Origin of the sequence: Pseudomonas rhizoryzae, assembly GCF_005250615.1 — a bacterium.
Lineage (GTDB): Bacteria > Pseudomonadota > Gammaproteobacteria > Pseudomonadales > Pseudomonadaceae > Chryseomonas > Chryseomonas rhizoryzae.
Window position 1 is genome coordinate 54,707 of sequence record NZ_SULM01000004.1, and the last position, 55,019, is coordinate 109,725.

Here is a 55,019-nt window from a genome sequence, read left to right on the forward strand (position 1 = left end):
GCGGTCTGCTCGATCGGGCAGGTCAGATAAATGGCCCTATACCTTGAAGCGGCTGGTCATTTCTTGCAGGCGAACGCCAATGCGCGCCAGCTCCATGCTCGACGAGGCGGTTTCTTCACTGGCGGAGGCGGTCTGGTCGGAAATGTCGCGGACGTTGGTCACGCCGCGGCTGATCTCTTCGCCCACCGCGCTCTGCTGCTCCGCGGCGCAGGCGATCTGCTCGTTCATGGACTCGATGTTGCGTACCGACTGGGTGATGCGTTTGAGCATCTCGCCAGCCTCCCGCGACAGTTCCACGCTGCTGTCGGTCAGCAGCACGTTCTGTTCGAGAACCGCCGCCATCCGGTCGGTACTCTGGCCCAAGCCGGTGATGAGCTGCGCGATCTCGTCGGTCGAAGAACGGGTGCGCTGGGCCAGCCCGCGGACCTCGTCGGCCACCACGGCGAAACCGCGACCCGCCTCGCCCGCCCGAGCCGCCTCGATGGCCGCATTCAGCGCCAGCAGATTGGTCTGCTCGGCCACCGCCTTGATCACATCCAGTACCCCGCCGATGCTGTCGGCATGGCTACGCAGCGTGGTCATGGCGGTCTTGGTCGCATCCATTTCGCTGGCCAGCAGCTCGATCTGCGCGACCGCCTTGCTGACCGCCTCGTCGCCCTGCACGGCTTGCTGGCTGGCTTCCAGAGCGGATTTGGCGGCTTCGCCGGCATTGCGCGCGACTTCGTGGGTGGTGGCGGTCATTTCCTGCATGGCGGTGGCGATCTGATCGGTCTCGACCTTCTGCGACTGCACGCCGGCGCTGGTCTGCTCGGTCACGGCCGACAACTCCTCAGCCGCGCTGGCGACCTGCACCACGCCGTCCTTCATCTCGCCGATCAACCCACGCAAATTGATGGTCATCCGTTGCATGCTGGCCTGGAGCGCCCCCAGCTCGTCTTTGCGCGTGACCGGCTGCTGGTGCGTGAAGTCGCCGGTGGCGACGGTCTCGGCCAGGGCAACGGTTTCCTGCAGCGGTTTCACGATGGAGCGGGTGATCAGCCAGGCGCTCAGCAGCCCCAGGACGATGGCCACGCCGAGCCAAAGCAGGAGCATCTGCCGTGCCCCGGCAACATCGGCGACCTGGAGATCGTTTTGAATCGCGGTCATTTTGTCGGCCGTGGTGAGAATGGCCGTGATGGACGTCGAGATAGCGCCCTGCGCCTTATCCACTTCCGCCTGCTCGGCGATCAGGTGCTGCAGCTCTTGCTGATAGTTATTGATCTCGCCAGCGAGCTTCTGAACGGCATTACTCGGCAGGTCCGTCGACTCGAGCCCCTTGATTTGCGCCAGCACCGCGGCGATAGCGCTACGGGCGGCCTCTTCGGTTTCCTGGCTCGGCAGGGAGGCATAGGCGCGGAAGTTGATTCGCATCCGTTGCACGTTGAGGAACAGATCGGCGACCAGTTGGCGATCTTCGTAGCGACCGCTTTCCGCGCTGGCCGCCTTGGACAGGGCCTGGAGTTGCTCGTTGGCCACCTCGGCGGCAGCGGACGCGACCTTGCGCGTCGCTTCGCGCGCGCGGGTGGCGGCCACGGCTTGCTCGTAGAACTCACGGTACCTTTTGAGGGTGGCTTCCGTATCCGCGAGCAGGGCCAGGTTAACGGGTGACTTGAAGTTGGGCTGAATCGCCAGCAGCTGCTTCTCCGTCTTATCCAGTGCCGCGAGCCACTTGCCCGCCTGGCTGTCATCGGCCTTGACGAAGTACAGCAGCCGCTCGATGCGCATGTCCCGCGCCAGGGTGCTGAAGCCGGAGATGTCACTTGCCCGCTCGCTACGATTACGGAGGGTGTCGGTGGCCTGCCAGCCGGTATAGGCCACCAGCAGGATCATGCCGAGGAGTAGGGAAAAGCCGAGCGTGAGCTTGGCCCGAACGCTGATGTTGCTAAGGAGATTCCAGCCGTTGTGTTGCATGGGGACTACCTGGATAGAAGATTTCGAGGGCGAGCGGCAGCTGCCTGCAGCGCAAGCAGTTGTCATTATCGCAATACGTTTTTATTCGTGATTCCGCGCCCATGACCTCTCGGAAGAGGATGGCAGTGCTCTATCAGCGGCTTCTGGAAGGCGTGGTTGAAGGGCCTACATCAAACGGGTCGATAGCGCTGTGCCCACGAAAGATACGGCGGAGCGGTCAGGATTAATCTGACAATAGAAATGTGAAAATTTAGTCAACTTTGACAGGCGAGGGATGTTCGGCACCGATGTGATGACAGATGGCCATCCCTCCTGCAGGCCGCGAGATGGGGCAAGGGGCAAGTCGTTGGGTTGCCCTGCGCACCTCTGGGTCCTACGGGCCAGCTCGCGGCCATGGCGCTCCGGTCCGCCGATACAGCCACTCCCACCAAGCCGTGACGACCCCGTAGGAGCGGCCCACGGCCGCGATAAGCCCAACACTACACAGGTCGCGTCCCACCCGTTGGGCTTCGCTTGCGCTCAACCCAACCTACCATGTGCCCTGAGTGGCCGCGATCAGCGTAGGTTGGGTTGAGACGGCTCCATCGTCGAAGCCCAACAGTCGCCATGCTGGGTCCAGCCCCGTTGGGCTTCGCTTGCGCTCAACCCAACCTACCGTGTGCCCTGAGTGGCCGCGATCAGCGTAGGTTGGGTTGAGACGGCTCCATCGTCGAAGCCCAACAGTGGCCATGCCGGGTCCAGCCGCGTTGGGCTTCGCTTGCGCTCAACCCAACCTACCGTGTGCTCTGAGTGGCCGCGATCAGCGTAGGTTGGGTTGAGACGGCTCCATCGTCGAAGCCCAACAGTGGCCATGCCGGGTCCAGCCGCGTTGGGCTTCGCTAACGCTCAACCCAACCTACCATGTGCCCTGGGTGGCGGCGATCAACGTAGGTTGGGTTGAGACGGCTCCATCGTCGAAGCCCAACAGTGGCCATGCTGGGTCCAGCCGCGTTGGGCTTCGCTAACGCTCAACCCAGCCTACCAGGGCCTAACGGCCGCTTTCCGCGAAATCCCTCAACGCCGCGCCATCCAGGCGATAGCGCACCCATTCATCCTGCGCCTTCGCGCCCAGGCTTTCATAAAAGTCGATGGCCGGGGTGTTCCAGTCCAGCACGCTCCATTCCAGGCGGCCGCAGTCATTGGCCACTGCCTCGCGCGCCAGTTCGCGCAGCAGGCCCTTGCCCAGGCCGGTGCCGCGGGCGCTGGGGCTCACATAGAGGTCTTCCAGGTAGATGCCGTTGCGGCCCAGCCAGGTGGAATAGCTGTAGAAATACACGGCGTAGCCCACCACCTGGCCGTCGTGCTCGGCGACCAGGGCGCGGGTCGGCGTAGCGGCGGCGAACAGCGTCGCCTCGATCTGCGCCGGACTGGCCAGCACTTCATGAACGGCCTTCTCGTAGTCGGCCAGTTCGACGATGAGGGCATGGATACGGGCCGCGTCTGCGCGACGGGCGGGGCGAATCTGGGAAGTCATAGGTTCCTTGCTGAGTCGATGGCGCGCGGGCGACCTAGGTTCTGCACGAAAAATGCCTGCGCTCGGTGATGCTTCGTTGAAAAAGGTCTGGATCGCCAGCCCGGCCTAGGCGGCCCCGTCGCAATGCTCATTTACCGCTCGTAAACTCGTTCGCGAGCCCGGTCCGCTTCCTCAGCCTTTTTCGCGGGGCCGCCTAGGCCTCGCCTGACCTTCGCTCGGCGATTTTTCGTACAGAACCTCAGGAGGGCGCCGTCACCCGCCGGGCTGACCCGGACAGCATGGCGGCCACCTGCGCGGCCAGCTGGTCCAGGGTGAATGGCTTGGTCATGAGCTCCATGTTACCACCCAGGAAAGCCGTCCTACTCAGGGCGCCCTCGGCGTAGCCGGTCAGGAACAGCACCGGCAAGCGTGGCCTGAGCTGCTGGATCACCTCCGCCAACTGGCGGCCATTCAGGCCCGGCAGGCCGACATCGGTCACCAGCAAGTCCAGCTGGGGTAGCTGCTCCACCAGGCGCAGTGCGGCCTTGCCTTCGGCCGCACTCCAGACCTGATAGCCCAGGGCTTCCAGCGCCTCCTGGTTGACCAGGCGCACGGCATCGTCGTCTTCGACCAACAGAATGGTCTCCCCGGCGCCCTGGGTGAATTCGCTAGGCGCGGCTCGTGGCGCCTCGCGGCGCTGCTCCGCCGTCGGCAGGTAGACGCGGATCCGCGTCCCCGTCGCATCGCTGGCGATGGTCAGGCGGCCGTTGCTCTGCCGGGCGAAGCCATAGACCATCGACAGGCCCAGGCCGGTCCCCTGGCCCTGGGGCTTGGTGGTGAAGAAGGGTTCGAGCACCTTGTCCAGCAAGCGCTCCGGGATGCCCGTCCCGGTATCCCGGACCTCGATGCAGACATAGTCGCCCGGCGCCAGGGCATCGTCCTCGGGACCCTGTTCGGTGCAGGTCACCAGGGCGGTCGCGAGGGTGATGATCCCGCCGTCCGGCATGGCATCACGGGCATTGATCACCAGGTTGAGGAGGGCGTTCTCCAGCTGATTGGCATCGGCCAGGATCCAGGGCAGGTCGGCGCCCAATTCCAGCGTCACCGAAATCTGTTCGCTCACGGTGCGTTGCAGCAGCTCCTGCAGCGCCAGGATCAGTTCGTTGGCGGACATCGGCCGCGATTCCAGCGACTGCCGACGCGAGAAGGCCAGCAAGCGCTGGGTGAGGGCCGCCGCCCGGTGCGCCGAGTGCTGGGCTGCCTCCATGTAGCGCTCCAGCCCTGCCAACTGGCCCTTGCCCTTGATCCTCATCAGATCCAGGGCACCCAGCACACCGGTCAGCATGTTGTTGAAGTCGTGGGCGATACCCCCGGTGAGCTGACCGACCGCTTCCATCTTCAGCGACTGGCGCAACTGCTCTTCGGCGCGGCTGCGCTCGGCGGTTTCCCGTTGCAGCTCGCTGAGCGTGAGCGCCAGGGTCCGGGTGCGCTCCTGTACCTGGACCTCCAGCTCTTCGTTGAAGCGCCGCAAGGCCAGTTCCGCGCGCTTCTCGTCGCTGATGTCGGCGATCACCGTGGTCGCCCCGATGATCCGCTGGGCGTCGTCATGCAAGGGCACCGCGCTCACGCGCAGCCAGGATTCCGCCCCGTCGGCCGTGGTGTGATAGAAGTCCTGGCCCCGGACGCGCTCCCCGCGCAAGGCCCGCGCGCCCGGAAATTGATCGGGCGGCAGCAGTTGCCCGGTACTGTCGAGCGCTGCCCAGCGCGCCGCTTCCTGGGGTTGCCGGGAGGGGATACGCTGACCGGGTACATGCTGCTCGTAGAAGGGATTGCTGACCAGCGTGCGGCCCTCTCGGTCCATGAAGCATACCCCGACCGGCAGATTCTCCAGCAGCGTCTGCATGCGCTCGCGCTCCTGGGCGAGTTCGCTGAGGCGATCGCGCATCTCGAACTGGCGCAGGCGCGAGCGCCAGGCGGCGGCGACGCTGCTGAGCAGGGAAGCGCCGCTCAAGGGGCGTTCCAGAATCACCACGTTGGTCGCCGCCGCGGGCAACTGCTGGCGCAGCAGATCATTGCCCCGGCCCGAGCGTTTGGCGTCGGAGGCCAGCAGCACCAGCGGGATGTCCGACCAGGTCGGCTGCCGCTCCAGCGCACCCGTCAGGGCGCCCATGTTCTGCCGCAGGGCTTCCTCGGTGAACACGATGATCCCGGTCTCGTCGCCCAGGGCGGCCGCCACCTCGTCGAGGCTGCTCAGGTAACGGGTGTGGTAACCCTGGGTGAATAGCCGCTGCAGGCTGGCTGCGTCACCTCGCAGCGGTGCGCAGATGATGAGCTCGCAGGACGGCGCCGCTGTCTCGGTCAATCGCGCTGTTCCATCAGGGGTTGCGTGGCACCGAAGTATTCCGGCGTACCGGTCAGGACACCGCGGAAGTCCGTCAGGGGTTGGCCCACCCGGATACCCCGGGTATCGATGCGCAATTCCCGGATCGCATCCTCGTGACCGCCACCGCGGTGCTTGAGGATGGAAATCGCCTTGCGCAGGCGCCCATGGGCTTCGAAGAAGCGGATCAGCACCACGGTGTCGGCGATGTAGGAGATATCGAGACTGGAGGTCATCGAACCGACCAGGCCGTGCTGGGGATTGATGAGAAAGGTCACTACCCCGGATTGGCTGAGGTAGGAGAGCAGTTCGTGCATCTGCAGGATCAGCTGCTGTTCCTGCGGCATGGCGGCGAGGTAGCCGTTGAGACTGTCCAGCACCAGCATGCGGCAGTCGTGTTCCTCGACGTCCCGCCGTACGCGCCAGGCGAATTCACCGGGAGAGAGCTCGGCGGGCGCTATCTGGTGGACCACCAGCAGGCCTTCCTCGATATAGCGAGGCAGTGGCATCCCCATGCTTTCCGCCCGCTTCAACAGGGTGCCGATGCGCTCGTCGAATTCATAGACGGCGCAACGCTCGCCCCGGGCGCAGGCGGCCATCACGTACTGCAGGGCCAGGGTGGTCTTGCCGGTACCGGCCGGGCCGCTGATCAGGGTGCTGGTGCCGCGCAGCGGTCCGCCATGCAGCAGGGCGTCCAGGTCGGGAATTTCGCTGGGTACGGGTTCGTCGGCGAAGTCCTGGTGGCGTCCCGCCGCGATCATGCGCGGATAGACCTCCAAGCCCCCGCGGCGGATGGTGAAGTCGTGATAGCCGGCGATGAAGTCCACACCGCGCAGTTTCTGCACCTGCAGGCGCCGGCGGGCGGCGCCGAAGTCCAGGGTCAGGCGCTCCAGGGTCAGGACCCCATGGCAGAGGCTATGCAAGTGATTGTCCCGCTCGCCGCTGCTGGTGGTCAGGTCATCCACCAGCAAGACGGTAAGGCCACGCCCGGTGAAGAAGTGCTTGAGAGCCAGCACCTGGCGCCGATAGCGCAGTGGGTCCTGCGCCAGCAGGCGCATCTCGGACAGGCTATCGAATACCAGGCGGCTGGGCTTGATTTCGTCCACCCGGGCCTGGATCAACTCGATGGTATCGCCCAGTTCCGACTCCCAGGGATGCAGGATGGTCTGCTCCTGCGCGCCGCCGAGTACCGCGTCGGCGGCGGACAATTCGAACAGGTGCACGCCCTCCAGGCTGCAGCCGTGGGATTCGGCCACGCTCTGCAGTTCTTCGCTGGTTTCCGAGAGGGTGATGTAGAGTACCGACTCCCCCTGGCGCACCCCTTCGAAGAGAAACTGCAGGCCCAGGGTCGTCTTGCCCGAGCCCGGGGTGCCTTCCAACAGGTAAAGGCGATCTTTCGGCAGGCCGCCACGCAACACCCCGTCCAGACCGGGATTGCCGGTCGCGATAATTGACTGGCTGGGGGACTTCATGGATGAGCGGACCTCGCGGCAGCGGAAACGAAGGGGCAGGACACACCTGGGGCGAGAACGTGGGTCCCGACTCGCAACAGGCGACGGCGACAGGACCCGCGGCGTGCTAATTGTCAGTCTAATACGACAAGTCGCGCCAGGCCACTTTCCCACCGGCGCTGACTGTGCCGATATCCTCCGTCATCCGCGACAGCCACCGCTCGGTTCAGGTAACGCCGTTCGGGCCGTCCAACACTCGCCGTACCTTGCGCGCCAGATCGTTGGGAATGTAGGGCTTGGAGATCACCTCGAATTCCGAGCCGCCAATATCGGTACGCTCCAGGGAATTTTCCGCGTAGCCGGTGGTGAGCAGCACCTTGGTGTCCGGGTACAGTCGCTTGACCTCGCGGGCCAGCATCACGCCATTCATGCCTCCCGGCATGATCAGGTCGGTGAACACCAGGTCGAACGGCTGCTCGCTCTCGCGCAGGATGCGCAAGGCTTCGCTGGCATTGCTGGCGATCTGCGCGGTGTAGCCATAGTCTTCCAGCACCAGCTTGGCCAGGTCGGCGACATCCGGCCGATCTTCCACCACCAGGATGCGTTCGGTGCCGCTGCGGCGGTCGGAGCGCTGTTCCTGTTGCTGATAGGTGATGTGGCTATCGTCCACCGGGAAATACAGGCGCAGGGTGGTGCCGACGTCTTCTTCCGAATAGATGCGCACCGTACCGCCGGATTGCTTGGCGAAGCCATAGACCATCGACAGCCCCAGGCCCGAACCCTTGCCTTCCTCCTTGGTGGTGAAGAAGGGGTCCATCACCCGATCCCGGATGCTGGCCGGCATGCCATGCCCATTGTCGGTGACGGCCAGGCTGACGTAGCGACCGGGCATCAGGCCGTCATAGGACATATTGGCCAGCTCGCGGACCTCGACGTTGCGCGTCTCGATCCCCACGCTGGGTTTGGGACGATCCGCCAGGGCATCGCGGGCGTTGATCAGGATGTTGAGTAGCGCGACCTCGGCCTGGGTCGGGTCGATCCGGCAGTTCCACAGGTGGGGGTCCAGCTGGGTGCGGATTTCCACGTCGCCCAGGGTGCGTTCGGCCAGCTCGTGGGAGGTACGGATCAGGTTGTTCAGATTAAGCACCCGACCCTCCAGCTTCTGCTTGCGCGAGAAGGCGAGCAACTGCTGGGTGAGGGTGCTGGCCCGTTCGGCGGCCGACTTGGCATGGGTGGCGCTGCGCAGGATGCGCTCCTGATCGAAGCTGGGCTTCTCGGCGGTACGCTGGATGATGTCGATGTAGCCCATCATCACCTGCAGCAGATTGTTGAAGTCGTGGGCGATACCACCGGTGAGCTGCCCCAGGGCCTCCATCTTCTGCGCCTGGCGCAAGGCATCCTCGGCATCGCGGCGCCGGCTGACGTCGAGTTGGGAGGCGAAGAAGTAGATCAGCTCGCCCGCATCGTTGTACACCGGCGAGATGAACAGCGCGTTCCAGAAGGTCGAGCCATCCTTGCGGTAGTTGATGATCTCCACCGACAACTCGCGCTTCTGCTCCACCGCCTCGCGAATCTGGCTGACCACCGCGCGATCGGTCTCAGGACCCTGCAGAAAGCGGCAGTTCTGCCCGATCAGTTCGTCCACTTGGTAGCCGGTCATCTCGATGAAGGCGTTGTTGGCGAAGATGATCGGATTGTCCGGCTGCGACGGGTCGGTCACCAGCATCGGCATCCGCGTGGTTTCCACGGCGGCGAAGAAAATGTTCTTGCCCTGGTGCGAAATATCGCCTGTCGCTGAATTGTCGACCCGCGCCTTGCGGGACTTGGGCATCTGGCTCACGTATGCGGGATCCTTGCGCGGCAAATGGGCGTCTTGGCCGTGAGACAACCCGGCGGCCAAAAAACTTCATCGACGTCGCGCTCGAGCGCCTCTAGGTCGCCCTTGTCGGGCTGAAAGCCAGGCGGCGCGAGGCTTTGCCGGCCAGTTGCCAGCGTACCGCTCACTCGTCCCAGGCGACCGTTAGGGAAGTCCACGGAGAATCTTGCACTCATCCGATGTCAGAGCTGCCATGAAGCCGAGAAGCCCTGACGTACAAAGACAAATCCTTGTTCTGGAAGACGATCCGGGGCAGCGTGAGCTGCTGACCGAAGTCCTCACCGAACAGGGGCTGGACGTCGTCGCCGTCGCCTCCAGCGACGAGGCCCTGGCTCATATGGACACCCACAGCGGCGATACCAAGCTGGTCATCGCTGATGTGAACGTACCGGGCATCCTGGATGGCCTGGCCTTTGCGCAACTGGCCGCCGCCAGCTGGCCGACGGTGCCCTTCATCATCATCTCCGGCTACATCGACCAGGACCTTGCCGTCCTGCCGCGCCGCGCTGCCTTCCTGCCCAAGCCCTGGGGTGTGGCCGATCTGCGCCAACTGGTCGAGAGCCTGCTGCCGCGTCGCTAACCTCCTACCGCCAACAGACGTCTTTTCCCCGCGATTACCTCCTCGCAAAACGGCGCGATCGCCCCGTTCCGGTGCCTTTGGTGCGCTACACCGGGGCAACAATGGCCAGATGATATGACGTTCGTCGGCAAGTCGTTCGAGCCTGGAACCAAATGTCCTGAACACTATCAATTTGCCATCTATTCCCGACTGGCAAGGAGCGCTTCATGGACGCAGTCATCACCCAGATTAGTCAGATTACCGATTGGGAATTTCTCATTGCGCTGGAGCGCAGCCTGGAAAGCCGTGGGCGCCTGGACCTGGCGGCACGCGAAGCCCTGGAACGCCAAGGGCATCTGCTCTCCCGGCGTTACCTGCAACAGAAGTGTAAGCTCGGCAACGGTCCCTTCAGTCCGGTCGAAGATGAAATCCTCGACGTTCTGACCACCGCCACCGCAGCCCTCCGCCGCAGTCGCCGGTTGCCGCACAACATCGTCAAGAGCGTGCGCCTGAGTGGCCTGATCGAGGCGGTCGAGCGCAATGTCTGCCATGCCGGCGCCTTGCTCTGCCGCACCGACTTCGAAGCCGATGGCATCCCACGTGGCACCCTGGAGCGCCTCGTCGACCGCCATCCCCAGGCGTTCGAACCCGAAGCGCGCCGGGCCGCTGCCCGTTACATCGCCGAGAACGAGCTCGCCTTCCGCGCCGCGGGTTGAAGCGACCGCCAGGCCGCCTCCGGGCGGCCTGATGGCTAGGCTCAAGGCCAATCCTGCTGTTATCCCGTGCTACCGTTGCGGCGCCACCGCCGCAACGAGCCCCGCCATGTCCATCGCCGACAATCTCCTCGCCTTCACCCTCGCGGCCGCGCTGCTCACCCTCACGCCGGGCCTGGATACCGCGCTGGTACTGCGCACCGCCGCCGTCGAAGGCCGCGCCCAGGCCTGGCGCGCGGCCCTGGGCATCAACCTAGGCTGCCTGCTCTGGGGCGCCGCCGTGGCTTTCGGCCTGGGCGCGCTGTTGGCCGTATCGGAGCTGGCCTACACCCTGCTCAAGTACTGCGGCGCCGCCTACCTCTGCTGGCTGGGCCTGAACCTGCTGCTGCGCCCGCGCACCACCTTCACCAGCGCCTCGGCGGAGCAGGGCACCGCTGCTAACTGGTTGCTCAGGGGCATGCTCGGCAACGTGCTCAATCCCAAGGTCGGCATCTTCTACGTCTCCTTCCTCCCGCAATTCATTCCCCAGGACCAACCACTGATCGCCTGGACCTTCGGCCTGGTCGCCATCCATGTGGTGCTGGGGCTGCTCTGGTCCCTCACCCTGATCGGCGCTACGCGTTCGCTAGGGGAGGTGCTGCGCAAGGCGACGGTGATCCGCTGGCTGGATCGGACGGCAGGTGTGGTCTTTCTGGTGTTTGCGGTGCGGTTGGTGGTGAGTAGGAGGTAGGGGAGGGCTGGGCTTTTGTCAGGAGCGTTAGGGGAAACTATCAGAAACGACAAGGCCTGCACGGGGTAGGCCTTGGGTGTGATCCTAGCGGGTCAGATTTGGTCGAGCGACTACGTCAATACTATCGGCTGGAGGCTGCATTTTTTCTGGGTTTTATATTGGCTGAAAGGGTATGGCATACACGCTGGCATACACGGCGTCCAGAGACATGTGGTCGGGAATGCGGGTTTTGGCTTTGCCGTGTTTTCCAAAAACGTGTTAGGGCAAAGCCTTGACCAAGGCGTCTCTAGCCGCTCCAAAATTCTGTAATATCTAAATCGAAGGGGTCAGCCGCTTAGTAATTTTGCTGGCAAAATTGGCAGGCCAAGTGTCGTGCTTTTTTAGGAGTCGAGGGATTGAGTGAAGGTTTAATTGATAAGGTAAAAAAATGGGCCTTTTGGTCTTTGCCTTTAAAATTCTTAATTGCTGCACTGGCTGGGGCGATTGGTAGTTCGGGGTTGATCGGATATTTGAGTGAGTACGGCACATATTACTATGCAGTGCATTACGGGTTTAGGCCTCCGCTCGAGGGTATCCCTTATCTGAAACCAGCAGTAGCTTTCGGTAGTTTTGTATTTTTGTTGACTTGCTCTTTGCTGTTTGGCTCTGTTGTTTTGGTAATTAGGTCGGTACTTAAATTTATATTTTCGGAGTATGCTCTAAAGCTTTTTGAAACTATTGAATTCAAAGCTATTGCAAAGCGCCAGAGAGATTTTCTGAAGGCGCGCACCTTTAAAGCTTTTCTTTGGCGTGGAACTTTGCTAAGCGTAATCTCCCTATTGTATCTCTCAGTGATTATATATTTAAATGATTCTACTGATGAGTTTTGGTCTTGGTACGGGTACTACGTCCCGGCGATCTTAATAGCGTTGGGAGTCTCGTACTCGGTTTTTAATCCGCAAGCAGTGTGGTGGTTCGCGGTCGCCTTTATTGTTGCTTATTTTTTGTATGTCGCTAGTTTGATATTTAACCCTGCGAAGTACGCTGAAGCTTTGAGGTTTCTAGGTTATGGTGGTGGGCTAAACGTGCGAATTACAACTTCTGGATACGGTGAAAAAACAGAAACTATAGCAGGTGGGTTGATGATACGTAGTAATGAATCGTTTATCGTTTATTTATCGCCAGATAAAGGTTTCCTAGAGATACCTATAGATCAAGTGAGAAAGATTGAGCATGATCTCGGAGGTTTATCTAGATTGCCATACTCTCTTCCAGTCACAGAAAATTTACCCGATTGAAGTCCAAGGCTAGTCTGCGACAGCCGTGACACTAGTAGTTATAGATGCGAAATATTTTGACAGCTCAATGTTTCTCTTTATGTAGTTGTCGAATGCTGCTTGCTCATTATTAAATACGGCCAGGCACTCTGCTATGTTCGCAGATGAAAAGTTTTTTTCGATAGCATGGCGTAGCTCAGCGTTGCGTGAGTATACTTTTAAGTAGTTTCTATATGAGACAAGGTTCGAACCATTTTTCGATATTCGAGCGTATGTTTTGGTTAATATGCTTTTGCATTTTTTTATCTTACCAAGCTTGTAGTAGCATTCAGCTATTAATAGCTCATAATATTCGGTCCAGTCAGGGTGCTCTTTGGAGAATTTCTTTGAGTTCTTTATACACTTTTCATATTTTCTTGTGTGCAATAGGTAAGTGGCTTTCGAAATCGCCATTTGGTCATTTTGGGGGTCTATAGAATAGACTAACTTTTGTAATCTTGTGAATTCGCTATAAAGAAGATATAGCGACCCTTCTAGATAATAACAGCTTGAAACAACAGGCCTATATTCCGGAGGGGTCAGCTCAATTCTGTAAGTGCGAAGGTGGGATCTGATATTCTCTAGTAAGATCAATTCTGTTGGTGTGGAAAATTCATGAAGCCCTAGTATCTTGTCAATTTTTAATTCACAAGTATAAATCGCTTCTTTCAAAAATTTACCTATTGGCACTAGATGCTGTGCAACATTGGCGTCGTATAGATAATGCTCGGAAAAACACTTGTTTTGGACTCCTATCTTTAGATCTTTCCTTTTTAATTCACCCGATACTATCAGATCTTGTAGGTTGCTAGGGCTATGCCTGTTGTCGCGCAAAATAGTGTCATAGATAAAGAAAATTTCATTCTTCAGATGATAGAGTTCTTGATTTATAATAGGTCGAATTTTTTTCAGTCTGATATGATTTGGCAGCCAGTTGAATGCTATGAAGAAAATGGTGGCTGAAAACAAAGATAGTGTAAGTTGATACCAGAATCCATTCTCTTTCACCCATTCTTCTAGTAAGTTTCCTAGATTAAATAAGCAGCTTATTGGCTTTTCGAGCAATTTCCATAGTGCTTCCATTTTCAGATTTAAACCTTTTGGTTTGCTAGATTCTTCGAGTGTTGACGCACTGCGCACTTAACCTTTCTTTTCAGGCATGGCGTTGCTTTCAAACTACAGCTGGATGGCGCCGCGGTTGCAAGCAGATCTCGGAAATTTATGCTGCCGGTTGTCGCGTGTCAGATGTTTCTGTTGACGTCTAGTCGCTGCTTCTAAGTAGCTGCCTGCAAAAAAGACCTTTGCTGCAGGGTTTTGCAGGTAATTTTAGCCTTATCAAGCTACCCCTTATGCTATGCCACAAGTGGCTTCCGCTGACTGCAGGGGGTGCAGAAAAAGTGACCTATTTAGCCCGCAGGTGTGGCGGGGGGACAACGGCGCGCGCCGGGTGCAGAGCCCTCCGGCGCGGCCTCTGGCGGCCAAGGTGTGGGACTGGCCGCCCTGACTCCTCCACGCGTCGCCGCCGTCAGCCTTTCGCTGGCCAGGGCAGGGCTGATCGGTGCAGCCAGTTGGCTCCGCAGCCTGTGACGCTCCACAGGCGCAGCTCTGCATCCAGCAGGCAAGGAGTCTGATCTGATCAGACTCCTTGCAAGGCGCGCAGCGCATCGACGTGGCCCTCGGTGGCCGGGTACGAAAAGGCCGCCCGTAGGCGGCCTGTCGCCGGCCAGGAACAGCTAGGCGTTGTGCTGCTGGCCTTGCCGCTCTTAATAGCGCCAATGCCTCGGCTCGCTTGCGGTTCAGTCCGCAATAGGAAGTGCAGAACGCCTCCGTCAAAACAGGGCAGACGGTAATCGCGTCCATCGATGAAGAGGAGGATGTAAGAGGCGAGGGCGCCTGCTGTTTGCCTTTCCGTTACCTGGCTTTGGTCCAGGTTTCCGATTGCAGGGATCAAGGCTCGGAAAGACCGGCACCCGTAGAAAACACCCAGAAACGACAAGGCCCGCACTAGGCGGGCCTTGGGGTGATCCTGGTGGATCGGATTTGGTCGGAGCGACTGGATTCGAACCAGCGACCTTCTCGTCCCGAACGAGACGCGCTACCAAACTGCGCTACGCTCCGTAATGGATGGCGCGCATTCTACCTAAAACTCATGCAAGCACAAGGGGTTAGGCGAAAAAAACGCGCCGGGCGGGAATCACAGTTCCTTGATGGTACGGATCTGGTCCTTGTTGATGCGGGTCGGCTTGCCGTCGAGCTGCTTGAAGGTATAGAAGCCCGAGTCTTCGTCGTATTTCGGCGTGTCGGTGGCCTGGATCTCGCGGCCATCGTTGAGGGTGATGACGCTGGGCGTGGAGCAGCCGGCGAGCAGGGCGCTGGCAACGACCAGCAGGGCGGCGGGGAGCAGATGCTTGTTCATGGGGCGGTCTCCTTTCTTGGCAACCAAGCGGGCTTAGGACCGCGGGTGAGGGGGTGAGTTCGTCCCGGAACCGCGCGGTCACGCAACCACGGTGGAACGGACCCACCTGCGCCCAGATGACGGCGCGAGCCTTTAGATGGGTCTTTCCAGCGCCGTGGGATCGTTGAAGTTGGCCAGGCGTGGATCGTCCTCGGCGAAGTCGACGGCAGTGAGCCCCAGGGGCAGCAGCGCGCCGCGCGGGCTGCGTTCACCCTGGGCCCAGGCGCTGCGCAGCGCGGGCAGCAGCTGCCGGGGCAGGGCGGTGAACAACGGCTGCCAGTAGCCGCCCTGGCAGGCCATGACCGGCCCCTGGCTCGCCTGGGCGGCCGCCAGCAGTTGCTGGGCGAGGGCGGCATCGAGACGGGGCGCATCGCAGGGCAGCAGTAGAACCCAGGCATGCCGGCTCGCGGCCAGTCCAGCCAGGATGCCGGCCAGGGGGCCGGGATAGTCCGGTTCCTCGTCGGCCACTATCTGGTCGGCCCACTGGGCGTAGCGCTCGGCGTTGCGGTTGCAGGAGATGACCAGATCGTCGGTGAGCGTCCGTACCGCGCGCTGCACATGGGCGACCAAGGGCTGGCCCTGCCATTCCACCAGGCCCTTGTCGCGCCCACCCATGCGCTGCCCGCGGCCACCGGCGAGGATGAGGATGGATGTATCGGGCAACGGGGGCATGGCGAACCTGTGGCAAGCGGAGAGGTCGACGGAGGGCAGGCGGGGCCTGTGCTATAACACGACCTTTAATCCTAGCCTTGGATCGATCAGATGAGCCACAAAGCCGAGGCGGTTTTCGTACCGCTGAACATCGCCGTGTTGACGGTCAGTGACACCCGTACCTTCGACAACGATACCTCGGGTCAGCTGTTCGTCGACCGCCTGGAGTCCGCCGGCCACTTCCTCGCCGCGCGCGTGCTGCTCAAGGACGATCTCTACAAGATCCGCGCCCAGGTCGCCCAGTGGATCGCCGATGAGCAGGTCCAGGTGGTGCTGATCACCGGCGGCACCGGCTTCACCGGCCGCGACAGCACTCCCGAAGCCGTGGCCTGCCTGCTGGACAAGCAGGTGGATGGCTTCGGCGAGCTGTTCCGGCAGATTTCCGTGGCCGACATCGGCACCTCCACGGTGCAGTCCCGCGCCCTGGCCGGGCTCGCCAACGGCACCCTGGTCTGCTGCCTGCCCGGTTCCACCAATGCCTGCCGCACCGCCTGGGACGGCATCCTCGGCGAGCAGCTGGATAACCGTCATCGCCCGTGCAACTTCGTGCCCCATCTCAAGCAGGCCGAGCCTTGCGGGCCGCGCGGATGAGCCTGCTGTCCCTCGAAGAGGCGCTGGCCCGGCTACTGGCCATGGCCGCCGAAGACGGCCCCTTGCCCCAGGAGCGCGTCGCCCTGGAAGAGGCCGACGGCCGCATCCTGGCCGCGCCGCTGATCGCCGACCTGGATCTGCCGCCCTGGGACAACAGTGCCATGGACGGCTACGCCCTGCGGCTGGACGACTGGCAAGGCGAGCCGCTGCGGGTCTCCCAGCGTATCTTCGCCGGCCAGGCGCCCGCGCCGCTGGAGCCGGGCACCTGCGCGCGGATCTTTACCGGCGCGCCGATACCGGCGGGTGCCGACTGCGTGGAGATGCAGGAAAACACCGAGGTACAGGACGATGGTCGGGTGCGTTTCCTCGAAGCCTTGCGTCCGGCGCGCAACATCCGGCGCCGTGGCAACGAGGTGAAGGTCGGGGACGAGGTGCTGTCGGCCGGTACGGCCCTTGGGCCGGTTGAACTGGGTGTCGCCGCCTCCCTCGGTCGCGCCCGGCTCGACGTCTATCGGCGTCCCAGGGTCGCGGTACTCTCGACCGGTGACGAACTGGTCGTGCCCGGCCAGCCCTTGGGGCCGGGGCAGATCTACAACAGCAATCGGGCCCTGCTAATCAGTTGGCTGAAGCGCCTGGGCTGCGAGGTGTCGGACCAGGGCATCCTGCCGGATGACCTGGAGCAGACCCGTACCCGGCTGGCGTCGCTGCAGGCCGATCTCATCCTCTCCACTGGTGGCGTTTCGGTGGGCGAGGCCGATTTTCTCGGCCAGGCGTTGCGCGAAGCGGGCGAGCTGACCCTCTGGAAGCTGGCGCTCAAGCCGGGCAAGCCGCTGACCTGCGGGCGCTTCCGCGGCATGCCGGTGATCGGCCTACCGGGTAACCCGGCGTCGACCCTGGTGACCTTCGGCTTGCTGGCGCGGCCCTACCTGCTGCGCCGGGCCGGCAAGATCGACGTAGCGCCCTTGAGTATCGAGGTGCCGGCCGGTTTCGACTGGCCCCGCGGCGGGGCCCGCCGCGAATACCAGCGGGCGCGTCTCGAAGAGGGGCGCGCGGTGCCCCATCGCAACCAGGGTTCCAATGTGCTGCAGACGGCGGCCTGGGCCCACGGCTTGGTGGAGATCCGCGAGGATCGCACCTTCGGCGTCGGCGATCCGGTGCGCTTCATACCGCTGGCGGAGTTGTTCAAGGCCTAGCGCCCGGCGGAAAAGTTGCCGCGCGGCGACACTTTTCCGCCAAAGCCCAGCGAGCCGGCCGGCGCGACTGAACCGTGGCCGGCGGCCCACAGTCCTAGTCTGCAGAATCGCATGCCGGGCGCTGCCCGGCGCCTGACGTGGCATCTCGCCGCGCAGAGCCAACCTTGGACGACGCTCATGACGACTACAGGCACCCTGGCTGACGCAGCCCTGGTCATCCTCAATGGCAAGGAAACCGGTAACGAAGAGGTCCGCGCCGCGATCCTCGAACGGCGCGAAGCCGGTCATCGCATCGACGTGCGGGTGACCTGGGAAGAACAGGATGCGGCCCGTTTCGTCGAGCAGGCCACCCGGGAAGGCTATGGCACCCTGGTCGCGGCGGGTGGCGATGGCACCCTGCGCGCGGTCGCCGAGGCCATGGCTCAGAATCACTCTCAGGCGCGCCTCGGCCTGTTGCCGCTGGGCACCGCCAATGACTTCGCCAATGCCGCCGGGGTACCGCTGGAGCCGGCGGCCGCGCTGGCGCTGCTCGACGGGCCGGTCAGTACCATCGATCTGGTGGCGGCCGACGGCCAGCTGTTCCTCAACATGGCGACCGGTGGCTTCGGCTCCCAGGTCACCGCCAACACGCCGGGTGAACTCAAGCGCCTGCTCGGCGGCGCCGCTTATCTGCTCACCGGCCTGACCCGCTTCGCCGAGGTGCACTCGGCCAATGGCCGTTTCCGCGGTCCGGGTTTCGAATGGGAAGGCGAATTCCTCGCCCTTGGCATCGGCAATGGTCGCCAGGCTGGCGGCGGCCATGTGCTCTGTCCCACCGCCCTGGTCAACGACGGTCTGCTCGACGTCGGTATCCTACCGGCGTCCCAGGATGTACTCGGCACCCTCGGAGAGTTTCTCAGCAAGGGGTTCAGCACCGAGGAGATGTTCATCCGGGCGCGTCTGCCCTGGGTCGAGCTGGAAGCGGCCGAGGGGCTGGACATGAATCTCGACGGCGAGCCGGTCAAGCGCGACCGGGTGAGATTCGAAGTGCGTCCGGGTATCCTGCAAGTCCACCTGCCGGTGGATTCGCCTCTGCTGGGCGCCACCGCCGGCACCTTGACCGAACCGGCGGTGACATCCTGACCAAGCGCCCGCGGAGGTAACGTTGGAGCTACTGATCAATGCGGGAATCGTGCTGGCGACCGTGGCGGGCATGGAGGGCTTCGCCTGGTGGTCGCACAAGTACATCATGCACGGCTGGGGCTGGGGCTGGCATGAGTCGCACCATCGGCCGCGCACGGGCTGGTTCGAGAAGAACGATCTCTACGCCGTCGTCTTCGCTGGCCTGGCGATCCTGCTGATCGCCCTGGGCAACGCCGGCTATTGGCGCCTGGAATGGATAGGCGCGGGCATGACGCTCTATGGCTTGCTGTACTTCATCGCCCACGACGGCCTGGTGCATCAGCGCTGGCCGTTCCGCTACGTGCCCCGCAGCGGCTATCTCAAGCGGCTCTATCAGGCGCACCGCATGCATCACGCGGTCGATGGGCGCGAGGGCTGTGTATCGTTCGGCTTTCTGCTGGCGCCTTCCACCCAGAGACTCAAGCGACAGCTGCGCGAGATTCACGGTGGCGCCCTGGATTCCTCGCGCGAACGCAAGGCCCGTGAGCCAGTGAAAGAGGGGTTGGAATAGAAGAGGGCGCGCCTCCGTAGAGGCGCTACCGAAGGATCAGGCGACGGCGGGAGTGTCGTAGGCGGCGAACAGCGAATGGGCGTACTGGCTGCGCTCGCTTTCGTTGCGCAGCAGGTCGATGAATTCCTTGGCCGGCGGATTCAGGGTGCCCGCAGCGGCGGCGCTCACCACCTCGGCCTGTTCACCCGCGGCCAGCTCGGCGAAGCCGACGCCCAGGCGGTCCAGGCAATAGGCATCCACCACGGCCAGGCCATCGCGCAGCAGATCGCGCAGGTTGGCGCCCTGCTGGACCTGGGCCTGCTCGTCGAAGGGATCGACGATGTTGGAGCGATCACCATGGGCATAGGGGGTGAGCATGTGGCGGTCGATGAATTCGGGCAGGCGGGTATCGGCCTGCTCGCTGTCGGCCTGCAGGTGGACGCATAGGGCGACCAGGGTACGCCACTGGGTGGCGTTGAAGAATTCGGGTTTGTAGCCGGACTGCGCGTTACCGGAAAGGCCAAGGGCAAGTACTGAAGAGGAGGCAGCGAAGCTAGCGTGCGAAACAGCCGTTTCCGTCTTGTGCATGTGCAAATCCCATACTCTTAGGCTGACTACCGGATGCGGCCCTCTGGCTCAGGCATCCATCCATCCGCGTCCCGCGTGGGGTCGCTTTAATCTGACCCGTTTATCGCATAAAAGTTTGCTGGCGTGCACCCCCAAGGTGCGCACAAATGTGACTGCCACGCGACGGCCGACGTCAGCGGCGCGGTCGGGTCCAGAGTTCGGTTGGGCGCGGCTCGTTGCGCTGGTGCCGGGAGAGCATGGCGCGGGCCGCACCGCGACAGACCAGCCGCAGCTTGTCGGCGGTGCTGGTGCTGACCCGCTGGTCCCAGGCATGGGCACCTAGTTGCAGTACGTGTACGCCGATCTCGCGATAGACGCCGCGGGCGGTGGCGATGGCCCAGGCCGAGCGCAGGGGGAGGGCGGCGATGCCCTGGCGCGCCGAGTCGTAGTAGGGCTCGGCGAGTCGCACCAGGCGTTCGGCCAGTTGCGCCACGGCCGCGCGGTGCTGGGGTTCCGCCAGCTCGGCAGCCGGCACGCCGAGTTCGTCGAGCCACTGCCGGGGTAGGTAGATGCGGCCGATGCGGGCGTCCTCGACGATGTCGCGGGCGATGTTGGTGAGTTGGAAGGCCAGGCCCAGGTCGCAGGCGCGATCCAGGGTTTCCTCGTCTGTGGCGCCCATGATGCGCGCCATCATCACGCCCACCACCCCGGCGACGTGGTAGCAATACTCCAGGGTGTCTTCCAGCTCCACATAGACTCGCTCTTCCACGTCCATGCGAAAGCCGGCCAGATGGTCCAGCGGCAACGCCAGGGGGATGCCGTGGCGCTTGACCACGCGCTGGAAGGCGGCGAAGGCCGGGTCGCTCAGGGGCTCGTCGGTGTAGGCGGCCCGGGTCAGGCGTTCCAGCTCGGCCAGCCGTGCCTGGCCGGCGCGCCGGTCGCCGTCGACCTGGCCATGGCCCAGTTCCTGGCCGTCGATGACGTCGTCGCAATGGCGGCACCAGGCATAGAGCAGCACCGCGCTCTCGCGGGTCTCGGGGGCGAACAGCTTGGCGGCGGCGGCAAAACTCTTGGAGCCGACGGCGATGCTCTGTTCGGCGTGGTCGACGACGTCGTTCGTGGCGGTCATGGCTGGCCGTGCTCCTCGAGGATGACGCTGGCGGTGGCCTTGGCCGACCCCACCACGCCCGGTACGCCGGCGCCGGGATGGGTGCCCGCACCGACCAGGTAGAGGTTGGGAATGACAGTATCGCGATTGTGCGGCCGGAACCAGGCGCTCTGGGTGAGGATGGGTTCCAGGGAAAAGGCCGAACCGAGGTGGGCGTTCAGCTCCTGGCGGAAATCGGCCGGGGTGAAGATGCGCGAGGTGACCAGGTGCTCGCGCAGGCCCGGCATGTAGCGTTCTTCCAGGTAGGCGAGGATCTTGTCTCTCAGGCGCGGGCCTTCGACGCTCCAGTCGACGTCGGCATTGCCCAGGTGTGGCACCGGCGCCAAGACGTAGTGAGAGCTCTGGCCGGGTGGCGCCAGGGAGGGGTCGGTGACGCAGGGCGAGTGCAGGTAGAGCGAGAAGTCGTCGGGCACGCCGGGGCCCTTGAACAGCTCGTCGATCAGTCCGCGATAGCGCTGGCCGAAGCAGACCATGTGGTGCTCCAGGCCCACCGGCGGCTGGTTGAGGCCAAAGTGGATGACGAACAGCGACATGCTGTGTCTCTTGCGCTTGAGCCTGTTGCTCTCGACCACCCCATGGGTGTGATGGCCGAGCAGCTTGCGATAGGTATGCACCACATCGGCGTTGGAGGCCACCAGGTCGGCGTCGAGCCGGCTGCCATCCGCCAGGCAGACACCGGTGGCGCGATTGCCCTCGGTGAGGATGCGCTCCACCGGTGCGTTCAGCCGCAACTCACCGCCCAGGTCGGCGAAGAGCTTCAGCAGTCCCAGGACCAGTTGATGGGTGCCGCCTTTGGCGAACCAGACCCCCCACTTGCGCTCCAGCGCATGGATCAGCGCGTAGATCGAGGAGGTGGCGAAGGGATTGCCGCCCACCAGCAAGGTGTGGAACGACAGGGTCTGGCGCAGTTTTTCGTTCTTCACGAAACCCGAGACCTGGGTATAGACGCTGCGCCAGGCGGTGAGCTGGGCGAGCTTGGGCGCGGCGGCGAGCATGTCGCCGACCTTGAGAAAGGGCTTGGCACCGAGGCGCAGATAGCCTTCTTCGAAGACCGCCTGGGAATAGGCGAGGAAGCGCTGGTAGCCGGCGACGTCGTCCGGCTCCAGGGCGCGGATCTGTTCGTCCAGCCGGGCCTGGTCGTTGACGTAGTCGAAGCGGGTGCCGTCTTCCCAGCACAGCTGATAGAAGGGGCTGACCGGCAGCAACTCGACGTAGTCGCTCATCTTCCTGCCACTCAGCGCGAAGAGTTCCTCCAGCGCCGAAGGATCGGTGATGACGGTGGGGCCGGCGTCGAAGGTGAAGCCGGCGTCGTGATAGACGTAGGCGCGACCGCCCGGCTTGTCGCGGCCCTCGATGAGGGTGGTGGCGATGCCGGCGGATTGCAGGCGAATCGCCAGGGCGATACCGCCAAAGCCAGCGCCGATGACGATGGCCCGCTTGGGCGCGTTACCTTGGGTCATGGTGCTTCCTTGAACTGAGGAGGACGAGCCAGGGCGGCATCCAGCGCCGGTTTCAGCGGTACCGGCGGTTTGCCGGAGAGGATGCGCAGCCGATCGAACGAAGTGAGGCGACCCGCATAGAAGCGCTGGATCAGCGGTTCGGCGAGGCCATAGAAACGTTGCATGACGCGCACCCGATGCTCGGGGCGGCCGGCCAGGAAGAGCATGCGGTTGAGCAGGCGGAAGAAGCCCTGGCGCTGCCAGCGTCGCCGCGCGTAGGCGTGCAGGCTGTGGCGCAGCGCCTCGGTCGAGGTGAAGGCTTGGGCGGCCAGGTGTTCGGCCAATTGCACCGCTTCGGGCAGCGAGTAGCCGGTGGTGGGGTGGAACAGGCCGGCTGCCAGCCCTATGGGGGCGCCGGCCTCGACGTTGCGCCAATAGTGTTCGAGGTCGCCGCCGAGGGTGATGGGCAGGACGCCCTGTTCTTCGCGCAGCACCTCGGCGATTTCCCAGCCTTGGTGATCGGCGTAGTCACGGAGGTGTTGGCGCAGGCGCTCGACCGGCAGACTCTCGCCATCGGCGTAGTAGGTGTCTTCGATGAGCAGCCGATCCGGCGCCAGGGGCAGGCTGTAGACGAAGCGATAGCCATCCAGCTGGTTGACCGTGGCGTCCATCACTATGGGTTCGGCGAGGCCGTGGGGACGGGCGAGGCGCACCTCCTGGCCGAGGAATTTCTGGTAGCCCAGCCAGAGCGCCGGGTCGCTGCGCGGCCCACGCGCATCGATCACCGTGCTGGCCTGCATGGCTGAGCCATCGGCGAAGACCACGCCGTCGTCTTCCAGGCGTGCCACCGCGCGCCCCAGCAGCAGGCGCTCGGCCGGCAGCCGCGTGCGCAGGACCTCGTCGAAACGCTCGGCACTGATGCTGGCATAGCCGCTGCCGAGGTGACGGCGGCGATGGGGGAAGCGCACCTCGTAGCCGGGCCAGCGATGGGCGACCAGCGGCGCGATCCAGGCATGTTGCGCCGGCGTCAGGTCCGGCTGGTGGAAGGACCAGGTATGGTTGCCGCCCAAGCGTGGCTCGGCTTCCACCAGTCGCCAGTCCACTTCCGGACGGGTCTCGGCCAGGCGCAGGGCGAGCAAGCCGCCGGCCAGGCCGCCGCCGACGATCAGCAGCTCAGGACGCACGGTCAGCTCCTCGTTGCGCCAGGCCATCGACTAGGCGCGCCGCCGCGGCGACGCCACCGGCGGCTGCGGCGATGGGCACGAAGCGTTCGGCGGCCCGGCGATAATCGGGATCGGCCAGCACCACGCCGAGTGCCTGAATGATTCGTGCCCGGCTGGCCAGCCGCGGCGCCAGGCACAGGCCGGCGCCAACCCGCTCCAGGCGACGGGCGATGCCGGGTTGGTCGAACACCATGGGCAGCGCCAGCATGGGTTTGCCGGCGGCCAGGGCGTCCAGCACGGTATTGAAGCCGCCGTGGGTGATGACGGCGTCGGCGCGGGCGATGGCGGCTTCCTGGGGGGCGAAATCGGTGACCCAGGTCGCGCCGTCGTCCAGCAGGCGACGCTCGGCGTTGGCATCGAGGCGACCGCAATGGGCGATCAGCACCTGCACGTCCAGTTGGCGACAGGCCTGGGCGATGCGGCGGAACAGCGGCAGGCGTCCGCCCTGCAGGGTGCCGAAGGAAGCGAAGACGAAGGGCCGGCGCGGATCGATGTCCAGTGCCAACCGTTGCTGCTGGACCCGGGGCGAGCGCAGGGGGCCGACCTCATGGAAATTCGGCGGCGGCGCACGCCGCGGGAAATCGAAACCCGGCAGGCACTGGCTCAGTTGCAGAAGGGGCGAGAAGCAATCGTCCAGTGTCCGCCGGTCACCGAGGCCGAAGGCCTGGGCGTGGCGCTGGATGACCTTGCCCTGGGCGCGCATCATCAGGTCGAACACCTGGGTCGCGCCCTGGACGATCTGCCGGTCCCGCTCGGTGCTGGGATAGGCGAAGGGCAGGGTGGGCAAGGGCAGATGGGGCTCGCGATTCATTGGCACGGCGCAGGCCAGCGACGCATAGGGCAGGCCGAGGTGCTCGCCGAGCAGGCCGCCGGCGGGCTCCATCTGGTCGGCGATCAGGCAGTCGACGCCCAGGTCGCGCAGCGCGGCCGGGCCTTCGCGGCAAAACAGCTCGGTATTGCGCGCCATGTCGGCGATCACCCCGAATACCGCCCAGGGTTGGCGGCTGGCGGTGCGGGCCAGGATTGGTGCCAGGCTGCCGCGTGGATGGCTATCCGCGCCTATGGCCTGGAAGTCGATACCGGCCGGGCGTGTCCGCTCGCCGACGTCCGCCTGGTGCAGCAGGGTGACCCGATGGCCCAGCGCGACGAGGGCCTCACCCAGGACCAGGTGGGTAGACAGGTGGCTCGGCAGCGGCGGCGAGATCAGAGCGACATGCATGGCGGCGTCCGGTCGGGTGTCGGCCACTATGGGCGCCGGGACGCGGTGGCGTCCAGCAACTCGGCCTGGCGCAACTGGGCCAGATTGGCCGAGCCGGTGCAGAAGCAGGCGATGCGCAGTTGCTCGATCACCACGCGGAAATGCGCGATCACCGCCTCGCTCGACTGGGTCGCGCCGGGAAGGGCGGCGGCGGCTTGCCCGGCGAGGTCCGCGCCGAGACGGATGGCCTTGGCCACGTCGATGCCATCGCGAATGCCGCCCGAGGCAATCACCGTCGCCTGTGGGCAGGCCGCACGTACCTGGCGCAGGCTTTCGGCGGTGGGAATGCCCCAGTCGGCGAAGGCGCGGGCAATGGCGCGCTGACCATCGTCACGGGCACGCTCGGCTTCCACCGCGGCCCAGCTGGTACCGCCAGCACCGGCCACGTCGAGCACGGCTACGCCGACATCCGCCAATTGACGAGCGACGCGGCCCGAAAGGCCCGCGCCTACCTCCTTGACGACGATCGGCACGGCGAGATGTGTAACCAGGTTTTCCAGGGCTGCCAGGATGCCCCGCCATTCGCGGTCACCGCCGGCTTGCACGGCTTCCTGCAAAGGATTGAGGTGCACGATGAGGGCATCCGCCTCGATCATCTCCACGGCGCGGCGGGCTTCGTCGAGTCCATAGCCGGCCACCAGTTGCGCGGCGCCGAAGTTGGCCAGCAAGGGTACGCCAGGGGCCAGCCGACGCAATTCGCCGGTCAAACCCTGATCGCCGCCCTGTTGCAGCGCGATGCGCTGGGAGCCGACGGCCAGGGCGATGCCCAGGGTCTGGGCCGCCTCGGCGAGATGGCGATTGATCAGCGCGGCCCGCTCTGGACCGCCGGTCATGGAGCTGATCAGCAGGGGCGCCGCCAGGGGGCGGTCGAACAGCCGGCTGCGCAGGTCCACCTGATCCAGGTCCAGTTCGGGCAGGGCGCAATGGCTGAAGCGATAGTCATCGAAGCCCGTGGTGACGGCGCTCCGCGCCTTGTGGGGATCCAGCACGATGTCCAGATGGTCGTTCTTGCGACTTGCCAGTTCCCAATCCACCATGTCTTCTAGAGTCCGCCCTGAATGACCTTTCGTCGGTCGTTGTGGTCTGGTAGGGGACAACGGGTTCGCTTCGCGAAGGACCTATCCACCGAGGGTCGACCGTTCGTCGGTTCCTCACCTGGAGTATCTCGACTCATGGCGACCGTATTAGTGCCAAACGCGACAGACAATTTTGCCGCTACCTTGCAGTGGCAGCGTACCCGTATTGACGAGCGCCTGGCAGAGCTATTACCGGCCGGTGATGATCCGGTCGCTGCCGCCATTCGCGATGGCGTCCTCGCGCCCGGCAAGCGGCTGCGTCCGCTGTTGATGATCCTGGCCGCCGAGGACCTGGGGCAGCCGGACGAGGCCGTGTTGGACCTGGGCTGTGCGGTGGAAATGGTGCATGCGGCGTCGTTGTTCCTCGATGACATGCCCTGCATGGACAACGCCCGCCTGCGCCGCGGCCGCCCCACGCTGCATGTCCAGTACGGCGAGGACGTCACCATGCTGGCCGCAGTGGCGCTGCTCAGCCATGCCCTGCGCTTGGTCGCCGGGCTGGACGGCGTACCCGCGGAGACCCGCACCCAGATGGTCTGCCAATTGGCCGATGCGGTCGGCACGGCGGGGCTGGTCTGCGGCCAGTATCACGACCTGCACGGTGGTCGCCAGGCACGTCCGGCCGATGCCATCGCCCTGACCAACCAGCTCAAGACCGGCGCGCTGTTCTCCGCCGCCCTGGGCATGGCCGGTGCCACCCTGGTGACCACCGCCCAGCAGCGCGAGGCCTTCCACGTCTTCGCTTGCCAACTGGGCCTGGCCTTCCAACTGCTCGACGATCTCGACGACGGCAAGGGCCTGGGCAAGGACGCCGGTAAGGATGGCGACAAGTCCACCCTGGTCAGCCTGCTCGGCCGCGAGCATGCCCAGCGCCAATTGCAGAGCCATCTGCGGCAGGCCCACGAGGCCCTGGCCGAGGCCGGTTGCGCTGCTGGGGCTCTGGCGGGGTTGCTCGATATCGTCTTTCGTCCTCGTTGAGGCGAATTCTCCAGGCTTGGATCGTCTAACCCCTCGATAGCCTTTTTTCGAGAGGAGCGTTGAGATGTCGAAGTGGAAGATTGCCTACAGCAACACTGATGGCAACACCTCGGTGGTTTCCATCGAAGCCGACCAGAAACCTGACATGGAGCGCGTTGCCCAGATCGTGCGCGACGATGCGTTGGAAGAGTACGACGACAGCGAAGTACCGCGGGACTACGACGAGCCCACCGTAGCCCTGCTGGAACGCCACGGGATCACCATCACCGGGATCACCGAAGAAGGCTAATCCTCGTGGCATCTGGCCCTAGCGCAGGGGCCAGATGCCGCCATCCCCCACCACAAAGATCTTGCGCGCCGGGTCCGGCGCCAGCAGGTACCCACCGGTGAAATCGCCGAAGGCCGGCAGGATCAGCACCTCTTCGTTCTCCAGGCAGAAGCAGGGCAGGCGCAACGCCTGGCGCCCGCGACCCTGCAGGCGAAACGCCGGATGGATATGCCCGGCCAACACCGGCAAGCGCGGGTGGGGATCGGGCTCGTGTTGCAGCGACAGACCATCCAGCTCCAGCGGCTCACCGACCACGTCGATGCCCAGCGCCGCCGGCGGATCGCCCGCGCGCCTATCGTGGTTGCCGCGGATCAGCAGCATGCGCAGGCGAGACTGGCGCTCGCGCCAGCGCTCCAGGGTGTCCAGGGTCAGGGGCGCGCGGGATTCGGGGGCATGGAGGAAGTCGCCGAGGAAGATGATCTCGCGACAGTCGTAGCGCTCCAACAAGCCGTCCAAACGGGCGATGTTGCCTGCCGTGGTGCCATGGGGCACCGGCTGGCCCAGGGCGCGAAAGGCCGCTGCCTTGCCGAAGTGGATATCCGCTACGAGCAGCGCCTGGCGCGCCGGCCAATAGATGGCTTTTTCCGCGAGCAGCCAGAGTTCGACAGTGGCGAGAGTAAGGACGTGATGGGCAGGCATGATGGATCCGACGATTGACTTCCCTTCTGATGATGCAAGGCGCTCAGGGTTCAGCAGCGTTGCGTCTAGCGCAACACAGGCGCCGCGATTCCTTATTGGTTGGGGGCCTAAGGGCAAACCATACTCCAAGCGAAGGAATCCAGGACCCAACCCGGAGCGGAGTCTATGACGGCACTGTGGACACGGCTGTACCAGCAGGCACAAGAGCAGGCGGCGCGCATGCCGCGACTGGCCGGCTATCTCGAAACCCGGGTATTGCGCCACGACTGCTTCGCCGCCGCCCTGGCCGATCGCCTGGCCCAGGGACTGGCGCAACCCGCCGCCGGTGTCGAGCTGCAGGGCTGGTTCGCCGAACTGCTCGATCCAGACATTCTCGCCGCGGCGAGCGCCGATCTCGAGCGGCTGGCCCGCATCAATCCCGCCTGCCCGGACGAACTCTGCGGCTTTCTCGAATTCCGTGGCTTCCTCGCCGTCCAGGCCCAACGGTTGGCGCATCGGCTATGGTTGGCCGGCGAGCGTCACGCGGCGGTGCTGCTGCAAAACTGGAGCGCCACGGCCTGGGGCCTGGATCTGCACCCGGCAGCCCAATTGGGCAAGGGCCTGTTCGTCGATCATGGCCTGGGCCTGGTGATCGGCGAGACAGCCGTGGTGGAAGACGAGGTCAGCCTCTGGCACGGCGTTACCCTGGGCAGCACCCTCAACGAGAGCGGTGATCGCCATCCGAAGATTCGCCGGGACGCCCTGATCTGCGCCGGAGCCACGGTACTCGGCAATATCGAGGTAGGTGCCGGTGCCCTGGTGGCGGCCGGCGCCGTGGTGACCCGACCCGTGCCCCCAGGGCGGGTAGTAGGCGGCGTACCGGCACGCGACCTGGGGCCGGTTCCCGCGGCGCTGGGTGCGCTGCAAGCAGCGGAGGAACTGTAATGGCCCTGGCCCAACGACGTTTCGGTATCGATCATCCCCTGGTCAGCGTGCGAGACCACGCCGCCGCCTTGGCCAACTATCAACGCCTAGGCTTTGCCCCTTCGCCCATCAGCTACCACCCCTGGGGCACCGTCACCAGCCTGATGATGTTTCCCAGCAACTTCATCGAATTGATCGGTGTGGCCGATCCCGCCAAATTCGGCACCGGCGCGGTGGACGGCTTCTGCTTCGGTCGGCGCCTTGGCGAATTCCTCGCGCGGGAGGAGGGCGTGTCCCTGGTGGCGCTGCACAGCACCGATTGCGACGGCGACCATGCCGAGCTGGTCGCGCGCGGCCTCGCCAGCCAGGGGCGCATCGATTTCCGTCGGGCCATGCGCCTGCCCGATGGCAGCCCCGGCGAGGCGGTGGTCTCCCTCGGCCTGTTCCTCGACGACCAGTTGCCGGACGTATCCAATTTCATCTGCCACCAGCACCGCCCGGAACTCATCTGGGTACCCGGTTGGCAGCAGCATCCCAATGGCGCCCTGGGCATCGACGCCCTGACCTACGTGGCCGCCGAGCCCGGGCTTTTGGCCACGCGCTGGCGCCTGCTCTATGGCGAGACGGCAGTAGTGCACAACGGCGACTCGATCCAGGTCGACAGCGGCTGCGGCCTCTTGCGGGCCCTTACGCCTGAGCAGGCGGCCGCCGAGTATGACGCGGTCGGCCTGCCGCAGGCGCGGGCCGAGCGGCCCCATGCCATCGCCATCCGCGTGGCGGTGGCGAGCCTGGCGCGGGTGCGCGAGGTGCTGAACGCCAGTGGTATCGAAGGCATGGAGCGGGGCGGTTGCTTGCAGGTGGCGCCTGAGCACTGTGGCAACGTCATCCTGGAATTCGCCGAGCGCTGAGGTGGGCAGGGATCATCGCGGCCATGGGCCGCTCCTGCGGGAGTCTGGAGTTCTTGTAGGAGTGGTCGCTACGGCGAACCTTCGCTAGGCTGCATGGCCGTGTCAGGACAGTCGTCACCAAGGCAGCGGCGCGATGCTCGATCAGGTTCTCGCCGGGTGATGGAAACGAACGCCCGCTCGCCGAGCTCCCTCTCCCCTCGGGAGAGGGTTGGGGTGAGGGCGCCCCTCGCCACGAAGTCCCCAGTGGAAAAGGCTGCGCCGTTTTCCACGCCACGGGATAGGCACCCGCGTAGGTTGGGCTGAGCGCAGCGAAGCCCAACGGACCTGCCCCTTATCGCACCGTTGGGCTTCGACGATGGAGCCGTCTCAACCAACCTACAGCGGCCCCTGGCCACGATCCTGGCAACGGCGAGACAACCTATGACCACCATTGAGCCACGCAAGGTGCGCCGCCGCCGGTAGCCCGGTAAACTGGCCGTTCACTAGAGTCCGGAGCGACCCATGTCGACATCCTTCGCCCAGATGCTGGAAAACATCACCCCCGATATCTACGAGGGCCTCAAGCTGGCCGTGGAAATCGGCAAATGGCCCGATGGCCGCAAGCTGAGCCGCGACCAGGTGGAGCTGTGCCTGCAGGCGGTGATCGCCTACGAGGCCAAGCACCTGCCCGAGGACCAGCGCACCGGCTACATGGGGCCCCAGGAGTGCGCCTCCAAGTCGGCGCCCATCGAGAACATCCTGTTCAAGTCCGACGCCATTCACTGAGCGTCCGCGCGTTGCCCGACGAGGTGCCCTTCGCTCAGCGAAGAGGCACCTCGCGCATTTTGAAGAATCGAGAAACATCACCGTGATGACCGAACTGGGCCGTGGCGCCCTGCGCAAGATGGCCGTGACCCTGGCCGACCCCGTGAACTACGCCTTCCGCCTTGATGACCAGGAGGTGCCGGTCAATCCGCTGATCGGCCGCCGCGTGCGACTCGAATACCTGGGCGCCATCCATTGCACCCACTGCGGCCGCAAGACCCGCAAGAGCTTCAGCCAGGGCTACTGCTATCCCTGCTTCACCGCCCTGGCCCAGTGCGACAGCTGCATCGTCAGCCCGGAGAAGTGCCACTACGAACACGGCACCTGCCGCGAACCGGAATGGGGCGAGGCCCATTGCATGGTGCCCCACGTGGTCTACCTAGCCAATTCCTCGGGCCTCAAGGTGGGCATCACCCGCGCCACCCAGCTGCCCACCCGCTGGATCGACCAGGGCGCCTACCAGGCGCTGCCGATCCTGAGGGTCGCCACCCGCCAGCAGTCCGGTCTGGTGGAAGACCTGCTGCGTAGCCAGGTGGGCGACCGTACCAACTGGCGCGCCATGCTCAAGGGCGTCGCCGCACCGGAAGACCTGGTGGCGGTGCGCGAGCGCATTTTCGACGCCTGTGCCCAGGGTCTCGACGACCTCCAGGGCCGCTTCGGCCTGCAGGCGATCCAGCCGGTGGTCGACATGGCACCCATCGAGATTCATTATCCGGTGACGGTCTATCCCACCAAGGTGGTCAGCCAGGATCTGGAAAAGACCCCCGTGGTGGAAGGCACGCTCTTGGGCATCAAGGGTCAATACCTGATGTTCGACACCGGCGTGATCAACATTCGCAAGTACACGGCCTACCAGCTGGCCGTGTCCGTTTCCGAGTAAGGATGTAAGCCCATGCGCACCGACCAGCCCCAGACCATCTACCTCAAGGACTACCAGGCGCCCGAGTACCTCATCGAGGAAACCCGGCTGAGATTCGAGTTGCACGACGACCAGACCCTAGTGCATGCCGAATTGCGGCTGCAGCGCAACCCGGCGCGTGGCGCCGGCCTGCCGCCGCTGGTCCTGCACGGTGAGGAACTGGAACTGCTGGCGGTGGCCCTCGATGACCAGGCTCTGGCGGCCGGTGACTACCAGGTCGAGGCCGGCAGCCTGACCCTGCACCCGCAGGGTGACGCCTTCGTGCTCAAGACCTCGGTACGCATCCATCCCGAGAGCAATACCGCCCTCGAAGGGCTGTACGTGTCCGGCAAGATGTTCTGCACCCAGTGCGAGGCCGAAGGCTTCCGCAAGATCACCTACTACCTGGACCGGCCGGACGTGATGAGCGTCTTCACCACCACGGTGGAGGCCGACAAGGCCAAGTACCCGATCCTGCTCTCCAACGGCAACCCCGTTGCCAGCGGCGATGTCGAGGGCGGTCGCCACTGGGCCACCTGGGAAGATCCCTTCCCCAAGCCGGCCTACCTGTTCGCCCTGGTCGCCGGTGACCTCTGGTGCGTGGAAGACAGCTATCGCACCGGCAGCGGCCGCGACGTAGCCCTGCGCATCTATGTCGAGCCGGAAAACATCGGCAAGCTGCAGCACGCCATGGACAGCCTGAAGAAGTCCATGCGCTGGGACGAAGAGGTCTATGGCCGCGAATACGATCTGGACATCTTCATGATCGTCGCGGTGAACGACTTCAACATGGGCGCCATGGAGAACAAGGGCCTCAACATCTTCAACTCCAGCGCCGTGCTGGCCAGCCCGCGCACCGCTACCGACGCCGCCCACCAGCGCGTCGAGGCCATCGTCGCCCACGAGTACTTCCACAACTGGTCGGGCAATCGCGTGACCTGCCGCGACTGGTTCCAGCTATCGCTCAAGGAAGGCTTCACGGTGTTCCGCGACGCCGGCTTCAGCTCCGACATGAACTCGCCGACGGTCAAGCGCATCGAGGACGTCGCCTTCCTGCGCACCAACCAGTTCGCCGAAGACGCCGGCCCCATGGCCCACCCGGTGCGCCCGGATCACTTCATCGAGATCTCCAACTTCTACACCCTGACGGTGTACGAGAAGGGCGCCGAGGTGGTGCGCATGCTGCACACCCTGCTGGGCCCGGACGGCTTCCGCAAGGGCACCGATCTCTACTTCGAGCGCCATGATGGCCAGGCGGTCACCTGCGACGACTTCGTCAAGGCCCTGGAAGATGCCAACGGCGCCGACTTCAGCCAATTCAAGCGCTGGTACAGCCAATCCGGTACCCCGCGCCTGGCGGTCAGCGACAGCTACGATGCCGCGGCCAAGACCTACAGCCTGACCTTCCGCCAGAGCTGCCCGCCCACCCCGGGCCAGCCGACCAAGGAACCCTTCGTCATTCCGGTCCAGTTGGGCCTGCTCGATGGTCAGGGTCGCGAGCTGCCGCTGCGCCTGGCAGGCGAGGGCGCGGCCCAGGGCACCGACCGGGTCCTGTCGGTCACCCAGGCCGAGCAGACCTTCACCTTCGTCGACGTGCCCGAGCGGCCGCTGCCTTCGCTGCTGCGCGGCTTCTCCGCGCCGGTCAAGCTCAGCTTCCCCTACAGCCGCGAGCAGCTGACCTTCCTCATGCAGCACGACAGCGACGGCTTCAACCGCTGGGACGCCGGTCAGCAGCTGGCCGTGCAGGTACTGCAAGACATGATCGCCGGCCAGCCGCTGGATACCCGCCTGGTGGAGGCCCTGCGCACCGTCGCCGCGGACGAGTCCCTGGATCCGGCCATGGTCGCCGAGATGCTCTCGCTGCCGGCCGAGGCCTACCTGGTGGAACTGGCCGAACAGGCCGATCCGAGTGCCATCCACGGCGCCCGCCGCCAGGCCCGCCGCGCCATCGCCGAGGCCCTGCGTGACGTGCTCTGGCAGCGCTATCGCCGTGCCCGCGAGGAGTCGCGCGCCACGCCTTACCAGGCCAGTGCCGACCACATCGCCCGCCGCAGTCTGCAGAACGCCGCCCTCGGCTACCTGATGCTGCTGGAAGAGCCGGAAGCCCGCGACGCCGCCCTGGAGCAATTCGATAACGCCGACAACATGACCGAGCGCCTGGCCGCCCTGAGCGCCCTGGTCAATTCCGGCTTCGAACAGGAAAAGGCCGACGTCCTGGCGCGCTTCTTCGAAGAGTTCAAGGCCGATCCGCTGGTGATGGACACCTGGCTCAGCGTCCAGGCATCCAGCCCGCTGCCAGGCGGCCTGGCGCGCGTCCAGGCGCTGATGGAAAACCCGGTCTTCACCCTGAAGAACCCCAACAAGGTCCGGGCCCTGATCGGCGCCTTCGCCAACGCCAACCTGGTCAACTTCCACGCCGAGGACGGCAGCGGCTATCGTTTCCTGGCCGACCAGATCATCACCCTCAATCGCCTCAACCCGCAGATCGCCTCGCGCCTGCTCACGCCCCTGACCCGTTGGAAGAAGTACACACCGGAACGCCAGGCGCTGATGCGTGCCGAGCTGGAACGCATCCTGGCCAGCGGCGAGCTGTCCAGCGATGTCTACGAGGTGGTGAGCAAGAGCCTGGCGTAATACGGCCTGACCGAGCGTTGGTCTGCGGTGCGCGCCGCAGGCCAACAGCTTCAGTTGCACTATCTCCCTCCCGCGTTTTCCTGCTGCCTTCTGCAGTACTCATCACCGCCCGGTGCTCTAGCGAGCGGCTTTGGCGGGTTGCCAGTAGCGGCTGTTACGCCGAGTTGACGCTGTCCTCTGCGTCGCCCCTCCGCTGGAAAAGCCCTCGCTCAGGCCCTTTACAGGCGAATCGTCCCTGCAAATCTGCCGCTTGGCTGCTGGAGATGATCTAAGGTGATGATTTGTATTCAAATCACTTTCTTTCGGGCTGAGCGTCCCGGCGTGGATCCCATCCCGCTGAAAGGTGCCGGCCAGCCACTGGGGCTAGCTCTCGAGATTGATTTCAAGACCTACCAGGCGGCGTTACCGGTGTAGCGAACGGAGCAGCAGATGGATCATGCACGGCTGATGGATTGGGGATTCTTCCTGATTACCCTGTGCAACATATTGCTGATCGCCCTGGTCGTGTTCCTCCTCTGGCAGCGCTACTTCCCCAGCGACGCCACGCCCAAGATCGAACCTGCCAGCGAGGAGCAGGCCCCTGCCGTCCCGGAGGAGGTTGGCAGCCTGCCTGCCGATACCCAGCAGGAGCCGCCACCCAGCCGCCCAGCTGCGAACCGTAGCCTCGACATTTTCGACGAAGGTCCGGAAGAGGTTTACGACGAAAACTATCCCACCTGGAAGAAGAGCGACGATCCCTATGTCGCGGAGTTGCTGTCGCATCGCGAAGCCTTGGAGCTCAAGGTGGACAACATGGTCGCGAAGCTCGCCCGCGCCCACAAGGTGGTGACCGGGCTGCGTGCCCAGAATCGCGAGCTGCGCGCTTCCGAAGCCCACGCCCAGCGTCTGCAGGAAGAGTTGACTCGGACCCAGACCACCCTGAGCCAGATCCGCCAGGAGCGTGATGCCCTGATGGTGGAAGTCCAGCACGTTCGCAAGCCGGATTGAATGTCGGCGAAGTCGCAGAGACGCCACGACCCTAGCGCCCGGCACTGGAGCATTCCCTGTGCCAATTGGGGTCATTGACACCCCAGGCACGTACGCTGGTCCTGGAAGGCTTGATCTCGCTGATCGAAGCGGATAGCAAGGTGAAAAGCGCCGAGTTAGAGCTGTTGGGACTGTTCTGTACCGTACTTGAACTGCCGTTTTTGCTGATCGAAGATAAAGTTCCGCCAACCGATGACTTGATATCGCCAAAAGGCAACCTTCTGGCGATTAGTGGCTAAGTGATATCGATTTAAGTTGGCCGCCGTGGCGTATGCTCGCCGCGGTGATAACCGGTTCTCAAAGCAAGGAAGGGTCATGAAGTTCCTCGTGGTAGACGACAGCAAGGCGGTGCAGACCATCATCAAGCGCATCCTCGCGAATACCGGTTACAAGGATGCCGAGCTGCGGGTGGCTTCCACCGGAGAGGAAGCCCTGACATTGTTGCAAGCCTGGACGCCCAACCTGGTGTTGACCGACTGGCACATGCCCGGCATGACTGGCCTCGAATTGCTCCAGGCGATCCGCCAAAGCTTCAGTACCGATATCCATGTCGGCTTCGTCACCACCGAGTCCTCGGCGCGCCATGTCGAGGAGGCCTATCGCAATGGTGCCTCTTTCGTCGTCACCAAGCCCTTCACCCAGGAAACCTTGCAGCAGGCGGTGCTCACGGTGCTGCAGGATGGCGCCAGTGCCGAGAAGGCCATCGAGTCTTCGGGACGGGAAAGCCTGTCGGTACCGGTACGCTTCAATCCCGATCCGCAGGTCATCCACAAGCTGCTGGGGCTGTCGTCGATCGTCTGTCATATCGAGCCCATGGCGCCTATTCCGGTCGATCGCCTCAGCTTGCCTTATCTGATCGGTATCTACAGTCATCCGCAGAGCAAGGCATTGGAAGCGGTGTGCCTGCTGGACCTCAATGCGGCCTGTATCCTGGGCGGCTCGCTCGCCGGATTCTCGCCAGCGGTCATTCACTCCGCTATCGCCAGTGCCACCTTGAGCCGGGAAATCTACGAGAATGCCGCGGCCTTCCTGGCTGATCTCAATGGGATGATTTCCGCGGGCAAGGGCGGCGCGCCGCTCGTCCTCAGCACCAGCCATCTGGTCCAGAAGCCCTTCGAGAAACTCTACAGTCTCTGGCGGCAGAACAACGGACGTGCCGATTTCAGCCTGTCCTTCCCAGGACTGGGTGACGGCTTCATTGCCTTGCTGTTGAGCTGAGCGCCATGGCCGACTCGCGGTTCGTCGAGTGGGGTTTTCTGCTGGTTACCGCGTCCAACGTCCTGCTGATCGCGTTGGTCTTGAGCTTGCTCTGGCAGCGGCTTTTCCCGCGTGCTGCCCCGGTTGTCATCGCCGAGGCCGGTGAAGCCAACGAAGCTTCCACGTCCGATGCGCCGGCCCAGGTCGCCGCGGGATTGATCGAGTCGGCGCAACGGCAGAACGTCGTGCCGCTGGGGCAGACCATGACCGACAGCCTCGATCTGGTCGGCCGGCTCGACGAGGTCGATGGCGCCGCCTATCCCGATTGGAAGAAGACCAATCAGCCGCAGATCGATGACCTGCTCTCCAATCGTGAAGAGTTCGAATTCAAGCTGGGCGATCTCAAGGCCAAGCTCGATCGGGCGCACAAGCTGGTCACCAATCTGCACAGTCAAAATCGCGAGATGCGTGGTGCCGAAGCCAACTTGCGGCGCATGACCCAAAGGCATGATCGCTTGCAAGACCAACTGATCGAGACGCGCCAGGAGCGCGACGGACTAAAGGCGACCGTGGAGCGGTTGGGTATCGAGCTTGCGCAACTGCGGCGGCAGCACAATGTACCCGTGGAAGTAGCGGCGTCCGAGGTGGACGAGGAGGTCAAGCACGAGCTGGAAACCCTGCGCGAAAGCCTGGAGGAAGAGCGCGCCAAGCTGTCGCGTACCCTGGTGGAAAAGCAGTTCATCGAGCAGGTGTATATCGATACCGATGCCGTCACCGACGACTACCAGGCCTTGCAGCGCGAACACGCTGCGCTGCGGGAGCAGTTGCAGCTCCTGCAGGCCAGGTTGGAGACCAGTCAGTCGGCGTAGAGGGCATCGCGTATGGCATCGGGGAAGGGACCGGCCATGCCGGCGATGGCCGTGTTGGTCAGGATCACCACGCTCAGCTCGCGGGCGGGATCGATGAACCAGGCGTTGCCGTAGACGCCACCCCAGCGCAAGGTACCTGGCGTCTGCGGGGTCGTCGCCAACTGCGCATCGCGCAGCACGGCGGCGCCAAGGCTGAAGCCCCAGCCCGGCGCATCGTCGCGTTGCAGCCCGGGTATCTGGTCTTCCACGAACAGCCGCTGGCTGGCCGGCGATAGCAGCAGGCCCTGCCGCACGCCCTCCAGAAAGGTCAGATAGTCCCCCGCGCTGCCTTGCATGCCGCCGCCACCGGAAGGAAAGGCGTCCGCCGAGAAGGCCCGTGCCGGCGAATAGAGGATGCCGCCCGTCGGCATGGGCAGCAGATAGGGTTCGCTCATGGGCTCGGGGCGGGGATAGCCGTCGCGATAGGCCGTGGCGAGACGCCCGGGATCGGTCACCTGGAAGGAAAGGTCGCTCAGCCCGAGCGGGATCGCCACCTCAGAGTTCACCACCTCGGGCAGCGGCAGGCCGGTAGCGGCCTGCAGGACACCGCCCAGCACATCCAACCCGAGGGAATAGCACCAGGCACTGCCTGGCGGGAAGTCCAGCGGAACCCCGGCCAGGCGGCGCAGGTTCTCGTCCAGGGTCAGGGGGGCGCCATCGAGGCCGTCGGATACCCCGGCGCGATGGTAAGGGCCGTCCGCGTCTTCACTGAAGCCGTAATGCAGACCGGCGGTGTGGCTCAGCAATTGCGCCAGGGTAGGCACTGCCGGAGTGCCATCGGCCAGCCGCGTGGTGAAATAGGGCAGGTAACGGCTGACTGGGGCGTGCAGGTCCAGACGGCCCTGATCGGCGAGACGCAGCGCGGTGACGGCCACCAGGGGTTTGGTCAGGGAGGCGAAGCGGAACAACTGATCCTCTTGCATCGCGCGTCCCGCTTCCCGATCGGCGAAACCTGCCGCCCGGTGATACACCAGCCGTCCCTGGCGAGCGACCATGACCACGGTACCGACGATGCGCTGTTGGGCGACGGCGCGCTCCAGGATCGGATCCAGGCGCGCGGCCAGTTCGGCGTCTTGGGTCTGGGCGAGGGGGGCACCCAGGCCGAGGCCGAGCGCACTGGCGAGCAGTAGGGAAGACATCTGGTTTAAGCTCCTTGCCGATACTGGCAGACCAGCCAAAGGAGGAATCCTCGCATGATTCGCGACATTTTGAAGATGGGTGATCCACGCCTGCTGCGCGTAGCACCGCCGGTTGCGGCCGAACGCCTGGGCTCGCCTGAGCTAAAGGCGCTGATCCAGGACCTGTTCGAGACCATGGCCGCCGCCTCTGGCGTGGGCCTTGCCGCGCCGCAGATCGGCGAAGACCTGCAGCTCATGGTGTTCGGCTTCGAGCGCAATGCACGCTATCCGCACGCGGCGCCGGTACCTCTGCAAGTCCTGATCAATCCGCGGATCGAGGTGCTGGATGCCACCGAGGAACTGGGCTGGGAGGGTTGCCTGTCCATTCCCGGACTACGTGGCGAGGTACCCCGGGCGCGGCGCATTCGTTACCGGGGTGTGGATGGCGAGGGTCGACCGGTGGAGCAGGAGGCCGAGGGCTTCCATGCCCGGGTGGTGCTGCACGAATACGATCACCTGATCGGTCGTCTCTATCCCTCGCGCATCCAGGACTTCGCCCGCTTTGGCTTCAGCGAGGTGCTGTTTCCCGAGTTGGAACCCGCGGCGCAACGCTAGGCCTCGAGTTGGGCCCGTACCGCTGCCGCCAACTGAGCGAAGGGTACGGCACCATCCAGAGCCTGGGCCGCTTCGATGGGCGCCGCTGCGGGTCGTAGCAATAGGGTCGGTACCGCGGTGATTCCCAGGGCTTCGGCGCGGTCCTCGGCATGCAGGACCAGGTCGGTGTAGTCGCCACGGCTCAGGCTGCTTTCCAGCGCCTGGGCATCGAGACCGCTGCGCCGGGCCAGCTCGCTGAGTACGGCCAGGTCACCGATGTCGCGGCCATCCTCGAAGAACGCCTGGAACACCGCCAGGTGGAAGGGCTCGAAGTGGTCATGCTCACGCGCGAATTCCGCCGCCTCCAGGGCCAGCCGGCTACGCGGTTGCACCGGTGGCAGCCGTAGCGTCATGCCGTATTCGGCCGCCAGCGGATAGACGGCCCGGTCCCAGGTGCGCCGCAGATAGTCACCCGCCGGATCGAGGGTAGGGGTGGGGTCCGGCCGCAATTCGAAGGCGTGCCACTCGATCGCCAGGCGGTCGCCGAATTCCTTCTGCAATCGCACCAGCTGAGGCAGTGCCAGATAACAGAAGGGGCAGACGTAATCGCTCCAGACATCCAGACGAACGCGCGGGGAGGCGGTCATGGCAGTGCTCCGGAAGGGCATGGTGACCGTCGGACCACCATTGGCCGTGGATGTTCGCTTGAAGCACCTATTACCGGAGCAGGGGCTGTACAGCAGGCTGTGAGCGCGCCTTGCCTGCGCCCGTCAGCCAAGGCTTCACATCTGGAAACCAAAGAGGCCACCGCCTTGCCAGAAATGCGTGGCGAGCCTCGTTCCAGAGGCCTGCGCTGAACCTGCGTCGCGCTCGGGGTTCGTATGCCAGCACCTCCTTTCAGGCGATAAGGGCTGACACCGTGGGTTTTATCGAGCGCAAACTGACCTTCCTTCGGCAAACCTTTTCCTACGTCGGCTGGTCGGTCTTCTGGCTGTTGTTGTGGGACATCGCCGTGACGGTCGACTACATGATCTTCGTCGACCACCGGGCCCAGTTGCCCAGTATCCCGCTTACCTTGATCGGCTCGGCGCTCATCGTGCTGACCAGCTTTCGCAACACCAGCGCCTATCAGCGCTGGTGGGAGGCACGTACCCTCTGGGGCGGCATGGTCAACAGCTCACGCAGCTTCGGCCGCCAGGTGTTGACGCTGATCGATGACGGCGACGAGCGCTTCAACAGTATCAAGACGGTGCTCATCGAGCGTCATCTGGCCTATGTACGCTGCCTGGCCTGCCAGCTCAGCGGCGATTCCTTGCCCAAGGAAGTGAAGAACTACCTGGGCAAGGAAGAGTGGGCGATGCGCAAGGAAACCAATAATTTCGCCAACGCCATCCTGAGCGGATCGGCCAACCTCATCGCCATCGAGTACCGCGCAAGGCGGCTGGACAGCATTCGCCTGGAGCGCCTGGAAGCCACCTTCGTCGACATGTCGAACTGGCAAGGCGGAATGGAGCGGATCGCCAATACGCCCTTGCCCTATCCCTACGTCAATTTTCCCCGGCTGTTCATCTTCCTGTTCTGCGTGCTGATGCCCATCGGCTTGGTGGAGAGCCTGGAGTGGTATACCCCGCTGGCCTCCACCGTGGTTGGCTTCATGTTCCTGGCCCTGGAGAAGGTCGGGACCGATCTGCAGAGTCCCTTCCAGCGCAGCCGGCACCAGATCACCATGGGCACCATCTGTAGCACCATCGAAGGTAACCTGCGCACCATGCTGCGGGATGCGCGCAGTGGCTATGCCTCGGTCAGCGAGATTGTTCAAGACTGTCGGGCGTTATCAGACGAAAAGGAATCCAGCTGACCGACTGCACCGGCTGGCCCTGGAACATCGCCAGGGCCACGTCGATGGCCGTGCCGCCCTGGCCCTTGGCATCCTGCAGCACGGTCACCTGCAGCTTGCCGGCGCGCATCTCCTGCAAGGCCTCCGGCGTGGCATCGATGCCGCCGATGAGATAAGCCTTGGGGTCCTTGCCCGCCTTCTCCAACCCGCGAATGGCGCCAATGGCCATCTCGTCGTTGTTGGCGGCGATGATGTTGAAGTCCACCCCCTTCTTCAGCCAGTCGGCGACGGCGTCGGTCGCCTGGCTGCGCTCCCAGTTGGCGGTGGTCTTCTGCACCACCTGCATGTCGGGATACTTGGCGACCACCTTTTCCACATCCTCGGTACGCATCCGCGAGGAGGGATTGTTGGGGTCGCCCACCAGGATGGCCACCTTGCCGCGGTAGTGGGCCCGCCGCGCCAGCTCTTCCATTTGCAAGGTGCCGGATTCCAGCTCGTTGGAGCCGACATAGGCAGCCTTGGGCGGCCATTGCTCGGGTATGTACTGACGATTTAGCAGCACGATGGGAATGCCGGCGGCGGTCGCCTCGCGCAGTAGCTCCGGTGCGGCCTTGATGTCGGTGGGCAGCACGATGATGGCATCGACCTTGGCGGCGATCAGATTCTTCACCTGGCGCTGCTGCAGGACCGGGTCATTGTTGGCGTCCTCCACGAAGGTGTCCACCCCGAGCTGGCTGGCGTGCTGTTCCATGCTGCTGCGCAGCAGATTCTGGAAGTTGTCGCTTTTGGCGGTGGCGATCCCGATCAGGGGCGTGGTCGCGAAAGCTGGGGTCAACCAGGCAGTGGCGAGCAAGGTGACGAGCAGGGAGCTGAAACGGATGTGAGTCATGGCTAGGTCCTTCACACGCTGAAGCGATGCAGGAGTTGACGTTGCCCCTGGGCCATCTGCGCCAGGTCATCGCTGCTGCGCGCGGTGTCCTCCGCGCCCTGGGCCACCTGGGTGGCGGCGGTGCTGATATGCACCATCATGCGATTGGTTTCCTGCACCGTGGCGCTCTGCTGCTCGGTCGCGGTAGCGATCTGCACGTTCATCTCGCGGATGGTCGCCACCGCCTCGCTCATCACCTGCAACGCCTGCTGGGAGCCGGAGGCACGTTGCACGCAGTCGTCCGACAGCGTCTGGCTGGTGCCCATGACGCTGACCACCGATTGGATCTTCTGCTGCATCTGCTCGATCATCTGCTGGATCTCGCCAGTGGAGCCCTGGGTGCGGCTGGCCAGGGAACGCACCTCATCGGCCACCACCGCGAAGCCACGGCCCTGCTCACCGGCCCGCGCCGCCTCGATAGCGGCGTTGAGGGCCAGCAGATTGGTCTGTTCGGCGATGGTGCGGATGGCATCGACGATCCCGTCGATGCTCTGGCCATAGCCCTGCAACTCATGGGTCGCGCCGGCCGCGCGCTGGATCTGTTCGGCCTGCTGCTGGATGCCGCTGATGGTGTCACTCACCGTCGTATGCACCCGCTGGGTGAGGGTGATCGTCTGGTCGACGGCTTCGCGGGTCTCGTGTGCGCGCCGGGCGACTTCCTGGACCGTGCTCTCCATCTGGGTCATCGCTGAGGATGTCGACTCCAGATGCTGGGTCTGGGCCTCCACCGCGGCGGTGGTACGGCTGCTGACCGCAGCGTTCTCGTCGGCGGTCCGTGCCAGGTCGTCGGCGGATTGGGTGAGTTGGCCGAAGGTGGTGCGCAGCATCTGGGTGAGTTCGTTGAGATAGCCGCCCAATTCACCGAATTCGTCTCTGTTACCGGTATCGAAACGGACCCGCAGGTCGCCGGCGGTGACCTGGCGCAGTGCCTCGCGGAACCGCCGGAGTGGGCCGCGCAGTCCGCGCGCCACCCAGAAACCGATCAGCAGGGCGGCGGCAACCGCGACGGCGCTGGCGAGCAGCAGCACCAGGCGGCTGGTGTGCACCGTGGCATCGGTGTCCTGCTTGCTCTGGCGCGCCATGTCCACGGCCTGACTGCTGAGTTCGTCCAGTTTGGCCAGCACCGCCGTCAGTGCCTGGTCGGTGGTCTGGCGCTGGGCGTTCAGTCGCGTCTGCAGGGCGTCTTGCTGGCGGTAGGCCTGATAGAGGCCGTCCGGTGCCTCCAGGTCATGCAGCAGGGCGGTGACCATCACGCCGGCATGGCGGGCGGTCTGGGCATCGACAGCAGCCAGCGCCTTGAGACGGTCTTGGATCACCTCGGCTTGACCCTTGAGGGTGCGATCCAGTTGGGCCAGCTCCGGTTTGACCGCCTGGCTGGCGAAACCGCCGTAGGCCTTGGTCACTTCCAGCTGCAGCAGATCGGCGAGACGCGCCGCCTCGGCGGCATTGTTGGCCTTCTGTTGGGCGGCGTAGGTTTGCAGATAGCGCACCAGGCGATTGCCTTCGGGCGTGGCATAGCCTTGCAGCGTCGCGACGGCGTCTTGTTTGGCCAGGTCCTCTTGTTGGAGCTGCGCCAATTGACGGCCCTGAGTCGCGTAGCTCTGGCCCAGCTCGCGCTCCTGCTGCAGGGTGGAAGCCAGCTGTGGATAGCCGTCGAGCAGCGCCGGAATCTGGCCGAGCGCCTCGTCGTAGCTCTTGATTTGCTCGTTGAAGGTCTTGAGGAAGGTGGTTACCTGCGCCTCGTCCTTGGCGGCCAGCAGGCTGAGAATGGCCTGGTTGGCGCTGAGGATGCGCACGCCAAGCTCGCTGCTGGCATGGCCGAGGGGGGCGGACTGATCGGTGATGACCGCCAGGCGCTCCTGGATCGAAGAGGTGCTGCGGTAGCTGACCGCGACGATGCCGAGCAGTACCAACAGCAGCAGGCCGAAACCGCCGACCACGCGTTGCAGGATTGTCATTATTGTATCCCCGGATTGAAAGGTCCGCGGGATGGGGCGGGTCGCGGAAACGGCTACAGTCGCTTCCCTCGACCTACCCTTGGCACGATCTGCCAACCCGCTGCCAGGCTATCGGCAACCCTGGCGCAGGCTTTAGAAAAGTTTACAAAATATTTCGCGAGGGCGATCTATTTGAAGTCCCATTGCATCTGCGTGGGGATGCTGATGTCCCGCGAGGAATGCACGCAGACGTCCAGATAGTCGGTAAAGCGCGGCGGGGCGGAGATGCCTTCTTCCAGCAGGCGCTGGTTGTCGAACAGGTAGTTCAGGTCGGCGAAGCCGCCATAGAGTTTCAGTGCGCGCAGCACCAGGCGCGGATTCGCCGGGCCGATGCGTTCGTTGAAATCCGCCGCCAGCTCCTTGAGATCGGCACTGTCAACCTGCCGATAGCGCTCGCCGACAGGGGCGTCACCCATGGCACCGGCATAGGCCTGGTCGATTTCGCCGAAGGTACAGGCCCCGGCATGGCCCGCGGAGATGTGGTACAGGCTGTAGTTGAGCGAGGGCTTGAGCGCCAGCTCCACCAGCGCCTCGGCACAGTAGTCCACCGGGATCACGTCGATCTGCTCGTCCAGTCCGCAGGTGAAACGCTCCAGGGCGAAGCCCATGCGGAACACCCAGAAGATACTGCCCGACGCCTTGCAGCCGGAACGGCGATGGCCCACCACGATGGATGGACGCGCGACCACCAGCGGCAGCTGCGGCAGCTCGTTGCGCAACTTCAGCTCGATGGCTGCCTTGGAGGCGGTGTAGTCCACCAGTTGCTCTTCTGGCTCCGGGAAATCCCAGGTCTCGGCGACCGGTGACTGACGCTGCGGGCCACAGGCCATGGCCGTGCTCACGTGCAGGAAGCGTTTCAGGCGCTTGGACTGGGCACAGGCCTGGGCGAGGGCGAAGGTGCCGTCGACGTTGACCGGCCAGATCTTCGGATTACGCGAGAAGGAGGCCACGGCCGCACAGTTGATGACCTCGTCCAGCGCCGTCAATTGCGGTAGCGCCGCCTCGATCCACTGGGTATCCAGCAGGTCACCACAGAGGATCTGCTCAGGCGTCAGCCGTTCGGCCACGCGCTCATCGATATCGTGTACCCGCAGGTTATGCAGCAGGCGCTCCAGCCCTTCAGCCTGGTTGGCGGCACGGACCAGGAATCTCAGCCCCTCGACATGTCCCAGCTCCATCAGACGCAAGGTCACAGCCCCGCCGAGGAAGCCAGTGGCACCCGTGACGAGAATGCGGCGTGGGGTAGGGGAGAAGTGGATCGAGGAGCTGGACGAAGCGGAAAGCGGCATGGCGATAGCCCTGGTTGGGGTGAACGTGGTTGTAACCTTAAGGCGCAACGCTGAAGGATCCCTTAAGACGAGGGAACCCGGTGCGTCCAAGGCCTTTCTAGATGAAGGACATTACCGTTAGGCATTCGCCTGGAGACCGCCATGGAACTGCCCGTTCACGACCTGACCACCCTTTTCGAGCAGCTGGGACTGGATTCGGACCCTGCCAGCATCGACGCCTTCATCGCCCGTCACTCACCATTGCCCGATGGGGTGAAGGTCTCCGAGGCCGAATTCTGGTCTTCCGCGCAGAAAGCCTTTCTCAAGGACGAAATCATGGAAGACGCCGATTGGGCACCGATTGTCGACGAGCTGAACGTCCGTCTGCATAAGCGAGACTAACGCTAGGGCCGGATTGATCCGACGCCCCTATCGGCTACCGCTATACCCGGAGAACTGCCATGAACGCCGTCTACGCCCAGCAACAGCCACAGGACCCGCCCGTCGCTGACGATGAAGAGGAAGTGAGCGAAGATCAGCTCGATGAATCCATCGAGGAGACCTTTCCCGCCAGCGATCCCATCTCTCCATAACGCTTTTCAGGCGCCGTTTCAGCGGCGCTTTTTTCTACCCTTGATCCTGTTTTCCTGCACACTCGTCGTCTGGACCGTTTGGCCTACCAAGCTGGCGATCATTCGCCTGCTAAGGTTCATCGCGTCGCCATGGCGCTGCGACGCAAAGTCGCTTCGGCGATTCAACGGACAGTTCATTCGCAGGGATTCCAATGATCAGAACCTTCTTTGCCACTTTGGTAGGCGTGCTGCTGGCTACCGCCGCCCCCCTAGCGCTGGCCGACCCCGTGGTCATCAAGTTTGCTCACGTGGTGACGGACGAAACGCCCAAGGGCCGTGGTGCGCTACTGTTCCAGAAGCTGGTCGACGAGCGCCTGGCAGGCAAGGTAAAGGTCGAGATCTATCCGAATTCCACCCTGGTAGGGGATTCGAACGAATTGGAAGCCTTGCGAACCAACAAGGTGCAGATGCTGGCGCCCTCCGTGTCCAAGTTGAATGCCCTGTCCAAACCTTTGCAGGTCTACGATCTGCCCTATCTGTTCGACAGCCTGGAAGCGGTGAAGCGTTTCCAGCACCGCGACAAGAGCCGCGAGTTGCTGGGCAGTCTGGTGACCCATGGCTTTACCGGCCTGGCCTACTGGAATAACGGCGGCCGCCAGCTATCCGCCACGCGGGACATCCGTAGTCCCGCGGATCTCAAGGGGCTTACCGTTCGCGTCGAATCGTCCGATGTCCTGGCCGCCTACTATCAACTGCTGGGTGCCCAGCCGGTCAAACTGCCGTTCGCCCAGGTTTACGAGGCCCTGCGGACGGGTAAGGTGCAGGGTGCGGAGAATCCCTGGTCGAACCTGCTGGGGCAGAAGATCAATACCGTGCAGCCCTATATCCTCGAGGACAACCACAGCTTCCTGACCTACATGCTCATCACCAACACCAGCTTCTGGAACAGTCTGCCCTTCGAGCTCCGTAGCGAGCTGGAGGCCATTCTCGACGAGGTGACGCAGTCGGTGAACCGCGATGCCGAAGCCATCAATGCCAAGGCTCGCGAGCGGGTGGTGGCAGCCAATACCAGCAAGATCCTGGTGCAGACCCCGGCCGAGCGCGAGGCCTGGCGTGCGGCCGTAGCGCCCTTGATCAAGAGGTATGAGAGCGAGGTGGGCAGTGATGTCCTGCGCGCTGCCGAGGCCGCCAATCGCCGCTGAGATTGCGCGGGCGTCCCTTCCGGATTTGCGGCAAACTGGCACGGCTTGAATCCTGATCACAAGAGGAATAGCCGTGCAGCACGCGGTCATCAGCGGTAGTGGGCTCTATACGCCGCCCGAGAGCATTTCCAACGACGAACTGGTTGCGTCCTTCAATCAGTGGGCCAGCCAGTGGAATGCTGAGCATGCCGAAGCCATCGCCCAGGGCAGCCTGGCGCCCCAGCCGGAGTCCAGTGCCGCCTTCATCGAGAAGGCCTCGGGCATTCGTAGCCGACACGTGGTCGACAAGGCCGGTATCCTCGATCCGGCGCGCATGGTGCCGCGCATTCCCGAGCGCTCCAACGACGAGCCGTCGATTCTCTGCGAGATGGGCGTTGCCGCCGCCCGCGAAGCCTTGGCGCGCGCCGGACGGACCGCCGCCGACATCGATGGCGTCATCGTCGCCTGCTCGAACCTGCAACGTCCCTATCCGGCAGTGGCCATCGAAGTCCAGGCCGCGCTGGGCATCCAGGGCTATGGGTTCGACATGAACGTCGCCTGCTCCTCGGCAACCTTCGGTCTGCAGACCGCAGCCAACGCCGTACAGCTCGGCCAGGCCCGGGCGGTGCTGGTGATAGATCCGGAAATCTGCACCGGTCATTTGAATTTCCGCGACCGCGACAGCCACTTCATCTTCGGCGATGCCGCCACCGCCCTGGTGGTGGAGCGCGCCGACCAGGCAACCTCGGCGCATCGTTTCGAGATCCTCGGTACCCGGCTGTTCACCCAGTTCTCCAACAACATCCGCAACAACTTCGGCTTCCTCAACCGGGCGGCGGAGGAGGGCATGAGCCATCCGGACAAGCTGTTCGTCCAGGAAGGGCGCAAGGTGTTCAAGGAAGTCTGCCCGCTGGTGGCCGAACTGATCGCGGATCACCTCACCGAACTCGATATCCCGGTCCAGCGGGTCTCACGCTTCTGGCTGCACCAGGCCAACCTGGCGATGAACCACCTCATCGTCAAGCGCCTGCTGGGTCGCGAACCCGAGCCCAACGAGGCTCCGGTGATCCTGGATACCTACGGCAACACCAGCTCCGCCGGCTCGGTCATCGCGCTGCACCTGCACCACGAAGACCTGGCCAGCGGTAGTCTGGGTGTACTCAGCTCCTTCGGTGCGGGTTACTCCATCGGCAGCGTGGTGCTGCGCAAGGTCTGATCGACGGCAGGAGTCTTCCCGAGTCGACTGTTGTCCGACTTGGGAAGGCAATTTCAGACAGGGGAGGCCATGTGCAGCCAGGACGCCTGCTTCGGGTACAGCTGCGAGAGCTGCGCCCCACCCAGCCCGCCATCGGCCACGACCAGGTGCTGTACAAGCTCGGCAAGTACGCCAGCGACCGGCGCAAGCTGTTCGATGACTATTGCGAGGCCAATGGTCAACACCTGAGCAAGGGATTCCAGCCGAGTACCACGCTGCGTTCGGCGGGGGATGGCCTGGGCGTGCGGCCGCCCGGCAGTTGCCCGGACGAGATGAAGACCGTCGTCATAGGGCCGGGACAGCAACTTTATCTCACCGATGGTCACCACACCTTTTCCGCCTTCTGGGAGCACCCCGGCGGTGGGCCCGAAACCTTCGTCTGTGTACGGGTGACCGACGATTTCAGTGCGTCCGCCAGCATGGCGGAGTTCTGGATCCGACTACTCGACGAGCGCAAGGCCTGGCTCAAGGATCCCCAAGGTCGCCCGATCCTGCCCGAGCAATTGCCGGAGTGCCTGGGGCTCACCGCGATGGCCAACGATCCCTACCGCGCACTGGTGTATTTCACGCGGCAGATCGGTTACGACAAGCCGCGTACCCCGGATGGCCGGGTACTACCGTCCGAGTTCCTCGAGTTCTACTGGGCCGAGTGGCTGCGCATGCTGCTGCCCCTGCAGAATTACGATCTGAACGATCGCAAGAGCTACGCCAAGGCCGTGGAACAGGCTGCCAAGCTGATGGTGGCCAATCCCAACATGCTGATCGGCAGTTCCGGGCGCACCGCGCTGGAGATGGGTGGCTATCGGTCGCTGGACAAGAAGGTCTTGCGCAAGCTCGCCGCGAGCGATGGCAAGTTCGCCTATCTGCTGGCGGCGCGTGCCCAGCGCACGGCACTGTCCCGGGCGATTTGAGCGGAGCGGGGCATAAGTGACTGTTACTAGCAGCTTTTTTGCTTTTTGGTGTTGACAGTGAGGGCGAGGCCTCTTAACATGCGCCCCGTCCTGACCGACGGGGCTATAGCTCAGCTGGGAGAGCGCTTGCATGGCATGCAAGAGGTCGACGGTTCGATCCCGTCTAGCTCCACCAAATTTCGGTTTCGCCTGCGGGGGAAATCGGTAGAAGGTTTCGTCCCCTTCGTCTAGTGGCCTAGGACACCGCCCTTTCACGGCGGTAACAGGGGTTCGAGTCCCCTAGGGGACGCCATATCAGTCACGTATCCCAGACGTGGCGAACGTTGTACGCGGGGCTATAGCTCAGCTGGGAGAGCGCTTGCATGGCATGCAAGAGGTCGACGGTTCGATCCCGTCTAGCTCCACCAAATTCGTGATCCGCAAGGATCGCACCCGGGTAACGTCCCCTTCGTCTAGTGGCCTAGGACACCGCCCTTTCACGGCGGTAACAGGGGTTCGAGTCCCCTAGGGGACGCCATATCGAAGAAAACCGCCTTACGGCGGTTTTTTTTCGCCTGCACGAAAGCCATTCGCCAGGGTCTCTGCACAGATGCCGTTTCGGCGTCCATCTGTGTTAGACCTGTACCACGAGCGCAGGCTCTTTTCAGACAAAGCCAAGCAAGGGGAGTGGGATGATCGTCGAGTATCTCTACAGCCTGGCCCAGGTACCTGCGGCGCAATGGAACGGCTTGCTGGCGGACGACCAGCCCTTTCTGCGCCATGAGTTCCTCGCCACCCTGGAAGACAGCGGTAGCCTCGGCAAGGGTACCGGTTGGCAACCGGCGCATCAGGTCCTCAAGGATGCCCAGGGCCAGTTGCTGGCGGCGATGCCGGCGTATCTCAAGATGCACTCCTATGGTGAATACGTCTTCGATTGGGCCTGGGCCGATGCCTGTCGGCGGGCGGGCATCGACTACTATCCCAAGTTGCTGGCCGCCGTACCCTTCTCGCCGGTGCAGGGCGCGCGCCTGCTGGGCGATCCGGCGGCCTGTGCCACCTTGCTCGATGCGACTACCGGCAGCCTGGCGGGCCTCGAACTCTCCAGTCTGCACGTCAACTTCACCGATCCCAAGGCCGACGCCCTGCTGCAGGACCGCGATGGTTGGCTGGCCAGGATCGGCTGCCAGTTCCATTGGCATAACCGTGGCTACCGGGATTACGGAGACTTCCTCGCCGCCCTGACCTCGCGCAAGCGCAAGCAACTGCGCAAGGAACGCGATCAGGTCGCCGGGCTCGGAGTGAGCTTCGAGTGGCGCAAGGGCGGCGAGCTGAGCGAGGCGGAGTGGGACTTCGTCTATGCCTGCTACGCCAATACCTACGAGGTGCGCGGCCAGGACCCTTATCTCACCCGTACTTTCTTCAGCCTGCTGGCCGAACGACTACCCGAAGCCATTCGAGTGGTGCTCGTTCGCCAGGGCAGCCGGCCGGTGGCCATGGCCTTCTACCTGCAGGACGGCACTACCCTCTATGGTCGCTACTGGGGCTGTTTGCAGGAATTCGACCAGCTGCATTTCGAGACCTGCTTCTACCAGGGTATCGAACACGCCATTGCCGAGGGGCTGCAGCGCTTCGATGCCGGCGCCCAGGGTGAGCACAAGCTGATCCGCGGTTTCGAACCGACCCTTACGCACTCCTGGCATTACCTGGTGCATCCGGGCCTGAGAGCGGCGGTAGCGGACTTTCTCGAGCAGGAGAGGGCGGGGGTCCAGGCCTATGCACGCCAGGCGGCCGAGGCCTTGCCCTATCGCCAGGAGGACGGTACGGCGCCATGCTGAACTACCTCTGGTTCCTGCTGGCCGCACTGTTCGAGATCGCCGGCTGCTACGCCTTCTGGCTGTGGCTGCGGCTGGATCGCAGCCCCTGGTGGATCGCGCCGGGGCTGGCCAGCCTGGTGCTCTTCGCTCTGCTGCTGACCCGCATCGAGGCCGCCTACGCCGGTCGGGCCTACGCGGCCTATGGTGGCATCTATGTAGTGGCGTCCCTGGGCTGGCTGGCGCTGGTCGAACGCACCCGGCCGACCTGGGCGGACCTGGCCGGTGGCTTGCTCTGCGTGGCAGGGGCGCTGGTGATCCTCTTGGCACCGCGGGCTGCGCCCTAGCGCTTCAGGCCTTCGCGTTGATAGAAGGCCTTGAGTTCGGCTGGTCCCATCAGCGCCAGGCGCGGCAGCTCCAGGCTGTTGTACAGCTGCCAGTAGCGACGCCGATTGAGGCGGGCGGTGCCGACGATATAGCGCAGCATCTGCCACTTGACGCTGTCCTGGCCACCCTCCAGGGCGCCACGTCTGTTCCTCTCGAACCAGCACCGTCTTAGATAGCGCAGCAGGCTGACCGGTGTAGGAGCGTCCAACAGGATCAGGCCGGTAGCCCGTGACAGGCGTTGCGGCAGGCACAGACTGTAGTTGCCGTCCACGACCCAGTGAGGGCCCTGAATCGCGGCATCGTGAAGGGCGATGAACTCAGCCGTCGGCCGTGGTTGCCAATCGGTATGGGGCAGGTAATAGAGCTGATCGAGATGCACCACCGGCAGGCCGCGCGCCCGGCCGATAGCATCGGCCAGGGTGGATTTGCCGCTGTTGGAAGGCCCCAGGATGCATAACCGCGGGCCGAGGTCGTCTAGGCGCATAGGCGGCTGCTGGCTGGAAAGACCAGCAAGCTTGCCGGAGGGGCGGCCTAGTCGTCCAGCAGCTCGCGAGGTACGTCGCGGCGCAGCACCAACTGGCAGAGGGTGCTGTCCGGATCGAAGAGAATGACCGCCTCACCGGTTTCCAGCGCCCGGCGCGCGCGCTGGGTACGGGTCGCCAGGGGCGTGTCGTCGCCGTTGTCGGTGCCTTCGCGGGTGACGAAGTCCTCCAGCAGATTGTCGAGCGTGGCGGCGGCGAGTTGGTCGTGGGGAATGATCATGGTGTGGTGCCTGGAAAAAAGCGCCCAGGATACCCCAGGCGCAGATCATGGCTCTTATTTACTGCCGTCGCCGACCACTTCTTCCAGGGGTGGCAACTGCGTCTGGTTATCCAGATGCGTGTCCTCGGGCAGCAACTGGTGGCCGAAGCGTTCTAGGGAGCTATCGGCGGGCTGGGCATCGCTGTCGAACACCGGCGGACTGAGGATGTAGCCGGTCAGCAACTGGCTAAGCGCGGCCAGGCTGACGATATGGGTACGCTCGTAGCCATGGGTCGCATCGCAACCGAAGGCCAGCAGGGCGACCCGCACGTCCTGCCCGGAGCTGATCGCCGAATGGGCATCGCTGTAGTAGTAGCGGAACAGATCGCGCCGTACCGGGATGTCATTACGTTCGGCCAGGCGCAGCAGGTGCCGCGACAGGTGATAGTCGTAAGGGCCCGCCGAATCCTGCATGGCCACGCTGACGCGATGCTCGTCGGAACGCTGACCCGGGGCGACCGGGGCGATGTCGATGCCGACGAATTCGCTGACGTCCCAGGGCAGGGCGCCGGCGGCCCCCGAGCCGACCTCTTCGGTGATGGTGAACAGCGGATGGCAGTCGATGGGCGGTGTCTGGCCGCTTTCCTTGAGCATCTTGAGCGCGGTAAGCAGGGCGGCGACGCCAGCCTTGTCGTCCAGATGGCGCGAGCTGATGTAGCCACTGTCGGTGAATTCGGGCAGCGGATCGAAGGCGACGAAATCGCCGATCTGCACGCCCAGTTGCTCCGTCTCGTGACGGCTCTTGGTCACGGCATCCAGGCGCAGTTCGATGTGATCCCAACTCACCGGCATCTTGTCGATCTCGGTGTTGAAGGCATGACCCGAGGCCAGCAATGGCAGCACGCTGCCCCTCAGGGTGCCATCGTCGGTGAACAGGCTGACGCGGCTGCCCTCGGCGAAGCGGCTCGACCAGTGGCCGACCGCCGCCAGGCCCAGGCGGCCGTTGTCCTTGATCTCGCGGACGATGGCGCCGATGGTGTCCAGGTGCGCCGAGACCGCGCGATCCGGGCTCTCCTTGTGGCCCTTGATCGTGGCGCGGATGGTGCCGCGGCGGGTCAGCTCGAAGGGGATGTCCAGTTCGTTCAGCCGTTCGGCCACATACATGACGATGGTATCGGTGAAGCCCGTGGGACTGGGGATCGCCAGCAGGTCCAGCAGGACCTTGCGCAGGTAATCCAGATCGGGTTCGGGTAATCGAGTCATAGCGGAACCTCCCGGGAGAGCGGGAACAGCAGGTCGATGAAGCGTTCGGCGGTCGGGTGTGGCTCATGATTGGCCAGGCCCGGGCGCTCGTTGGCTTCGATGATGACGTAGTCGGGTGCATCGGCAGCGCTGACCAGCAGGTCCATGCCGGTCACCGGAATGTCCAGCGCCCGCGCCGCCTGGATGGCCGCATCGGCCAGTACCGGGTGGAGGATGCCCGTGACATCTTCGAGGATGCCACCGGTGTGCAGGTTGGCGGTCTTGCGTACCTCCAGGTGGGTGCCAGTGGGCAGCACGCTGTCCCAGTCGTAGCCGGCGCCCCGGATCACGCGTTCGGTTTCTTCGTCGAGCGGAATGCGCGACTCGCCACCGGTAGCCGCCTGGCGCCTACGACTCTGGGCCTCGATCAGCTCCCTGACACTGTGCTGGCCGTCGCCGACGATTTCCGCCGGCCGCCGAATGGCTGCGGCTACCACCTCGTGGCCGATGACCACCACGCGCAGGTCGAGCCCCTGGTGGAAGCTCTCCAGCAGGACGCGATCGTCATAACGGCGGGCGGCTTGGATGGCCGCGGCGAGGTGCTCGGCATCACGGATATCCACCGCCACGCCCTTGCCCTGTTCACCATTGACTGGCTTGACCACCAGGGCGCCATGCTTTTGCAGGAAGGCGGCATTGTCTTCGTCACTGCCTGCCAGGCACTGCTCCGGTACCCGCAGGCCGGCGCGGGCCAGGGTGCGACTGGTCAGCACCTTGTCGGCACAGAGGGTCATGGTCACCGCGGAGGTGAGGTCGGTCAGAGACTCGCGGCAGCGAATGCGCCGGTTGCCCTGGATCAGGGTGAAGAGACCACCTTCGGCATCGTCCACCTGCACCTCGATACCACGTCTAAGGGCTTCGTCGACGATGATTCGCGCATAGGGATTGAGGTCGGCGGCCGGACCGGGGCCGAGGAACAGCGTCTGGTTGATGCCGTTCTTGCACTTGATGGCGAAGGTCTGCAGCGGCCGGAAACCCAGCTTGTCGTAGAGCCGCTTGGCCTGCTGGTTGTCGTGCAGCACCGACAGGTCCAGGTAGGCCAGGCCACGGCTGGCGTAGTGCTCGACCAGGTGGCGCACCAAGGCTTCGCCGACGCCGGGACGACTGCACTCTGGCGAGACGGCCAGGCACCAGAGCGAGGAGCCACCGTCGGGGTCCTGAAAGGCCTTGACGTGGTTGAGTCCCATCACCGAACCGATGATGGCGCCGCTGTCGTCGTCCTCCGCCAGCCAGTAGACCGGGCCGCCCTTGTGGCGGGGCGTGAGGCGCTCGGTATCGACGGGCAGCATGTGGCGCTGCTGGTAGAGGCGGTTGATCTCGCTCCAGTCCTGGGCCGAGCAGGCCCTACGGATGCGAAAGCCACGATAGATCCGGCGCGCGGGGCGGTAATCGCTGAACCAGAGGCGCAGGGTATCCGAGGGGTCGAGGAACAGTTGCTGCGGCGCCTGGGCCAGCACCTGATGCGGCGCGGCGACATAGAGAGCGATGTCACGTTCGCCCGGGGTTTCTGCGAGCAGCTCCTTGGCCAGGCTGGCCGGATCGGGATAGGTATGGCCGATGAGCAGGCGCCCCCAACCGCAATGCAGGCAAAGGGGCTGGGAGGTGGGGTAGTCGCCTTCCGCCAGGCGCGCTTGCAACCGCTCGTAGGAGGGCGTCTGGGCACGCTGAAGACGCTGGTTGTAGCTGGTCGCTTTCATGCGTCTTGCACCCTCACAGTCCGTGCTCGCTCAGCCAGAGGTTGAGCGCCGCCAGTTGCCAGAGCTTGGAACCCCGCAAAGGGGTGATGCGGTCGGCTGGATTGGTCAGCAGGCGATCGATCTCGGCGGTCTCGAACAGGCCACGGTCCTGGCTCGGGTCCAGCAGCAGCTCACGCACCCAGGTCAAGGTGTTGCCTTCCAGGTGCTTGAGGCCCGGCACCGGGAAATAGCCCTTGGGCCGGTCGATCACCTCATGGGGGATGACCTTGCGCGCCGCCGCTTTCAGCACCTGCTTGCCACCGTCGCCCAGTTTGAATTCGGCGGGGATGCGCGCCGAGAGTTCGGCCAGGCGATAGTCGAGGAAGGGCACCCGGGCTTCCAGGCCCCAGGCCATGGTCATGTTGTCGACCCGCTTGACCGGGTCGTCCACCAGCATCACG

The 55,019-nt window shown here is 64.1% G+C and carries 53 protein-coding genes, 5 tRNA genes and 2 pseudogenes (1 of these 60 cut by a window edge); 32 read left to right on the plus strand and 28 right to left on the minus strand.

Annotation, left to right across the window (positions count from 1 at the left end):
* Positions 1-36 precede the first annotated feature (36 nt).
* From FAZ11_RS25340 to FAZ11_RS06850, 6 genes and pseudogenes are all read right to left on the minus strand, one after another.
* Positions 37-909: a methyl-accepting chemotaxis protein gene (locus FAZ11_RS25340; RefSeq protein WP_420849726.1), complete on the minus strand. Its 873-nt coding sequence runs from the start codon at positions 907-909 to the stop codon at positions 37-39.
* Positions 895-2,016, minus strand: a pseudogene (locus FAZ11_RS25345) (methyl-accepting chemotaxis protein); the annotation flags it as partial. The pseudogene FAZ11_RS25345 and the gene FAZ11_RS25340, both read right to left, overlap by 15 nt.
* A 961-nt stretch (positions 2,017-2,977) precedes the next feature.
* Positions 2,978-3,463: a GNAT family N-acetyltransferase gene (locus FAZ11_RS06835; protein ID WP_058761032.1), complete on the minus strand. Its 486-nt coding sequence runs from the start codon at positions 3,461-3,463 to the stop codon at positions 2,978-2,980.
* A gap of 238 nt (positions 3,464-3,701) precedes the next feature.
* On the minus strand, positions 3,702-5,804 hold the full coding sequence (locus tag FAZ11_RS06840; RefSeq protein WP_058774018.1) for a hybrid sensor histidine kinase/response regulator: 2,103 nt from the start codon (positions 5,802-5,804) through the stop codon (positions 3,702-3,704).
* Entirely contained in the window at positions 5,801-7,294 is a 1,494-nt protein-coding gene (locus tag FAZ11_RS06845) for an ATPase domain-containing protein (protein ID WP_058774017.1), read from the minus strand. The genes FAZ11_RS06840 and FAZ11_RS06845 overlap by 4 nt, the downstream gene beginning before the upstream one ends.
* A 205-nt stretch (positions 7,295-7,499) precedes the next feature.
* On the minus strand, positions 7,500-9,104 hold the full coding sequence (locus tag FAZ11_RS06850) for a hybrid sensor histidine kinase/response regulator (protein ID WP_058788173.1): 1,605 nt from the start codon (positions 9,102-9,104) through the stop codon (positions 7,500-7,502).
* A 238-nt stretch (positions 9,105-9,342) separates the two neighbouring features.
* Here FAZ11_RS06850 and FAZ11_RS06855 point away from each other — a divergent pair, with 238 nt between their 5' ends.
* The 4 genes from FAZ11_RS06855 to FAZ11_RS06870 all read left to right on the plus strand — a co-directional run bounded on the left by FAZ11_RS06855 (position 9,343) and on the right by FAZ11_RS06870 (position 12,428).
* Positions 9,343-9,729 carry a response regulator gene (locus FAZ11_RS06855; RefSeq protein WP_081320074.1) on the plus strand — a complete coding sequence of 129 codons (387 nt, stop codon included), beginning with the start codon at positions 9,343-9,345 and terminating at the stop codon, positions 9,727-9,729.
* Between the two features lie 206 nt (positions 9,730-9,935).
* Positions 9,936-10,424 (plus strand): hypothetical protein, encoded by a 489-nt coding sequence (locus FAZ11_RS06860; protein ID WP_058761028.1) that lies wholly within the window; start codon positions 9,936-9,938, stop codon positions 10,422-10,424.
* A gap of 106 nt (positions 10,425-10,530) precedes the next feature.
* On the plus strand, positions 10,531-11,151 hold the full coding sequence (locus FAZ11_RS06865; protein WP_058774015.1) for a LysE family translocator: 621 nt from the start codon (positions 10,531-10,533) through the stop codon (positions 11,149-11,151).
* 395 nt (positions 11,152-11,546) lie between these two features.
* Positions 11,547-12,428, plus strand: coding sequence for a hypothetical protein (locus FAZ11_RS06870; protein ID WP_137279575.1), 882 nt, complete (start codon positions 11,547-11,549; stop codon positions 12,426-12,428).
* A 9-nt stretch (positions 12,429-12,437) separates the two neighbouring features.
* On the opposite strand, the gene FAZ11_RS06875 is transcribed toward FAZ11_RS06870, so the two are convergent.
* From FAZ11_RS06875 to mobA, 4 genes are all read right to left on the minus strand, one after another.
* Positions 12,438-13,586, minus strand: a complete 1,149-nt coding sequence (locus tag FAZ11_RS06875; protein ID WP_137279576.1) for a tetratricopeptide repeat protein — start codon at positions 13,584-13,586, stop codon at positions 12,438-12,440.
* 901 nt (positions 13,587-14,487) lie between these two features.
* A tRNA-Pro gene (locus tag FAZ11_RS06880) sits at positions 14,488-14,564 on the minus strand.
* 76 nt (positions 14,565-14,640) lie between these two features.
* A complete protein-coding gene (locus FAZ11_RS06885; protein WP_058761025.1) occupies positions 14,641-14,862 on the minus strand; it encodes a YgdI/YgdR family lipoprotein in 222 nt (73 codons plus the stop codon).
* A gap of 132 nt (positions 14,863-14,994) precedes the next feature.
* Complete coding sequence (mobA, locus tag FAZ11_RS06890; protein WP_058774014.1) at positions 14,995-15,573, minus strand: molybdenum cofactor guanylyltransferase MobA; 579 nt, start codon at positions 15,571-15,573, stop codon at positions 14,995-14,997.
* A 90-nt stretch (positions 15,574-15,663) separates the two neighbouring features.
* On the opposite strand from mobA, the gene moaB reads away from it, so the two are divergent.
* The 4 genes from moaB (at position 15,664) to FAZ11_RS06910 (ending at position 19,068) form a co-directional block, all read left to right on the plus strand.
* Positions 15,664-16,203: a molybdenum cofactor biosynthesis protein B gene (moaB, locus tag FAZ11_RS06895; RefSeq protein ID WP_058761023.1), complete on the plus strand. Its 540-nt coding sequence runs from the start codon at positions 15,664-15,666 to the stop codon at positions 16,201-16,203.
* Positions 16,200-17,396 carry a molybdopterin molybdotransferase MoeA gene (locus tag FAZ11_RS06900; RefSeq protein WP_058774013.1) on the plus strand — a complete coding sequence of 399 codons (1,197 nt, stop codon included), beginning with the start codon at positions 16,200-16,202 and terminating at the stop codon, positions 17,394-17,396. The genes moaB and FAZ11_RS06900 overlap by 4 nt, the downstream gene beginning before the upstream one ends.
* A gap of 177 nt (positions 17,397-17,573) precedes the next feature.
* On the plus strand, positions 17,574-18,518 hold the full coding sequence (gene yegS / locus FAZ11_RS06905) for a lipid kinase YegS (protein WP_058774012.1): 945 nt from the start codon (positions 17,574-17,576) through the stop codon (positions 18,516-18,518).
* 22 nt (positions 18,519-18,540) lie between these two features.
* Positions 18,541-19,068 (plus strand): sterol desaturase family protein, encoded by a 528-nt coding sequence (locus FAZ11_RS06910; RefSeq protein ID WP_081320073.1) that lies wholly within the window; start codon positions 18,541-18,543, stop codon positions 19,066-19,068.
* Positions 19,069-19,104: 36 nt separating this feature from the next.
* Here the strand turns inward: FAZ11_RS06910 and FAZ11_RS06915 are convergent, their stop codons facing one another.
* The 6 genes from FAZ11_RS06915 to fni all read right to left on the minus strand — a co-directional run bounded on the left by FAZ11_RS06915 (position 19,105) and on the right by fni (position 25,739).
* Positions 19,105-19,635, minus strand: a complete 531-nt coding sequence (locus tag FAZ11_RS06915) for a gluconate 2-dehydrogenase subunit 3 family protein (protein WP_058774011.1) — start codon at positions 19,633-19,635, stop codon at positions 19,105-19,107.
* Between the two features lie 172 nt (positions 19,636-19,807).
* Complete coding sequence (locus tag FAZ11_RS06920) at positions 19,808-20,743, minus strand: phytoene/squalene synthase family protein (protein ID WP_058774010.1); 936 nt, start codon at positions 20,741-20,743, stop codon at positions 19,808-19,810.
* Positions 20,740-22,242 (minus strand): phytoene desaturase, encoded by a 1,503-nt coding sequence (locus FAZ11_RS06925; RefSeq protein WP_058774009.1) that lies wholly within the window; start codon positions 22,240-22,242, stop codon positions 20,740-20,742. Before FAZ11_RS06925 ends, FAZ11_RS06920 begins: the two co-directional genes overlap by 4 nt.
* Positions 22,239-23,432, minus strand: coding sequence for a lycopene beta-cyclase CrtY (gene crtY, locus FAZ11_RS06930; protein ID WP_081320072.1), 1,194 nt, complete (start codon positions 23,430-23,432; stop codon positions 22,239-22,241). Before crtY ends, FAZ11_RS06925 begins: the two co-directional genes overlap by 4 nt.
* Positions 23,395-24,663, minus strand: a complete 1,269-nt coding sequence (locus tag FAZ11_RS06935) for a nucleotide disphospho-sugar-binding domain-containing protein (protein ID WP_058787330.1) — start codon at positions 24,661-24,663, stop codon at positions 23,395-23,397. The genes crtY and FAZ11_RS06935 overlap by 38 nt, the downstream gene beginning before the upstream one ends.
* A gap of 26 nt (positions 24,664-24,689) precedes the next feature.
* Positions 24,690-25,739: a type 2 isopentenyl-diphosphate Delta-isomerase gene (fni, locus tag FAZ11_RS06940; protein ID WP_058773533.1), complete on the minus strand. Its 1,050-nt coding sequence runs from the start codon at positions 25,737-25,739 to the stop codon at positions 24,690-24,692.
* A gap of 135 nt (positions 25,740-25,874) precedes the next feature.
* On the opposite strand from fni, the gene FAZ11_RS06945 reads away from it, so the two are divergent.
* Together FAZ11_RS06945 and FAZ11_RS06950 are read left to right on the plus strand one after the other, a co-directional pair.
* Positions 25,875-26,756, plus strand: coding sequence for a polyprenyl synthetase family protein (locus tag FAZ11_RS06945; protein ID WP_058773532.1), 882 nt, complete (start codon positions 25,875-25,877; stop codon positions 26,754-26,756).
* A gap of 64 nt (positions 26,757-26,820) precedes the next feature.
* A complete protein-coding gene (locus FAZ11_RS06950; protein WP_058761015.1) occupies positions 26,821-27,045 on the plus strand; it encodes a hypothetical protein in 225 nt (74 codons plus the stop codon).
* 18 nt (positions 27,046-27,063) lie between these two features.
* On the opposite strand, the gene pdeM is transcribed toward FAZ11_RS06950, so the two are convergent.
* The gene (gene pdeM / locus FAZ11_RS06955) at positions 27,064-27,723 is read right to left on the minus strand and encodes a ligase-associated DNA damage response endonuclease PdeM (RefSeq protein WP_058773531.1); all 660 of its coding nucleotides are present in this window, start codon (positions 27,721-27,723) and stop codon (positions 27,064-27,066) included.
* Positions 27,724-27,888: 165 nt separating this feature from the next.
* Between pdeM and FAZ11_RS06960 the strand changes: the two genes are divergently transcribed.
* The 9 genes from FAZ11_RS06960 to FAZ11_RS06995 all read left to right on the plus strand — a co-directional run bounded on the left by FAZ11_RS06960 (position 27,889) and on the right by FAZ11_RS06995 (position 36,962).
* The gene (locus FAZ11_RS06960; protein WP_058773530.1) at positions 27,889-28,647 is read left to right on the plus strand and encodes a serine acetyltransferase domain-containing protein; all 759 of its coding nucleotides are present in this window, start codon (positions 27,889-27,891) and stop codon (positions 28,645-28,647) included.
* Complete coding sequence (locus FAZ11_RS06965; protein WP_058773529.1) at positions 28,647-29,534, plus strand: VOC family protein; 888 nt, start codon at positions 28,647-28,649, stop codon at positions 29,532-29,534. Before FAZ11_RS06960 ends, FAZ11_RS06965 begins: the two co-directional genes overlap by 1 nt.
* 501 nt (positions 29,535-30,035) lie before the next feature.
* The gene (locus FAZ11_RS06970; protein WP_058761011.1) at positions 30,036-30,299 is read left to right on the plus strand and encodes a YeaC family protein; all 264 of its coding nucleotides are present in this window, start codon (positions 30,036-30,038) and stop codon (positions 30,297-30,299) included.
* Between the two features lie 85 nt (positions 30,300-30,384).
* A complete protein-coding gene (locus tag FAZ11_RS06975; protein ID WP_058773528.1) occupies positions 30,385-31,218 on the plus strand; it encodes a DUF2797 domain-containing protein in 834 nt (277 codons plus the stop codon).
* A gap of 12 nt (positions 31,219-31,230) precedes the next feature.
* Positions 31,231-33,870, plus strand: a complete 2,640-nt coding sequence (gene pepN / locus FAZ11_RS06980) for an aminopeptidase N (protein ID WP_058773527.1) — start codon at positions 31,231-31,233, stop codon at positions 33,868-33,870.
* Between the two features lie 429 nt (positions 33,871-34,299).
* Complete coding sequence (locus tag FAZ11_RS06985; protein ID WP_058773526.1) at positions 34,300-34,857, plus strand: hypothetical protein; 558 nt, start codon at positions 34,300-34,302, stop codon at positions 34,855-34,857.
* Between the two features lie 110 nt (positions 34,858-34,967).
* Complete coding sequence (locus FAZ11_RS24660; RefSeq protein ID WP_158295293.1) at positions 34,968-35,135, plus strand: hypothetical protein; 168 nt, start codon at positions 34,968-34,970, stop codon at positions 35,133-35,135.
* A 76-nt stretch (positions 35,136-35,211) separates the two neighbouring features.
* Complete coding sequence (locus tag FAZ11_RS06990) at positions 35,212-36,114, plus strand: response regulator (RefSeq protein ID WP_058761005.1); 903 nt, start codon at positions 35,212-35,214, stop codon at positions 36,112-36,114.
* A 5-nt stretch (positions 36,115-36,119) separates the two neighbouring features.
* Positions 36,120-36,962, plus strand: a complete 843-nt coding sequence (locus tag FAZ11_RS06995) for a hypothetical protein (protein ID WP_058773524.1) — start codon at positions 36,120-36,122, stop codon at positions 36,960-36,962.
* Here the strand turns inward: FAZ11_RS06995 and FAZ11_RS07000 are convergent.
* A complete protein-coding gene (locus FAZ11_RS07000; RefSeq protein ID WP_058773523.1) occupies positions 36,950-38,140 on the minus strand; it encodes a serine hydrolase domain-containing protein in 1,191 nt (396 codons plus the stop codon). The two genes, FAZ11_RS06995 and FAZ11_RS07000, sit on opposite strands and share 13 nt — an antisense overlap.
* Positions 38,141-38,194: 54 nt before the next feature.
* On the opposite strand from FAZ11_RS07000, the gene def reads away from it, so the two are divergent.
* Positions 38,195-38,734: a peptide deformylase gene (def, locus tag FAZ11_RS07005; protein WP_058761002.1), complete on the plus strand. Its 540-nt coding sequence runs from the start codon at positions 38,195-38,197 to the stop codon at positions 38,732-38,734.
* Here the strand turns inward: def and FAZ11_RS07010 are convergent.
* Entirely contained in the window at positions 38,731-39,360 is a 630-nt protein-coding gene (locus FAZ11_RS07010; protein ID WP_058773522.1) for a DsbA family oxidoreductase, read from the minus strand. The two genes, def and FAZ11_RS07010, sit on opposite strands and share 4 nt — an antisense overlap.
* Before the next feature lie 272 nt (positions 39,361-39,632).
* Here FAZ11_RS07010 and FAZ11_RS07015 point away from each other — a divergent pair, with 272 nt between their 5' ends.
* Positions 39,633-40,571, plus strand: coding sequence for a bestrophin family protein (locus FAZ11_RS07015; protein WP_058761000.1), 939 nt, complete (start codon positions 39,633-39,635; stop codon positions 40,569-40,571).
* Here FAZ11_RS07015 and FAZ11_RS07020 read toward each other — a convergent pair.
* The 4 genes and pseudogenes from FAZ11_RS07020 to cprA form a co-directional block, all read right to left on the minus strand.
* On the minus strand, positions 40,516-41,439 hold the full coding sequence (locus FAZ11_RS07020) for a sugar ABC transporter substrate-binding protein (RefSeq protein WP_058767263.1): 924 nt from the start codon (positions 41,437-41,439) through the stop codon (positions 40,516-40,518). The genes FAZ11_RS07015 and FAZ11_RS07020 overlap by 56 nt on opposite strands.
* An 11-nt stretch (positions 41,440-41,450) precedes the next feature.
* A complete protein-coding gene (locus FAZ11_RS25350) occupies positions 41,451-42,305 on the minus strand; it encodes a methyl-accepting chemotaxis protein (RefSeq protein WP_420849727.1) in 855 nt (284 codons plus the stop codon).
* A 3-nt stretch (positions 42,306-42,308) separates the two neighbouring features.
* Positions 42,309-43,436: pseudogene (locus FAZ11_RS25355) on the minus strand (HAMP domain-containing protein); the annotation flags it as partial.
* Between the two features lie 167 nt (positions 43,437-43,603).
* Positions 43,604-44,764: a cationic peptide resistance protein CprA gene (gene cprA / locus FAZ11_RS07030; protein WP_193557181.1), complete on the minus strand. Its 1,161-nt coding sequence runs from the start codon at positions 44,762-44,764 to the stop codon at positions 43,604-43,606.
* A 141-nt stretch (positions 44,765-44,905) separates the two neighbouring features.
* On the opposite strand from cprA, the gene FAZ11_RS07035 reads away from it, so the two are divergent.
* From FAZ11_RS07035 to FAZ11_RS07080, 11 genes are all read left to right on the plus strand, one after another.
* Entirely contained in the window at positions 44,906-45,145 is a 240-nt protein-coding gene (locus tag FAZ11_RS07035; protein ID WP_058760997.1) for a DUF2789 domain-containing protein, read from the plus strand.
* 59 nt (positions 45,146-45,204) lie between these two features.
* Complete coding sequence (locus FAZ11_RS25155; protein WP_257787167.1) at positions 45,205-45,336, plus strand: hypothetical protein; 132 nt, start codon at positions 45,205-45,207, stop codon at positions 45,334-45,336.
* A gap of 191 nt (positions 45,337-45,527) precedes the next feature.
* Positions 45,528-46,517 carry a DctP family TRAP transporter solute-binding subunit gene (locus FAZ11_RS07040; RefSeq protein ID WP_058760996.1) on the plus strand — a complete coding sequence of 330 codons (990 nt, stop codon included), beginning with the start codon at positions 45,528-45,530 and terminating at the stop codon, positions 46,515-46,517.
* A 73-nt stretch (positions 46,518-46,590) separates the two neighbouring features.
* Positions 46,591-47,712 carry a beta-ketoacyl-ACP synthase III gene (locus tag FAZ11_RS07045; protein WP_058773520.1) on the plus strand — a complete coding sequence of 374 codons (1,122 nt, stop codon included), beginning with the start codon at positions 46,591-46,593 and terminating at the stop codon, positions 47,710-47,712.
* Positions 47,713-47,783: 71 nt separating this feature from the next.
* Positions 47,784-48,662 (plus strand): ParB/Srx family N-terminal domain-containing protein, encoded by an 879-nt coding sequence (locus FAZ11_RS07050; protein ID WP_058773519.1) that lies wholly within the window; start codon positions 47,784-47,786, stop codon positions 48,660-48,662.
* Between the two features lie 99 nt (positions 48,663-48,761).
* Positions 48,762-48,837, plus strand: a tRNA-Ala gene (locus FAZ11_RS07055).
* 41 nt (positions 48,838-48,878) lie between these two features.
* Positions 48,879-48,954 (plus strand) — tRNA-Glu (locus FAZ11_RS07060).
* 39 nt (positions 48,955-48,993) lie between these two features.
* Positions 48,994-49,069: transfer RNA gene (locus tag FAZ11_RS07065), tRNA-Ala, on the plus strand.
* A 34-nt stretch (positions 49,070-49,103) separates the two neighbouring features.
* A tRNA-Glu gene (locus FAZ11_RS07070) sits at positions 49,104-49,179 on the plus strand.
* Between the two features lie 154 nt (positions 49,180-49,333).
* On the plus strand, positions 49,334-50,476 hold the full coding sequence (locus FAZ11_RS07075) for a GNAT family N-acetyltransferase (protein WP_058773518.1): 1,143 nt from the start codon (positions 49,334-49,336) through the stop codon (positions 50,474-50,476).
* Entirely contained in the window at positions 50,470-50,799 is a 330-nt protein-coding gene (locus FAZ11_RS07080; protein ID WP_058773517.1) for a YnfA family protein, read from the plus strand. Before FAZ11_RS07075 ends, FAZ11_RS07080 begins: the two co-directional genes overlap by 7 nt.
* Here the strand turns inward: FAZ11_RS07080 and FAZ11_RS07085 are convergent.
* The 5 genes in view from FAZ11_RS07085 to FAZ11_RS07105 are tightly spaced (at most 54 nt apart) and all read right to left on the minus strand, a layout consistent with a single transcriptional unit that may run on beyond the window.
* Positions 50,796-51,323: a P-loop NTPase family protein gene (locus tag FAZ11_RS07085; protein ID WP_058773516.1), complete on the minus strand. Its 528-nt coding sequence runs from the start codon at positions 51,321-51,323 to the stop codon at positions 50,796-50,798. The genes FAZ11_RS07080 and FAZ11_RS07085 overlap by 4 nt on opposite strands.
* 47 nt (positions 51,324-51,370) lie before the next feature.
* A complete protein-coding gene (locus FAZ11_RS07090; protein WP_058760991.1) occupies positions 51,371-51,601 on the minus strand; it encodes a YheU family protein in 231 nt (76 codons plus the stop codon).
* Between the two features lie 54 nt (positions 51,602-51,655).
* Positions 51,656-52,843: an osmoprotectant NAGGN system M42 family peptidase gene (locus FAZ11_RS07095; RefSeq protein ID WP_058760990.1), complete on the minus strand. Its 1,188-nt coding sequence runs from the start codon at positions 52,841-52,843 to the stop codon at positions 51,656-51,658.
* A complete protein-coding gene (ngg, locus tag FAZ11_RS07100) occupies positions 52,840-54,579 on the minus strand; it encodes an N-acetylglutaminylglutamine synthetase (protein WP_058773515.1) in 1,740 nt (579 codons plus the stop codon). The genes FAZ11_RS07095 and ngg overlap by 4 nt, the downstream gene beginning before the upstream one ends.
* A 13-nt stretch (positions 54,580-54,592) precedes the next feature.
* Positions 54,593-55,019: the final stretch of an N-acetylglutaminylglutamine amidotransferase gene (locus tag FAZ11_RS07105; RefSeq protein WP_058767271.1), read on the minus strand. It continues 1,346 nt past the right edge of the window; 427 of the gene's 1,773 nt are visible here — the last part of the coding sequence; the start codon falls outside the window, past its right edge — the gene reads right to left on this strand; it ends in the stop codon at positions 54,593-54,595.

What these genes read in the sequence shown, in the direction of transcription:
- FAZ11_RS07010 (WP_058773522.1), bottom strand. Translation starts at nt 39,360, where the DNA reads ATGACCGCCTCCCCGCGCGTTCGTCTGGATGTCTGGAGCGATTACGTC.
- fni (WP_058773533.1), bottom strand. Translation starts at nt 25,739, where the DNA reads ATGGTGGATTGGGAACTGGCAAGTCGCAAGAACGACCATCTGGACATC.
- FAZ11_RS06850 (WP_058788173.1), bottom strand. Translation starts at nt 9,104, where the DNA reads ATGCCCAAGTCCCGCAAGGCGCGGGTCGACAATTCAGCGACAGGCGAT.
- FAZ11_RS06835 (WP_058761032.1), bottom strand. Translation starts at nt 3,463, where the DNA reads ATGACTTCCCAGATTCGCCCCGCCCGTCGCGCAGACGCGGCCCGTATC.
- crtY (WP_081320072.1), bottom strand. Translation starts at nt 23,432, where the DNA reads ATGGCCTGGCGCAACGAGGAGCTGACCGTGCGTCCTGAGCTGCTGATC.
- mobA (WP_058774014.1), bottom strand. Translation starts at nt 15,573, where the DNA reads ATGCCCCCGTTGCCCGATACATCCATCCTCATCCTCGCCGGTGGCCGC.
- FAZ11_RS06960 (WP_058773530.1), top strand. Translation starts at nt 27,889, where the DNA reads ATGACGGCACTGTGGACACGGCTGTACCAGCAGGCACAAGAGCAGGCG.
- def (WP_058761002.1), top strand. Translation starts at nt 38,195, where the DNA reads ATGATTCGCGACATTTTGAAGATGGGTGATCCACGCCTGCTGCGCGTA.
- moaB (WP_058761023.1), top strand. Translation starts at nt 15,664, where the DNA reads ATGAGCCACAAAGCCGAGGCGGTTTTCGTACCGCTGAACATCGCCGTG.
- FAZ11_RS06990 (WP_058761005.1), top strand. Translation starts at nt 35,212, where the DNA reads ATGAAGTTCCTCGTGGTAGACGACAGCAAGGCGGTGCAGACCATCATC.
- FAZ11_RS06995 (WP_058773524.1), top strand. Translation starts at nt 36,120, where the DNA reads ATGGCCGACTCGCGGTTCGTCGAGTGGGGTTTTCTGCTGGTTACCGCG.
- FAZ11_RS07040 (WP_058760996.1), top strand. Translation starts at nt 45,528, where the DNA reads ATGATCAGAACCTTCTTTGCCACTTTGGTAGGCGTGCTGCTGGCTACC.
- FAZ11_RS06865 (WP_058774015.1), top strand. Translation starts at nt 10,531, where the DNA reads ATGTCCATCGCCGACAATCTCCTCGCCTTCACCCTCGCGGCCGCGCTG.
- yegS (WP_058774012.1), top strand. Translation starts at nt 17,574, where the DNA reads ATGACGACTACAGGCACCCTGGCTGACGCAGCCCTGGTCATCCTCAAT.
- FAZ11_RS06950 (WP_058761015.1), top strand. Translation starts at nt 26,821, where the DNA reads ATGTCGAAGTGGAAGATTGCCTACAGCAACACTGATGGCAACACCTCG.
- FAZ11_RS06885 (WP_058761025.1), bottom strand. Translation starts at nt 14,862, where the DNA reads ATGAACAAGCATCTGCTCCCCGCCGCCCTGCTGGTCGTTGCCAGCGCC.
- FAZ11_RS07095 (WP_058760990.1), bottom strand. Translation starts at nt 52,843, where the DNA reads ATGACTCGATTACCCGAACCCGATCTGGATTACCTGCGCAAGGTCCTG.
- FAZ11_RS06900 (WP_058774013.1), top strand. Translation starts at nt 16,200, where the DNA reads ATGAGCCTGCTGTCCCTCGAAGAGGCGCTGGCCCGGCTACTGGCCATG.
- FAZ11_RS06965 (WP_058773529.1), top strand. Translation starts at nt 28,647, where the DNA reads ATGGCCCTGGCCCAACGACGTTTCGGTATCGATCATCCCCTGGTCAGC.
- FAZ11_RS06845 (WP_058774017.1), bottom strand. Translation starts at nt 7,294, where the DNA reads ATGAAGTCCCCCAGCCAGTCAATTATCGCGACCGGCAATCCCGGTCTG.
- FAZ11_RS07035 (WP_058760997.1), top strand. Translation starts at nt 44,906, where the DNA reads ATGGAACTGCCCGTTCACGACCTGACCACCCTTTTCGAGCAGCTGGGA.
- FAZ11_RS06915 (WP_058774011.1), bottom strand. Translation starts at nt 19,635, where the DNA reads ATGCACAAGACGGAAACGGCTGTTTCGCACGCTAGCTTCGCTGCCTCC.
- FAZ11_RS25350 (WP_420849727.1), bottom strand. Translation starts at nt 42,305, where the DNA reads ATGCTGCGCACCACCTTCGGCCAACTCACCCAATCCGCCGACGACCTG.
- FAZ11_RS06860 (WP_058761028.1), top strand. Translation starts at nt 9,936, where the DNA reads ATGGACGCAGTCATCACCCAGATTAGTCAGATTACCGATTGGGAATTT.
- FAZ11_RS07000 (WP_058773523.1), bottom strand. Translation starts at nt 38,140, where the DNA reads ATGTCTTCCCTACTGCTCGCCAGTGCGCTCGGCCTCGGCCTGGGTGCC.
- FAZ11_RS06935 (WP_058787330.1), bottom strand. Translation starts at nt 24,663, where the DNA reads ATGCATGTCGCTCTGATCTCGCCGCCGCTGCCGAGCCACCTGTCTACC.
- FAZ11_RS06920 (WP_058774010.1), bottom strand. Translation starts at nt 20,743, where the DNA reads ATGACCGCCACGAACGACGTCGTCGACCACGCCGAACAGAGCATCGCC.
- FAZ11_RS06975 (WP_058773528.1), top strand. Translation starts at nt 30,385, where the DNA reads ATGACCGAACTGGGCCGTGGCGCCCTGCGCAAGATGGCCGTGACCCTG.
- pdeM (WP_058773531.1), bottom strand. Translation starts at nt 27,723, where the DNA reads ATGCCTGCCCATCACGTCCTTACTCTCGCCACTGTCGAACTCTGGCTG.
- FAZ11_RS06925 (WP_058774009.1), bottom strand. Translation starts at nt 22,242, where the DNA reads ATGACCCAAGGTAACGCGCCCAAGCGGGCCATCGTCATCGGCGCTGGC.
- FAZ11_RS07090 (WP_058760991.1), bottom strand. Translation starts at nt 51,601, where the DNA reads ATGATCATTCCCCACGACCAACTCGCCGCCGCCACGCTCGACAATCTG.
- FAZ11_RS07085 (WP_058773516.1), bottom strand. Translation starts at nt 51,323, where the DNA reads ATGCGCCTAGACGACCTCGGCCCGCGGTTATGCATCCTGGGGCCTTCC.
- pepN (WP_058773527.1), top strand. Translation starts at nt 31,231, where the DNA reads ATGCGCACCGACCAGCCCCAGACCATCTACCTCAAGGACTACCAGGCG.
- FAZ11_RS07020 (WP_058767263.1), bottom strand. Translation starts at nt 41,439, where the DNA reads ATGACTCACATCCGTTTCAGCTCCCTGCTCGTCACCTTGCTCGCCACT.
- FAZ11_RS07080 (WP_058773517.1), top strand. Translation starts at nt 50,470, where the DNA reads ATGCTGAACTACCTCTGGTTCCTGCTGGCCGCACTGTTCGAGATCGCC.
- FAZ11_RS06945 (WP_058773532.1), top strand. Translation starts at nt 25,875, where the DNA reads ATGGCGACCGTATTAGTGCCAAACGCGACAGACAATTTTGCCGCTACC.
- FAZ11_RS06985 (WP_058773526.1), top strand. Translation starts at nt 34,300, where the DNA reads ATGGATCATGCACGGCTGATGGATTGGGGATTCTTCCTGATTACCCTG.
- FAZ11_RS25340 (WP_420849726.1), bottom strand. Translation starts at nt 909, where the DNA reads ATGCAACGGATGACCATCAATTTGCGTGGGTTGATCGGCGAGATGAAG.
- FAZ11_RS06970 (WP_058761011.1), top strand. Translation starts at nt 30,036, where the DNA reads ATGTCGACATCCTTCGCCCAGATGCTGGAAAACATCACCCCCGATATC.
- FAZ11_RS25155 (WP_257787167.1), top strand. Translation starts at nt 45,205, where the DNA reads ATGAACGCCGTCTACGCCCAGCAACAGCCACAGGACCCGCCCGTCGCT.
- cprA (WP_193557181.1), bottom strand. Translation starts at nt 44,764, where the DNA reads ATGCCGCTTTCCGCTTCGTCCAGCTCCTCGATCCACTTCTCCCCTACC.
- ngg (WP_058773515.1), bottom strand. Translation starts at nt 54,579, where the DNA reads ATGAAAGCGACCAGCTACAACCAGCGTCTTCAGCGTGCCCAGACGCCC.
- FAZ11_RS07075 (WP_058773518.1), top strand. Translation starts at nt 49,334, where the DNA reads ATGATCGTCGAGTATCTCTACAGCCTGGCCCAGGTACCTGCGGCGCAA.
- FAZ11_RS06855 (WP_081320074.1), top strand. Translation starts at nt 9,343, where the DNA reads ATGAAGCCGAGAAGCCCTGACGTACAAAGACAAATCCTTGTTCTGGAA.